This window comes from Ruegeria sp. CDSC002, assembly GCF_059610905.1.
On record NZ_JBXWOM010000006.1, the window covers coordinates 223,846 to 279,112 of the forward strand.

The following is a 55,267-nucleotide window of genomic DNA, read 5'->3' on the forward strand; positions in this document are numbered from 1 at the left end:
AACACGGTTCTCAAAGCGCGGTTGGCAAAGGTACGCTCTCGGTTCATGCGTGCCTCGAACCACGTCAGGACCATCGAAGTCGGCATAGCGACCGCAAGGCCGGCAGCGGTCGTCAACAGGGCCACCCAAATACCACCGGCAAGCAGCGATGGATCAACAGAATTGCCCGCGCCCTGAAGGGTTTGGAACGCCTCGATCATGCCCAATACGGTCCCGAAAAGCCCCAGAAGCGGTGCAAGTTGGGCGACCATATCCAAGACGTTGAACCCTTGCTCAAGTTGGGCAAACCGCGCTTCGACCTCGGCGTCGGTACGCTCGGACAGGGTGCGATCCTCACCAGACAAGGCCATCGCGATTACCGGGGCAAGGTAGCTGCGACTTTTACCCAGATGCGCCCTGGTTTCATCAAGGTCCTGACGATCCCAGGCCTGAATAGCGCGCGAAAGCTCAATATGACGACCGACACCTGCGACGCGAAACTGCCACAGCTTGTACAGAACCAACGAAAGTGTTGCGATTGAGGTCACGATCAGGATGGCAACAACCGGCCCGCCCAATTCCAGAATTTCCATTATTTTTCTTATTACTGCGTCCATAACCTCACCCGATCACTTCCGTTTCAAGGCGACTTGTGAGCGTAAGCCCGGACATGCAGGCATCGGCCATGTCAGATTGTGTCACACATTCCTGTACACCGTTGATCAGTATTCGGCTGATCTGATCGCAAGCCATGTCGTTGAACTGGAACTGCCGCACACGGGGCTTGCCCGCAGGCAATTCGGCAAAATCAAGTAGTGTCAGAAGGGCCACCTGACCTTCTGCGCCGAAGAGAACGGTCTCATAAACCGCGCCATCGATATCGATGCCATAGGTATTTTCAGCGACAAAGCTCAGCAAACAGCTTTCGCCCTTTGCATCGGCACTGCTGAGTTCGATTGATACGCCGCTGGGTTTTTGCGTTTCCTCTGCGCTGGCAATCCCTGCCCCCAAAATTGGGAGCAGGGTCAGCAGGACCACCCGAGCATTTCTTTTGATTGTTGTCTGCATGACTGGTCCTTTCGTGTGGATCAGAAGGTTTTGGCCAGGGTCAGCTTGAAGTTCCGGCCCGGTGAGTTGCGGGTCGAAAGGTTCGGCAGATAGTTCTTGTCAAAGATGTTCTCGACGCCTGCGCGAACTTCGAAACCCTGAAACGCGCCTTCCTGCGGCAGATAGGTCGCGCGCAGGGTGTTCACGCCGTAGCCAGCAACCGGATCTCCGCTTGAGTCGGTGCCGGATTTGGCGCCGAACAGCTCCCAGCTGACGTCCAAAGTTTCGCCAAAGCGTTTGCCGACTGTTACCCGCGCCGAGTCTGTCGGCTCGTTCCGCCATGGTGAGTCCACGCCAAGCGAGCTGGTTTCAGTCCCTTTGACGATGTTTGCGTTGAAGTCGACATAGTACCCAGCCGCGCTGGCATAAGATGCCTCGATTTCAACGCCTTTGGTTTCAACTTCCTGCAGCGGGCGGGAAGGACTGCCCGATACATAAGACGTGATGTCCCAAAGATCTGTCTTATAGAAATTGACCTTGGCACGAACCACATCACCCGCAGCAAAAACATCGCCACGATTATACGAGAAGCCCGCTTCCCATGTGCGCGACTTTTCAGGTTGGGTCATGTATGCTGGTGTGCCCAGATCGTCGATGATTGGCAGGTTTTCCGTGTATGCCCCACTGCCGAACACGGCAAAGCCGCTGGCGAATTCGTACCTTGCAGACAAACCGCCCATCAGCGCGTTGTTGTCATAGCTTTCATTGCGCGGAGCCGGTGCATCACCGTCGCCTTTGATGTCCTGCGTCTCGTACCGGATCGCCGGAGTGATGGTCAGCTGATCGCCGATCTGAATATCGTCCACGGCAAACAGTGCGACACGACGATCGGTACCACCGGGGGCCGAGGGCGCGTCCAGACGCTCGCGATTGATGAATTCGATCCCGGCGCGCAGGTCGTGCGAGGCGACGCCGGTTTGGAAGTACGACGTATTCTTGATCGTCAGCTTCGTGGTTTCATAGTTGTGCGTCGCATCAGCCAGCCCACGAATGCTTGGGAAGAATGGGGTTCCTTCCAAGCTTGAGGACCCGGGCACGTAAGAGCTGTCAATCTCCTGCTCCGAGTAACTAAGGTTTACGTCCAGATCGATCAGGTCGTTGCCAGCCGGGCGGTACTGATACCGCAGAATGCCGATTTTCGTTTCGATATCGCGGTCTACGTTGCCAAATGAATCCGACGTCGTGCCGAACGAGTCATACGGAACATCGCGTTCTTCCGACGTCGACTGATTATAGGACGCGGTGATCGAGTGTTCGAGGTCGTCACCAAAGCTGTATTTACCCTTTGCCAGAAGCGACGGCAGCGTGAAGGCACTGTTACCGATCGTATCGCCATTGCCGTCCTTCTGATCGTCCTGATCACGATAGGTGTAGTTGAACAGAAATTCGGTCTGGCGGTTTGGCTGCCAGGCCAGGATGGACGACGAGGCAAAGCCGTTCCCGTTGGAATACCCTTCCAGCGTTTGACGGAACCGGAAGCCCGGCTCACCACCGGTGAAATCTGACGCGTCTTTGGTTTCCAACTGAACCACGCCGCCTACGACACCCGAACCGTATTCGAACGACCCCACAGTGCCGCGAATGACTGAGACGCTTTTGTATAGCTGCGGATCAGTGAACAACTGATTGCCGATCCGATACAGCTCTTCCGCGCCGGTTGTTGCCCCATCGACAAGGATCAGCACTTTCTGGTCGGTCCCAAAGGTGCCGTTGGCACCGAACCCACGGATATTGATCCCCGACCCTTGCGGTGTTGAGCCGTTGACCAGCGTCACACCGGGCACCGTGTCAATCAGTTCAGCAACGGTGTTGGCCTGACGGTCGTTGATCTCTTCCTGATCAATATTGGTGACCGGCACGGCAGTATCCGTTTGGATTTCCCGTTTGCTTTCACCCAGTTCCAGCGTGCCCAGGAAGCCTTCATCCTGTTCCTGCGCCGAAGCACCAGCCGCTACCATGCTCAGGCACGACACCGTACCAAGCAACCCCATCTTTTGAATACGCGAACGCATTTCTGTCCCTTCGAAATTTTAAGAGGACCGGAAATGCTTGCTCCGCGCTGGCTTGGTCAGTCTTTTATGATTTTTGGAATCGCCTTTTTTGGCGACTTGTGCTCGTTAATAAAGTTGACTAAAACAGTCAACATAAATTCCTGGTCGTCCTTACGACCGCCGCCAGCAGTACACCGCGTTCAACGGTGGCCGTGCCAGCCCGACACCCATGACAATCGAAGATGGAAAAACCCATGACGAAACAGGTGCTTCTGGCCCCGGATCAAATTCGTGCAGCCTATGCTAAAAACACCGGAAAACGTGACCGCGATTTGGCGGAATCACTTGGAATAACCGAAGGTCAACTCGTTGCGGCGTTTGCGGGTATCGACGTAACGCGGCTTTCGGCAAGCCTTGATGATATCTTCCCGATGCTCAACGGGCTGGGTGAGGTCATGGCGCTGACGCGCAACCTCTCTTGCGTCATTGAAAAGGTCGGGCAATACGACAACTACCACTCCGGTGCGCATGCTTCGATGGTTCTGACCGAAGAGATTGACCTGCGCATGTTCCCCGGCCAATGGGTCCACGCCTTTGCCATCGAACGTGAAACGGACAAAGGGACAAAGCGATCCCTTCAGGTTTTTGATGCTGCCGGGGATGCGGTGCACAAGATCTTTCTGCGCGATGGATCTGACCTGAACCACTGGGACGAACTTGTCAGCAAATTGCAGGCAGATGACCAATCCCAAACGCTGAGTGTCGAGCCGCGAAAGCCAACCGAGGCCGCCAAGGTGAACACCGACAAGGTCGAACTTCTGCGATCGGAATGGGCCAAGATGACGGATACACACCAGTTCCTGCGCCTGACCTCAAAGCTGAAGATGAACCGATTGGGCGCCTACCGCGTCGCTGGTGAACCGCTGGTTCGCGCGCTGAAACCGGCAACGGTTTCCCAGATGTTCGAACAGGTCCGGGATCAAGGGCTTGAAATCATGGTCTTCGTCGGCAACCGGGGGTGCATCGAAATTCACGGTGGGTCGGTTGAGACGCTTAAACAGATGGGTCCGTGGTTCAACGTGCTTGATCCGCGCTTCAATTTGCACCTGCGCTCGGATCATATTGCCGAGGTTTGGGCCGTGACCAAACCCACCCAACGCGGTCCCGCCGTGTCGGTTGAGGCGTTCGATGCCCAAGGTGGTCTTATTCTGCAGATATTTGGCCGCCGTTCAGGCGAAAACGATCACCGCCCGGCCTGGGACCAACTGGTAGCAGGCCTGCAATCCAAAAAAGAAACCGAGGTGGCGTGATGAGCCCCCTTTGCAAGTTTTCATCGGTCGTCGCGGTAGCCGGCGCGCTGATCGGAACAACGGCCATCGCAGCAGATGAGCCAGAACCCAACCGCATCATCGCCATCGGCAGTTCCGTGACAGAGATCGTCTATGCCCTGGGTCAGCAGGACCGCCTTGTTGGGCGGGACCGGACCTCAACCTACCCGGTTGATGTGCTGGACCTGCCCGATGTCGGCTATATACGTGCGCTGTCCCCCGAAGGGGTCTTGTCGGTGAAACCTGACCTGATTGTGGCGCTGGAAGGATCAGGCCCACCCGAAGCGGTAGAGGTCCTCAAAGAGGCCGGTGTGCCCTTCGTCTCGATCAGTGAAGACTATTCACGCGACGGCGTAGTGGAAAAAATCCGGGCTGTCGGGGCCGCCCTGGGTGTCGAAGAGGCCGCCGAAGAACTTGCTACTCAGACCGGTGCCAAGATTGACGGGGCCCATTCGAATGCAGTTGATGCTTCGGTGGGCGGCACACCCCGGGTTCTGTTTATCCTGTCGGCTCAGGATAATCGCATCATGGCTGGCGGCGCGGACACACAGGCAGACAGTATCATTCGTCTGGCTGGCGGCGTGAACGCAGCTGGCAACGTATCGGGTTTCAAACCCATGACACCCGAAGCGATTGCCACAACCGCGCCGGACGTGATTCTGATGATGGATCGACAAGGCAACCACATCACCGCCAATGAAGACCTGTTTGCCATGCCAGCCATCAAGCTGACGCCCGCTGGACAGAAAAAACGTCTGATCCGCATGCAGGGGGCCTATCTGTTGGGCTTTGGCCCCCGAACGGCCGAGGCGATTGCTGATCTGTCGGCGGAATTGCAGAGAATAAACGGCTCATGACCCTTGCAATGGATCACGATGGGCTCAGCGTGGCTGCTCACGACCGCCGAGTGACGGCGCGCCGGGTCACTCTGGCCCTTATGGCGCTGTTGGTTTTCACCAGCATCTGCAGCATCTCGGTCGGCGCGTCGGACGCATCCGTTCGTGCAGCATTCGCAGACCTGATTGCAGGGCGGGACATTTCGGACCTCGACCGGATCGTCCTGTGGGATATCCGCCTGCCCCGGCTGGCGATGGGAGTTCTTGTCGGCGCCGCTTTGGCGGTTTCCGGCGTGGTGATGCAGGGCCTTTTTCGCAACCCTTTGGCTGACCCCGGAATTGTGGGCGTCAGCGCAGGTGCCGGTCTGGGCGCGATTTCCGCGATCATCCTCGGTGCGTACCTGCCCGCCTCCATTCTGGCCTGGGTCGGTAATAGCTTGGTCGCCGTGGCGGCATTTCTGGGAGGGTGGACGTCCGTCTTGCTGCTCTATCGCGTTTCAACACGAGGCGGGCAGACATCGGTTGCAACCATGCTGTTGGCAGGGATCGCGTTGGGTGCGCTGTCGGGCGCTGTGTCCGGGGTTCTGGTCTACATGGCCGATGACCAACAGCTGCGCGATCTGACATTCTGGGGCATGGGCTCGCTGGCCGGCGCAACATGGACCAAAGCAGCCACGGCCGCTCCGATCATCTTGATTTCCGTGTTCACGGCCCAGTTCCTTGCCCGTGCGCTGAACGGCATGGCGATGGGCGAAGCCGTGGCGCACCACATGGGAATCCCCGTTCAGCGCAGCAAGAACATCGCCATTCTGGCCGTGGCCGGCGCGACCGGAGCCGCCGTTGCCGTATCCGGCGGCATTGGTTTCATCGGTATCGTTGTGCCGCATCTGCTGCGGTTGGCGACCGGACCGGACCACCACCGCCTGTTGATGAACTCGGCCCTGTTAGGGGCTAGCTTACTGCTGTGTGCCGACATGATCAGTCGCCTGATCGTGGCACCGGCCGAACTGCCGATTGGCATCGTAACTGCAATCTTAGGCGCACCGGTCTTCCTGTGGATTCTGCTGCGGCGTCACGGAACAATGGGAATGTAAGTGATGAAGGGCGAAAACATACACGTCAAACTCGGCCGTAAGGAGATTCTCCACGGCGTGGACTTTGACGCAGAACCCGGAAAAGTCACAGCCATCATCGGCCCGAATGGCTCGGGGAAATCTACGTTACTCAAAGCCTTATCAGGCGAACTTGAATCTTGTGGAGAGATTTCTCTGAACGGGCACAGCATTTCCGAGCTGAAGCCTTGGCAACTGGCTGCAATGCGCGGGGTTCTACCGCAATCGTCAACCGTTGCCTTTCCCTTCACTGTGCTCGAGATCGTCCGACTGGGCCTTGCAAACGGGCTAGCTGCAGCGGATGACAGCCTGCCTTCCCGCGCGCTGGCTCATGTCGACCTCGCTGGGTTTGAGCACCGGTCTTACCAGAACCTTTCGGGTGGTGAGCAGCAACGAGTTCAGCTTGCCCGCGTTCTGACCCAAGTCTGGGACGCGACATACCACGATCAGCCCAGATGGCTGTTGCTGGACGAACCCGTTGCAAGCCTGGACATCGCACATCAGTTCACTGTGCTGGGCGTCGCAAGAAACTTCGCCACACAAGGCGGCGGCGTTGTTGTGGTTATGCACGACCTGAACCTAACGGCGCTGTTTGCCGATTATGTGTATGTCATGTCCGAAGGATCTGTTTGGGGCTCAGGCACGCCAACTGCGATCCTGAACGACCAGACGATGCTGCAGGTCTATGGTATCGACCTGCCTATCAGCACCCTGCCTAAAGCTCAGGTTCCGTTCATCCTGCCGCAGGCCATGCGACAGGCCTTAACCGCGTAAAGGGCACACTCAGGGCGAGCAGTATTTCCGCCTGCCCTAATCACGCACCGAAACTAGACGCCGTAACGGCTCAGTATCATCTCGACACTGCTGTCTATAGTCGCGGTCATTTCGACTTCGGTCAGAACATTGCCAGAGAAAACCATCGGCCAGAAGGCTCTCGACTTGATCAGGCCGATGAATTCCTGTCCCGCCTGTTCGGGGTTTTCGATCCGTAACTGCCCGTCTTCGGCTGCATCCCTCAGCATCTCTATAAAGATCGCTGTTTTGTCCAGTTTGCCTTGCGCAGCGGCAGCCAGATCAGGGTTGCGCAGAGTTTCGCTGATCACCATCCGTGCCATCGCCATCACTTCGGGCAGCATCAGAATGCGCCCCTCGGCCCAGGCCAGATCGGTTAGCTGCTTACGAATGTCGCGCCCTTTTTCATAGCGGATATCCCGAACGGCCGCGAACCGGTTAGACAGCTCCAACACGATGGATCTAAACAAGTTTTCCTTGCTTTCAAAGTACTTGTAAAGCGTGCGCTTGGACACCTCGGCCTGCGCTGAAATACGGTCCATGCTGGCGGCGGCGAACCCCTTTTCTTGGAATTCCGCTACCGCCGCTTCGATGATCTGGGCATGTTTGGACGCATTCGGCGCTGTGCATTCGTTCATATTTTAAAGCTATAGACCCATTGACAGATCAAGGTCAAACACTACGTAAACTCACCAGTTTACACGCGTGGGTTTCTGGCCTAGTGTAAACCCGCCAGTTTACCGACTAAGGTAACCAGCCCAACACGGAGAGCCCCCTCATGGCATTGACTTTGAAACTGAACGGCGAGACCCACACGGTCGACGCCGAACCCGGCACGCCCCTGCTCTGGGTGATACGGGATGAACTTAAGCTGACCGGAACAAAATTCGGCTGCGGCGTCGCATCCTGTGGCGCGTGCACCGTGCATCTGAACGGCGAGCCTGTGCGCTCGTGCCAGACTTATATCGAAGATGTCGAAGATGCCGAGATCACTACAATCGAGGCGGTTGGAAACGACAAAATCGGCGCGGCTGTTCAGCAAGCCTGGGTCGAGCTGGACGTGGTCCAGTGCGGCTATTGCCAGTCGGGTCAGGTGATGTCGGCGGTTGGACTATTGTCCGAAAACCCCAAACCCAGCATCGAAGAGATTGACGATTACATGCATGGCAACGCCTGCCGTTGCGCCACCTATCAACGCATTCGCGCCGGCATCCAGCGCGCATCTGAAATTTTGGAGGCCTGATCCATGACCATCAACACCTCCCGCCGTGGATTTCTGAAAGGTGCCGCTGCTGCCGGTGCCGTCCTGCTGGTTGGCGCACGCCCTGATGGGGCGCTGGCGGCTGCTTCGTCAGAGAACGCTCAATTCAACCCATTCGTCAAAATCGACGCCGATGGAACCGTAACGGCCATCGTCAAGCATTTTGAAAAGGGCCAAGGTCCTGCAACCGGCCTGCCGACGCTGATCGCCGAGGAGATCGGCCTGACCATGGACCAGATCGAATACGAATTCGCGCCATCCAACCCGCAGGTCTATAACAACCTGTTGTTCGGCCCCTTCCAAGGCACCGGCGGCTCGACTGCAATGGCGAACTCGTGGATGCAATACCGTCAGGCAGGTGCGGCAGCGCGTGAGATGCTGATCAATGCCGCCGCGCAAAGCTGGGGCGTGGACGCATCCGGCATCACCATTGAGGAAGGTATCGTCAAGGCAGGCGACAAATCGGCCCCAATCGCTGATTTCGTGGCCGCGGCCTCTCAACTGGAGGCCCCGGCTGAGCCGCGCCTAAAAGACCCGTCAGAGTTCCGTCTGATCGGCAACGAGACGGTGCGCCGCAAGGATTCGGCAATCAAAGGCAACGGTCAGGCAATGTACGCGATGGACGTCCATCTGCCGAACCAGATGGTCGCCATGATCAAACGGCCCGAATCGAAGGGTGGCATCGCAAGCGGCTTTGACGACAGCGCGTCAAAAGAGGTCAAAGGCTATATCAGTGCCGCCATCCTGCCCAATCAGGCTGGTGTCGCTGTCTATGCCGAAAACACCTGGGCCGCCATTCAGGCGCGTGACGCGCTTGAGGTAGACTGGGACATGTCCGGATCTGAGACCCGCGACTCGGACCAGATCAAGGCCGAAATCATGGCCGCTCTGGACGCCGAAGCCACGTATAACGTGAACAAGGCGGATGTCGCAGCGGTGTCGGCGGCCATTGATGGCGCGGACACGGTCGTTGAAAAGACCTTCTACTTCCCGCTTTTGGCACATGCCCCGATGGAACCGTTGAACTGCACCATCGAGCAAACTGCCGAAGGTGACATTGTCCTGCACGATGGTGCCCAGATGCCGACCGGCCCGCATATGGCCTATCAGCAGATCTTCCAACTGCCGCCAGAAAAGATTCACATCAAAACAATGCTGGCCGGCGGATCCTTTGGACGGCGGGCGACGCCAGATGCGGATTATCAGGTTGAGGCTGCGCTGGCCTTTGTGGTCACCGACCGCTCGCGCCCGGTCAAACTGGTGTGGACACGCGAAGATGATATCCGCAGCGGTTACTACCGCCCCGCCTTCGGCCACAGGGTTCGCGTTGGCCTGGACGCCGATGGCAAAATCGTCGGCTGGCAGCATCAGGTCGCCGGTCAGTCGGTCATCAAGGGCACACCGTTTGAGGCCGTCGCGGTACATGACGGGGTCGACCACAGCTCTGTCGAAGGCATTGCCGACAGCCCGTATGACATCCCCGGAATGGCCTTGGGTTTAACCGATACCCCCAAGGCAACAACGGTTCTTTGGTGGCGCTCGGTGGGGCACACGCACACCGGGTATGTCATGGAGACAATGATGGATACCGTGGCCGAGGCTGCGGGTCGTGACCCGGTAGAATTCCGCCTGTCCCATCTGGCGGACACCAATAATGCGGATCAGCAACGCAAGGCAGAAGTTCTGAAACTGGCTGTTGAGAAGGCCGGTTGGGGCAATGCTCCTGCGGGTCGCGCACAAGGTATCGCGGTGCATAAATCCTTTGGGTCTTATGCCGCACAGGTTGTTGAGGTGTCCGGTGATCCGGAAAACGGCATCAAGATCGAGAAGGTCACATGCGCCGTGGATTGCGGGATTGCCGTGAACCCCGACGTGGTGCGCGCGCAGATGGAAGGCGGTATCGGATATGGTATCGGCCACGTCATGCGTGATCAGATCACGCTGACCCAAGGCGCCGTGGATCAGTACAACTTCCCTGATTATGAACCGCTGCGCATCGGCGATATTGCCGAGATTGACGTTCATATCGTGCCTTCCGCCGAAGCCCCCACTGGTGTTGGAGAACCCGGCACACCGCCTTCGGCCCCCGCGCTGGCCAATGCGATCCGCGCGCTTTCCGGCGTGAAAGTCACCACTCTGCCGATGGTGGAAAACGGCGTCAGCTTCGTCTGACGGCCAACCCCGCGCCTGTCCCACTGGACGAGCGCGGGGTTTTTCTCAGTTAAAGAAAATTTGATCAAATTTCGTGACAACGGTTCGCGCCTCTATTACACCTCGGGTAGCCAGAGTAATGGAGTCAGTGATGGATCTGAGCGCCCTGCACAGTTTTCGCGTTGCCGCATGTGACCTAAATGGTCAGATGCGAGGCAAGCGTGTGCCGCCCTCTTACGCCGACAAGCTGGACAAAGGCACGCTGCGCATGCCGTTTTCAGCGTTGAATGTCGACCTGTGGGGCGCGGATATCGACGGCAGCCCGCTGGTATTCGAATCCGGCGACGCAGATGGCGTCCTGCTTCCGACGGATCGCGGCCCGGTGCCTGTGCCTTGGCTGGCAACAGAAACCGCCCTGGTCCCCATGTGCCTGCATGACGACGAAGGAAACCCGTTTGCTGGCGACCCAAGGCATGCACTTGCGTCTGTTCTTGATCGCTATGCACAACGCGGTTGGTCGGTCATTGCGGCGACAGAGCTGGAGTTCACCTTGCTCGACGCCTCGGGAGCGCATCCGCAACCGCCGGTCAATCCTGTGACCCGGCGACGGCTGGAGGATGAAGCAGTCCTGTCGATGGCAGAAATGGATGCCTTCGATGCGTTCTTCACCGACCTTTATGACGGGTGCGCTGCGATGGGAGTTCCCGCGCAAACCGCCATCTCGGAAAGCGGTATTGGCCAGTTCGAAATCAACCTGAATCACCAAAACGCCATGCGCTGTGCCGATGATACATGGCTTTTCAAGGCCTTGGCGCGTGGCCTTGCCCGTAAACACGGGTTCACCGCAACCTTCATGGCGAAACCCTACGCCGATGACGCTGGCAACGGGATGCATGTCCATTTCTCGGTCGTGGATCAACAGGGCCGCAACGTGTTTGACAACGGTGGACCCGAAGGCACCGATTTTCTTCGCTGGGCGGTGGCGGGATGCCTAACGGCGATGCCCGGATGTACGCTTGTCTTTGCACCGCACGGGAATTCATACACGCGTCTGGTCCCGGGCGCGCACGCCCCAACCGGTGCGTGTTGGGCCTATGAGAACCGCACTGCGGCTGTGCGTATTCCCGGTGGCGCGCCGGTCGCGCGACGGATCGAACACCGCGTCGCCGGTGGGGACATCAACCCCTATCTGATGTTGGCCGCTGTTCTGGGGGGCGCCATGAACGGCATCGAAGATCAGTCGGAACCGCCTGCCCCTATTACGGGCAATGCCTATGAAGTCGACGGGCTGCCGCAATTGGCTGCCGACTGGACCCAAGCCATTGCAGCATTCGAAACAGACCCCAATGTCGCGCGCATCTTTCCGGCCGACCTGATCCGCTATTTCGCCATGACCAAGCGACAGGAAATCAGGCGGTTCGCCGAACGCCCATCCGAAAACCATTGGCTGAGTTATGTCGAAGCCGTATGAGCCCTCTTGCCCGCCCGCATCCGCTGGGCTAGAATAAATTTGATCAAATTTGGTGACCCATGAAAATCGGCATCCTACTGACCGGCCATCCACCTGATGAACTGCAGGACAAATTCAGCGAATATGACGCGATGTTTGCCGCGCTGCTGGAAGGCAACGGCTTTACCTACGAAACCTTCGCCGTTGTAGACGGCCAATTCCCCAAGGACGCGTTTCAGGCTGATGGTTGGATCATCACCGGCTCGCGCCATGGTGCGTATGAGGATCATGCGTGGATACCACCGCTCGAAGATCTAATCCGCGCCATTCAACACAGCGGTCGCCCGCTGATCGGTGTGTGCTTTGGCCACCAGATCATCGCGCAGGCGCTTGGCGGCAAAGTAGAAAAGTTTACCGGTGGCTGGGCCGTGGGGCGCACCGAATATGACTTGGATGGCCAATCCGTCACCCTGAATGCCTGGCATCAGGATCAGGTTGTTGAATTGCCCGAAGGCGCGCGTGTGATCGGCGCCAACGACTTTTGCCGTAATGCGATGGTAAGTTATGGCGACAACATCTGGACCGTGCAGGCCCACCCGGAATACGGCGATGCCTTTATCCAGGGCTTGATGGAAACGCGCGGCAAGGGTGTGGTTCCCGACCCGTTGATGGAAGCTGCCGCTAACCGGCTGCCCGGCCCCGACGACAACGCGACCATCGGACGGCACATGGCAGAATTTCTGAAGAAAGAGAGGGCCTGATGGCCAACTGGACAGACCAGCTGCCAGAAGCAGCAAAAACCTATATCTCCGGCCACCGGCTGGATGAGGTCGAATGCATCATCTCGGACCTGCCGGGCATCGCACGCGGCAAGGCCGTACCTGCCAGCAAATTCGCGCGGCAGACTTATTTCCACCTGCCCGACAGCATCTTTTACCAAACCATCACCGGCGATTGGGGCGAAGCAGCGGGTGAGGACGGGTTTATCGAACGGGATATGATCCTGAAACCTGATTTCTCTACCGTATCTGCCGCGCCGTGGACGGGTGACTGGACATTGCAGGTTATTCACGACGCCTACGACCGGGATGGTGAGCCGATCCCCTTCAGCCCGCGTAACGTATTGAAGCGTGTTGTGCAGCTGTATCACGACAAAGGCTGGGACCCGATCGTCGCGCCCGAAATGGAGTTCTTTCTGGTCGCCCCCAATGTCGACCCGGCGCATGGTATCAAACCCATGATGGGCCGTTCGGGCCGTCCGGCAGCCGCGCGGCAGGCCTATTCGATGACCGCGGTGGACGAGTTCGGACCTGTAATCGACGACATCTATGATTTCGCCGAGCATCAAGGGTTCGAGATCGACGGCATCACGCAGGAAGGGGGCGCGGGTCAGCTAGAGATTAACCTGCGCCATGGCGACCCCGTCAAACTGGCCGACGAAGTGTTCTACTTCAAACGTCTGATCCGCGAGGCCGCGCTGCGCCACAACTGCTTTGCCACGTTCATGGCAAAACCGATCGAGGATGAGCCGGGCTCAGCGATGCACATCCACCACTCGATTATCGACATGGAAACAGGCCAGAACATCTTTTCCGGTCCACAGGGCGGTGAAACGGATGCGTTCTACAATTTCATCGCCGGGCTGCAAAACCACCTGCCAGCTGGTCTGGCCGTGATGGCCCCATACGTGAACTCCTACCGCCGTTATGTGAAAGACCACGCCGCACCGATCAACCTGGAATGGGCGCGTGATAATCGCACCACCGGCATTCGCGTGCCCCTGTCCGGCCCCGAGGCACGCCGCGTGGAAAACCGGATCGCAGGGATGGACTGCAACCCCTATCTGGGCATCGCACTTTCCTTGGCCTGTGGTTATCTGGGCCTGACCCGGCAAGAACGCCCGCGCCGCCAATTCTATGGTGATGCCTATGAGGGCGAAGGTGACATCCCGCAAGTGATGGGCAACGCATTGGACCTGTTTGATGAGGCCACTGCCTTGCACGAAGTTCTGGGCCCTGAGTTCGCTCGCGTCTATGGCATCGTCAAACGGGCAGAATACGAGGAATTCCTGCAGGTCATCTCTCCGTGGGAGCGCGAGCATCTGCTGATGAATGTCTGAGGCACCCGATGAACCTGCTTTATTCCAATGACCGCAAGGCCGAGTACCCGGCCAGCTGGTACGCTGCGACGGCCAATCCGGTGGATCGCTTCCCCGCGCTGTCCGGCGATGTGAAGGCTGATGTTTGCATCGTGGGCGGCGGGTATACCGGCCTGTCCGCCGCGTTACATCTGGCCGAAGCAGGGTTCGACGTTGTCCTGCTCGAGGCGCACCGCGTTGGCTTTGGGGCATCAGGCCGCAATGGCGGTCAGCTGGGCAGTGCGCAGCGTATGGATCAGGAAGACCTCGAGCGACTGGTCGGTGATGATGACGCCGCCAAGCTGTGGGATCTGGCCGAAGACGCAAAAGATCTGGTCAAATCCCTGATCGCGAAACACCAGATCGACTGTGATCTGAAACCCGGCGTGGCCGTTCTGGGCCTCAGCCAAGGTGAGCAGCAAGAGCTTCATGATCACGCGGCACATCTGTCCGACCGGTATGGTTATGACCAGATGGAGGTTCTGGACGAAGGCGCAGGTCAGGCATTGTGTCCTTCGCCCTCTTATCGGGGCGGCTATCTGGATATGGGCGCGGCGCATCTGCATCCGCTGAATTTTGCGTTGGGGCTGGCTCAGGCAGCGGCAAAAGCAGGCGTACGCATCTATGAAAGCACCGAGGTTCTGGGCGTCGAAGAAACCACCCCAGCCGTTGTGAAATCCGCGCAGGGTAATGTGACGGCAGACCACGTCATTCTGGCCTGCAACGGATATCTCGGCGATCTGAACCGCAAGGTGGCCACCAAGGTCATGCCCATCAACAATTTCATCGCCGCGACCGAGCCTTTGGGCGCGGATACCGCCCGCGTCCTGACAAAAGACGTCGCCGTGGCCGACACCAAATTCGTGGTGAATTACTTCCGCCTCAGCGCCGATAGTCGCCTTCTGTTTGGCGGCGGCGAAAGCTATGGTTACCGTTTTCCAAGCGATATTGCGGCGACAGTGCGCAAACCGATGACCGAGATTTTCCCGCACTTAAGCGATGTAAAGATCGACTACGCTTGGGGCGGCACTCTGGCTATCACCATGCGCCGGATGCCGTATCTGGCACGGGTTGCGCCCAATATCCTGTCTGCCTCGGGCTATTCCGGGCATGGGGTCGGCACGGCTACGCATGCGGGTCAACTGATGGCGCTGGCCATCCAGGGGCAAGCCGAAGGGTTTAACACAATGGCCCGCGTCCCCGCCCTGCCCTTTCCCGGAGGCCCTGCCCTGCGCAGCCCGCTGCTGGTGTTGGCGATGACATGGTTCGCGCTGCGGGATAGGTTGGGAGTGTGAAGCTATGGCGCTTGTTTGAGATCTCTCAAAACGCGGAACCCCACCAAAGCTGATCGGGCATCCCTCAATCCTCGGCCGCGATTGGCAAGACGAGAAGCGTCCATAGCAAAGGGATACGCTCCACCCCGACTCACTATTTTCGCGCAGGGTGTTTCGAGAGCCATTTCCAGATAGCGGCTGGATGTTTCCCACCCCGCATACTTGTCGGTCCAGCAGGACATCGTAAGTTCGATTACATTGCCCGACATGTGGCGCAGTCCCCACGCATTTGCGGCATCCAGTTGATCTACAGGCACAGGCGTGCCACGCGAAACAAGGTCAGGCCGCTCTTCGCCCAGCATGATCTCGGTCGCGCGGCCCAGAAAGTTCACCTGATCCGTGGTGACTTCTTCGCCCTGCGCAAAGGGTGTCTGCGTTCCGGCGCGGGCGGCGTATTCCCACTCTGCCTCGGTTGGCAGGCGGTAGACGTCCATCCCAACCTTGCTGTTCAGCCAATCGGTGTAAGAAACCGCATCCAGATAAGAGACCGTGATGACAGGGTGATTGCCTCTGACCTTTGCGCGCTTCGAGTTAGGTAGCCGAATAAAGTCCTGCGGCTCGTACCCGCCGCAGCCGTCATCCTGCACGCAGGCCATCCACTGATCATAGGTGATCTCGTTGCGGCCCATTGCGACTGGCATGTCAATCGTGACATTATGGACCGGCCCCTCATGAAACGCGATATAGGGGTTGTCGGGCGTGACGGGTATCCAGTTGCCAGCTTCATCAAACTTGACGTTCTACTTTGACTCTCCCGGAGGCCCACCCATCAGAAACTCGCCCAAAGGCAGCACGATCATCTCAGGGCAAACATCGCATTCCTGAAACATCTCGAGCGGCGCGACTTCGGTTCCATCCGAGAGAACATATTGGGCGTGTGCGACTGTTGCGAACGAGGATATCGCCAACAGCCATGTCAAAGGTCTGAATTTCAATTCTGTGGTCCAACCCGTGAATAACAAAAGCAGAGTTGAACCAATCGCACCTTACTTTCGCGTCGGCTGCAAGACCAAAAGCTGGCCGGTCGAAGCCCCGTAATCCCTCAGAGCATCCGAATTTGACAGATCGGTGAAATTTCGCCCCATGGGCGATTGAAGGGTTGGATTGCTGAAAAAATAGCTTTATCTTTCCCAAAGATAGAATTTGGGAAAATCAAATATGACGCTTCCGCCAAACGTTCATGCCGCCGAACCCATCCCCCCAGCAGCAAAAGAAGCCATCGACGCCCTGATGCAGTCAGGCGATCTGTTTCGCTATACCGCGCCGCAGGACGCGCCGGTTGCATTGCTTGAGGCCGAATTTGCCAAATTGCTGGGCAGTAAATATGCCCTGGCGGTATCCTCCTGCTCGGCCGCTCTGTTCCTGTCCCTCAAAGCGTTCGGCCTGCCGCGGGATGCGCGGGTATTGATCCCCGGCTTCACCTTCGCCGCCGTTCCGTCTTCGGTCGTGCATGCGGACTGCATTCCGGTGCTGTGCGAAGTGGGTGAAAACTATCGCCTCGACATGGCCGATTTCGAGGCCAAGCTGGACGGCGTTCAGGCCGTGATCATCAGCCATATGCGCGGCCACACCTCGGACATGGATGCCATCATGGCGCTGTGTGACGCACGCGACATCCCTGTGATCGAGGACGCGGCGCACTCGCTAGGCACAACTTGGCACGGTCGCAATATTGGCACGATCGGCAAGATCGGCTGTTTCTCGTTCCAGTCCTACAAGATGATTAACGCGGGCGAAGGCGGTATTCTGATCACCGACGACGCCGATCTGGTGGCGCAAGCCGTGATCATGTCGGGCGCGTATGAACATAACTGGAAGAAGCATAAGGGACCGCAAGGCGACAACTCGCCCGAGTTGGAGCAGGCATTTGCCCGCTGGCAGAACCAATTGCCGCTCTATAACTTGCGGATGAGCAATCTCAGCGCTGCAGTAATCCGGCCACAAATCCCGGAACTTGCGCGTCGTGTGCGTGATGGCCTGTCCAACCACGACTATGTTGCAGACCGGCTGAATACATCGCCCCATATCGACGTCCCTGCCCCTCTGGAGCCCGAACGCCGGGCACCGGATTCCATACAGTTCAACCTGGTAGACATGGACGACAACGATATCCGCGCCTTCGCTGCGGCGACTGAGGCGCGTGGCGTCAAAGTTCAGGTCTTTGGTCTGAGTCAGGACAACGCCCGCGCATTCTGGAATTGGCAATTCCTGCCGGAAAAGTTCGAGCTACCGCAAACCCGCGCAATGCTTATGAAGGCCTGCGATGTCAGGTTGCCTGTGCGCCTGACGCGCGAAGAGCTGGATGTGATTTCGGATATCCTGCTGGCGTCTGTGGGCGAGGTTACAGGCCCGGTTCCGGTGTACGGAACCTGACGGCGACTAGGGTCCAAGGTCAAACAGATCGACCGGCAAAAACAGCGCTGTGATCCCCTTGGGGGTTGCGGCCACGCGGGATAGGATTCCGACAACCTGCAATCCAGTGTCCATCTCGACCAACAAAGGCGCACCAGAATCCCCCATCATGACAGGACATGTCGCCAGCAAAACCCCGCTTGAATGGCGGCGCGGCTGGCAGGTCTTTGTTTTGCTCAGCACATGGGGCCGGATACCGGGATACCCCGCAACAAACGTGCTAGTGGCGCCATCATCCCCCAGCGGCAGATAGCCGACTTGCTGCCCAATCGGTGCACTGAGTTCCAGAACCGCCCAATCCAAGTTTGATCTGTCATCAAACCGGCCTTCAACGCCCTGTTCAGGATGAACCCGATACGCTTTCACTCCTGAAACCACAGCGGCTTCTCCGCGCTGATAACCGGCGGCAAAACGGATGCTTGAGGGTGGAATCCACCGCTGACGCGGTGTGTTGTACAGGCAATGCGCCGCAGTCAGGACAAGATTGTCCGAAACAAGAACCCCGGTGCAATGGGACTTCTGATCCCGACTGGCAAAATTAACACGTCCAATCGCGCGCCACGGTGGCTGATCGGCCGCAAGAATTTCGCGTGCACGAATCGCATCACATCCGGCTTCGGCCCGTGTCCCCAATGTACAAATTTGGGACCACTGGCCTGAGAAATTGCCCTGCGCCAGCGCGGGTTGCGTCCAAAGTATCGTGATACTCAGGGTCAACCAGCGCATCTTTGGCCGCGTCAGTTAAGCTTGGACAGCTTTTGCTGCAGTTCCGCCAACTGTTTTTTGATGTCGTCCAAATCTTCCTTGGGCTCGGATTTGGCGTCATCGTCTTTGTCCGGGCCGGACCATCCGCCGGACAGACCACCAGTCATAGCTTTCAGGAATGCTTGCTGCTGGGCCTGCATTGCATCAAACCCCGGCATCTGAGACATCGGATTCATCGCACTCATGTTTTCCATCATCTTGCTCTGGTTTTCCCGCAGCATCTCGAATGAGCTTTGCAGGAATTGCGGCATCACACCGCCACCCGGCAACATGTAGCTGCGCACCAGATCGTTCAGCACATTGACCGGCAGCACATTTTCGCCGCGGCTTTCGTGTTCAGCAATAATTTGCAGCAGATATTGCCGCGTCAGATCATCACCAGATTTAAGGTCAATGATCTGCACTTCGCGCCCGTCCCGAATAAATGACGCGATATCTTCAAGTGTGACGTAGTCGCTGGTCTCGGTGTTATACAGCCGACGGCTGGCATAACGTTTGATCAACAGTGGTTTTTCTTGTTCCGACACCGTTTACCCTCCCCAAGGATGATGCATTGCAGCAGAGATTATGCGAGCGCAGCACAAAAAGAAAGGGCAGGTCTTTCGACCTGCCCTGCGCGATAGCACCGATTGGGAGGAGTGGGTGCGCCTCGCGGCGTTTGCTTACTTGGCGGCAGTTGCTTTCTTAGCAGCTGCTGTCACGTCGTTGGTGGCTTTTTTGACAGCCGCGGTTGTGTCTTCGGCTACGTCTTTGCCAGCCGCCATCAGCAGCTCAACGGTTTCGGACTGAACTTTTTTCGCGATCTCTGCGAAGGCCGCCATGTTTTCAGCTGCAACTTCAGCCGATGCGCTGGCGAAGTCGGTGGCCGCTTTGGCGTAGTCTGCAGGCTCTGCCTTGGCTTTCGACATCTCGGTCAGCTTGGCCAGGGTGTCCTTGGTCCATTTGCTCGAGATCTCAGCCGACTTTTCAGCCGCTTCCAGTGCAACACCCGACAGCTTTTCGTTCAGCGTCGCGGTCGATTTGAAAGCACCTTCCAGAGCGGTGGTGTCAACGGGGAACGCGCCCATAACGTCTTTCAGGGTCGCGGTGAAGTCTTGCGTCTTTGCCATGTCTAAAATCCTTTTGCCGAACCGGGCCCACCCCGGCTTTCATCAGCTTGAGGACAATATGGATGCTGCAATGCGGCATTGCAAGAGTTTTATTGCTGCACTGCGGCATACTTCTGCAAGGCGCATTGAAATCAAATACTTGCCTTGACTCGCACATAGGTCCCAGGCGCCGAGGTCAGGGCAGGATGGGCCGAATCGCCAGTCGCGCGCGCGGGCACCTGTTTACCCGACCGCTTCTTCAGCCAGGCCTCCCACCGGGGCCACCAGGAGCCTTCGTGATACGTGGCCTCTTTCAACCAGGTCTCTGGATCTGCCTTCAGGTCGGTGTTGGTATAGTGACCGTATTTCTTTTTGCTGGGCGGGTTCACGATGCCCGCAATATGCCCCGACTCCGAGACGATGAAGGTCTTCGACCGCGACCCCATCTGCTGCACCCCGCGATAACACGCCTTCCACGCCGCGATGTGATCCGTCTCGCAGGTGATCGCCATCAGGGGCACGTCCACGTCGCGCACATGCAGCTTATGCCCCAGCAGTTCGAACCCGTCGGTGACAAAGTCATTGCGCTGGCACAAGCCGCGCAGGTACTGGACCGCCATGCGGCCGGGCAGATTGGCCCCATCCCCGTTCCAGAACAGCAAATCGAACGCGGGCGGTGTCTCGCCCATCATATAGCTGCGGATCGCAGGCCCATAGATCAGATCCTTTGATCGCAGAAACGACATCGTGCGACCGATGATCCACGCTTTTAGAACACCGTCCTCCGAGATCTGATCCTCAATCCCGTCCACAAAGTCGTTCTGCAGGAAAGGCGTGAACTCACCCTGATCGCCAAAATCGGTTAGGGCCGTGAAGAACGTGGCCGATTTGATCGACTTGTCGCCGCGCTGCTTGAGCAGCGACAATGTCAGGCTCAGCGTGGTGCCCGCGATGCAGTAACCGACAGCGTTGACCTGTTTGACCTTGCAGATCGATTTGACCTCTTCGATCGCGGTCAGGAATCCGTCCTGGATATAATCCTCCATGCCGATATCGGCATGGGATTCATCGGCGTTCACCCAGCTAACCACAAACAGGGTATAACCCTGCTCGGTCACCCATTTGATCAGGCTGTTCTGCGCCTTAAGATCCAGAATGTAGAACTTGTTGATCCACGGCGGGAACAACACCAGCGGCGTTTCGTGCACCGTCTCGGTCGCAGGCTTGTACTGGATCAGCTCCATCAACCGGTTGCGATAGACCACATCGCCGGGCGTTGTCGCGATATTGCCGCCCACCTCAAAGGCGCTGTCATCGGCCAGCTTCACAACCATCTCGCCATCATTGGCCTCGAGATCGGCCACCAGGTTTTCCAGACCCTGGATCAGTGACTGGCCTTCCGTCTCGACCGCCTTTTCCAACGCATCTGGATTGGTCGCCAGAAAGTTTGTCGGCGACATCATGTCGATGATCTGCTGCGAGAAGAACGCCAGCCGCTGCTTATCCTGCACATCCAGATCCTCGACCGAAGCCACCGCTTGCGCGATGGCATCGGCATTTGTCTGATACTGCTGACGGATGAATTTGAAATACGGATTGGTATCCCACAAGGGGTTGGAAAACCGCTTGTCCCGGGGTCCGGATGCGGCCTCGTCTGCCTCGCTGCCCACCAGCGCCTGCTGCGCCTCGGCAAAGTTCATAACAGACTGACCCCAGAACTCGATCTGCTGCTCCATAAGCCGCGCGGGATTTTGCATCGCTTCAGCCCAATACGCCGATGCTGCCTTTGCATAAAGCTCTTGATTCGGACCGTCCAAAGCAGGGTTGTGTCCCTTCTTTCCCGACATCGCATCAACAAGTCGCTTCGAAAGCTCCTCCACCTTGTCCATATTTTCTTTAAGCCTCTCAAGGTGTTCCGGGGATAGCTCCGGCGTCCGGTGTTCACTTGTTGTCATTTTAACAATTCCCCCTTAACCTCGCTGCTACGCAGAATAATCGTCGTGGGCTTGGGGAGCAAAGCGACGAATGGTCCGACACTCACACCGGCAGCCAGGAGGCCCCCTAAATGCGCTACATGATGACCTACGACCTTATGGAAACCATGCGCAACACGAACCAATGGATGGGGGCAACGGCCAGTGCTATGGCGTCCTACCCACTGTTCTCCATGATCCCCAACCCGGCTTTCAGCATGATGGCCGCATGGGGCGAAGTGACCGAGCGCACGTTTCAGCGCATGATCGCAAAGCCGGACTGGGGTATTCGAACGTTCACGTGTGAGGATGGCAAAGACCACCTTGTTGATATTGTTCCCGTAATGGAGCGCCCATTTGGCGACCTGATCCATATTCGCGTCAATGGACGCGAAGAACAACCCCGCAAGGTGCTGCTGGTAGCGCCAATGTCCGGCCACTACGCGACTTTGTTGCGTTCCACGGTCAAAAGCCTGCTGGTCAATTGTGAGGTTTACGTAACCGACTGGCATAATGCGCGTGATATCCCTGTTTCCGAAGGCAAGTTCGATGTCGAGGACTACACGCTGTATCTTGTCGATTTTATGAAAGAGCTGGGCCCGGACACTCATGTTGTTGCCGTTTGCCAGCCCGCTCCTCTGACGCTTGCCGCAACCGCTTATCTGGCCGAGGTCGAGCCCAAGGCCCAGCCCAACACATTGACCCTGATCGGTGGTCCGGTTGACCCTGATGCAACCCCGACCGACGTGACCGATTTCGGCCGTCGTGTGACCATGGGACAGCTGGAAGAAACAATGATCCAGCGCGTCGGCTTCAAATACAAAGGCGTCGGCCGCATGGTATACCCAGGCTTGCTGCAATTGGCGTCCTTCATGTCGATGAACGGAGATCGCCACTCCAAAGCGTTCACCGATCAGATCCAGCGCGTGATGCGAGGCGAAGCGTCCGATCACGATGCACATAACCGCTTTTACGATGAATATCTGGCGGTCATGGACATGCCCGCCGAGTTTTACCTTTCCACGGTCGAGCGCGTGTTCAAAGACCGCGAGATCGCCCGCAATGAGTTCGTTGTCGCAGGTCACAAGGTCGATATCGGCAAAATCACCGATGTTGCGGTCAAAACGGTTGAAGGCGCAAATGATGATATCTCAGCGCCCGGCCAGTGTATTGCCGCGCTTGAACTCTGCACCGGTTTGCCGGATGCAAAAAAGGCAAGCCACGTCGAACCCGGAGCGGGTCACTATGGCATTTTTGCAGGCCGCAGCTGGCGGGATAACATCCGGCCGCTTGTGATTGACTTCATGAATGCAAATACGCGCAAACCAAAGCGTCGCGCCGCAAACAAAAACAAAGTGGCTTAAAAATCATGAGCAGGAAAGTGGCGAAAGACACCCCATTTTCCTGCTCTTGCGGTTCCCTATATGGACGGATCGGCGCCGCAGGCGTGAAACACGGCACACATGTCGTGTGCTACTGTCACGATTGCCGCGCGGCTCAGTTGTACTTTGGGCAACCCGATCCTGCCCCCGGTCCTGTTGAAATCCTGCAGATGCTTCCGGAAGAGATCCTTTTCGACGGCGGTGCCGAGCATCTCGCGCTGATGCAACTGAGCCCCAAAGGGATGATGCGCTGGTATGCCAGTTGCTGCAATGCGCCACTGGCGACCACACCAACAACGCCGAAGTTCCCATTCGCAGGTTTTATCGTTAAACGTATCCCCGACCCAAGTGGGTTGGGGCCGATCACCACGCGCGGGTTTATTCCCAAAGGCCACGGCAAACAGACCCATGAAAAGATTGGGTCGGCCGTATACGGGCTGGTGACCCGCGTCGCGAAATCGCGGATGTCAGGCAGTTGGAAGAACACACCCTTCTTCGACCCAGGCACTTTCGACCCGGTTGCCGAGTCTGTGATCCTCAGCAAATCCGAACGCGGAGCCCTTTACCCATAGGTGGTTCGCGCAGGCATGTTTAACCAGTTCTCAAGCGCTTCATTGACGACCTGAGGCGCTTCGAGCGTTGGCAAATGCCCCGCATCCTCAACCACATTGAGTTCCGAATTTGGGATCAGATCTGCCATAAAGGCGTGCTTTCTTACTGGTGTCAGCAGGTCATGCGCCCCACACAAGACCAGCGTGGGAACCTTGATCATTCGCAGCGCACCTTGCTGATCCGGACGCCGCTGCAAAGCGCGCATCTGGCGTTCGAACACATCTGCCCCCTGATCCAATGCCATGGCAGTCACGTCACTCAGAATGGGAACGCGCCTTGGCCCAGGGGCCAACGTATCTGACCCAAGGATCTTTCGCATAACCTCTTCAAGCCGCCCGGCCTTGGCACCAACCATATACTCTTCTCGTGTCGCCGCGATCTGCGGCGTGTCGGACTGCGCATCGGTGGCCATAAGGCACAGGCGCGAAATCCGGTCGGGTGCGCGACGAATAAGTTCAAGAGCCACCACACCACCCATACTAAACCCCGCAAGCGCAAAACGGTGTGGCAGTTGATCCAGAAGGCCCGAGGCGATTTCTTCGATCCGCTCGCCCAACGAAACCGGTGCAACCGTGACCGCACGCTGACGGGAAAAGTGGGCGATCTGTGGGGCAAACACCCTAGAATCGCACATCAATCCAGGCAAAAAAACCAGCGGCTCGATCAATCGCGGCCTCCTTCATCTCAGCTTCTTGAGTGGCTTTGTTTTTATCAGGATGAGAGGTTTTTTCGGCCTGGGCAAGTTAAACTTCACGGATAGGCAATGCCGCGAAACGTGGGAAAATCCGCATAGCGCCTCTGGCGGGTTTTCAGGTCTTCGCCCGGATTTTCGCCCGCACGCAACAGGCTCCCGCGCGGGGCGATGTAGCTGTCGATACGCCTTAGGGGAATTGGCCGCCACACCAGATTGAAAGCACAGAGTTTTGGGAAAAACCAAATCTCGGAATACTCCAGATGATCGTGCATCCACCACGCCAGATCGCACCAATCCCGGCCTTCCGCGTATTGATCCGCGAACCACGGAATGACAATCGACGCCCCGGCAATCCGATCATCGCCGGTGCCCCAATCCCAGATATGGCACTCCAGTGGATTATCGTTTCGGGCGCAGTTCAGCCGGTTTTCATTGCCATATTGATTCAACGACGGCGATCGGTAACCGGACCGGACTGCTACGCGTCCGAACGTCTCTTCTAAAGGGTCCAGCAACGTCTGGCAAAAGGCTCGGCCGGTTTCGATGGCAAGATCAGGATTGTCGGGAAGATTTTGTTTTTCATGGAAATTTCCAATCTCGGAATACAAGAAATCACGCATGAAAAAATGCCGGGACAGGCGCACGCGGCCAAGGTTTTCAAGGCTCCACATGCTACCCGGCTTACGCATCACCCGTACCCGTTCCAACGAAACGCCCCATCAGGCGCCAGAGGTGAGAACGGGTTGAAAGCGACCTCCCAGATCGTGCCTTCGGGTGCGCGGAAATAACCGTGATGCCCGCCCCAGAACACATCCGAGGCCGGTTTAAGAACCTCGGCACCAGCGGCTTGAACCTTGCTTAAAACCAGCGCGACATCTTCCTTTGACCGGCAGTTATAGCTAAGCGTCAGCGCCCCACGGCCCAAGGTGCCCACGTCAACACCAATCTCATCGGCCAATGCCGGCAGAGGATACAGCCCCAGCGTCTGCCCGATCAGATCAAAGGCAATCACACCGTCTGGGCTGTCGACACGTTTCCAGCCGATCTTTTCATAGAATGCAGCGGCGGTTGCAGGGTCTTCCACCCCGACAGTGATTAGGCTGACGCGCTGTTCCATCATTCGATCCCCTGCTCTTTCAACCATGCCAAAATACCAGCGACCGCAGCATCAGTCTGTCCCGGAGACATCAAACGTCCCGCAATGACATGGGATGATGGGTCATCCCCCGGCCCCATCGTAACCGTCTGAACACTTGCAGGCCCGCCCCAAGCTTCGGCCACCTTGTGGGTCAGGTCCGGGCGCACAACCTGATCATCGTCCGAGAACCAAAACAACGCCGGGACACGCGCCTGCGAGAAGTCCATGGCATAAACAGTCTCAACCAAGGCGGTCATAGGCACAACTGCCTCCCACGGATAAACCGACGACCAGTACTTGTTCTTCTCGGGATCCGGCCCCGAGACGTCCCGTTCTTCCCCCATGATCAATGGCAACCAGCTTCGCGCCCATGGAAGGCCCGGTATCCAGGCGCCGGGCGTGTTCACACCAAAGTTCGGAGAGACAAAGACCACACCGGCTACATTTTCTATCAGCGCGTCGTCCATTGCTGCCGCCGCAGCCAGAGTTCCGCCGGTGGAGGTTGAAATCACGACGACCTGATCTCCCACTGCACGGGCGGCGGCCAACCCTTCCGCCATATCCTGCATCCAGCCCGAGGCGGTGCCTTCGGCCATCGCCTCCCCGCCGCGCCCATGACCCTGCAAGCGGGTGTAGACCAGATTGGCCCCCAACGCATCGGCGACCATGTCCGGGACAGGGCGAACTTCCTCGGACGAGGCGGAAAACCCATGCAAATACAATATGGAAACCGGGGTGCGCTGTTCCTTGAACCCGTCTTGCCAAACAACCCGTTTCTCGACACCAGCAGTGATGTCATCGAAAGCGGACTCGACGCTTTCGAAATAGACCTGCACCCCTTCGCCAAACTTGCGCGGTTCAAATGTCGGGTTCAGGTTCACTTCTTCGCGCGGACCGAACCAATAGATCAGGGCACCAGCCGCGACCAGCACCAGAAGAACACGCCCGATGGCTTTGCCCACCCCCCGGATCATTGCGCGCTCATCACTTCAAGCACGGCGTTTTCGATGATTTCCAGGCATGGCCCGTCCGAGAACCTGTGGTCTGCATCCTTGACCAAGAGCAGGCGCATATCTGAACCGGTGGCATGTTCCACCAGACGCACAGCGGTTGCAGAGGAAACAGCAGTATCTGCAGTCCCTTGCAGAAAACGCACCGGAAACTGAAGATTAATTGCATCCCGCAGAACCAACTGCTGTCTGCCGTCCTCAATCATGCGTTTCGTGATGATATAAGGCTCCATATAGTCAGAGGGTAATTCAACATACCCTTCGGTTTCCAACACCTGTTTTTGCGTGTCAGAAAACGACGCCCAATAACCGTCTTCAGTGAAATCAGGCGCGGCGGCGATGGTAACCATACCTGCAATCCGATCCGGCATTGCCTTCGCCAGCAAAAGCGCTTGCCAGCCGCCCATAGACGACCCGACCACGATCAGCGGCCCATCGGTCAGGGCAGTTACCGCGGCCAAAGCATCCTCGTGCCAGTCGCCGATGCATCCGTCCTCAAATTTGCCCGAGCTCTCGCCATGGCCCGAGTAATCGAACCGCAGGAATGCCTGACCGCGCGCCTTGGCCCAAGCCTCAAGATGCACCGCCTTGGTGCCCTCCATGTCAGACTTCAGCCCGCCCAAAAATACAACCGTCGGCCCTGCCCCATCGCTTTTGTGATAAGCCAGCCGCCGCCCTTGTGCCGTTTCCAGAAAATCCGTCGCTGCCATGTCGCCCTCTTTCCTTTTGGGGTTCATCATGCACGGCTGCCCGGTGGCTGCAATTCCCGAATTCGAACCTCCCGCCGCGTCAGCCCCAACGCGGCTGGGTGCTTGACAGGTCATGCTGCAACTGCCAAATGGATCGAACACACATAACCCGCAACCGGGCGTTCAGTGGGCGCCAAACCGACGAGGAGAGCCGATATGGCCCTGGACTCACAGTCAGTCTCCCTTACTTTTCCCGATGGCAATGCACGATCCTATGACGCAGGCGTCACGCCAGCTCAGGTCGCTGCTGATATCTCGAACTCATTGGCCAAAAAGGCCATCTCGGCCACCGTGAACGGCCAGCACTGGGACCTGCAGTGGCCCATCGAATCTGACGCGCAGATCGCCATCCACACCATGAAAGATGAGGAACAGGCCAACGAGCTGATCCGTCACGATCTGGCGCACGTGATGGCGCGCGCGGTACAGGAAATCTGGCCTGCAACCAAGGTCACCATCGGCCCCGTGATTGACAACGGTTGGTACTATGATTTCGACCGGGAAGAACCGTTTACCCCCGAAGATCTCGGCCTTATCGAGAAAAAGATGAAAGAGATCATCAACAAGCGCGATCCCGTGACCACCGAAATTTGGGACCGTCAGCGCGCAATCGAATTCTACAAGGCCAATAACGAGCCTTACAAAGTCGAGCTGATCGAAGCCATTCCGGGTGACGAACCGCTTCGCATGTACTGGCATGGTCACTGGCAGGACCTATGCCGCGGCCCGCATTTGCAGCACACCGGCCAACTGCCGGGCGACGCCTTTAAGCTGATGAGCATTGCTGGTGCCTACTGGCGTGGAGATAGCGACCGCGCGATGCTGCAGCGCATTTACGGCGTGGCCTTCACCGGCAAGGAAAAGCTTAAAGCGCATCTGCATATGCTGGAAGAGGCTGCCAAGCGTGATCACCGCAAGCTGGGCCGCGAGATGAACCTGTTCCACATGCAGGAAGAAGCGCCGGGCCAGATCTTCTGGCATCCGAACGGCTGGAAGATCTACACCACCCTGCAGGACTATATGCGCCGGATGCAGGAACGAGACGGCTATGTCGAAGTGAACACGCCGCAGGTCGTGGACCGCAAGCTGTGGGAAGCGTCTGGCCACTGGGACAAATATCAAGAGAACATGTTCATCGTCGAAGTCGACGAAGAACACGCCCGCGAAAAGGCGATCAATGCGCTGAAACCGATGAACTGCCCGTGCCACGTGCAAGTGTTCAATCAGGGCCTGAAGTCCTATCGCGACCTGCCCCTCCGTATGGCGGAGTTTGGATCGTGCGCCCGGTACGAACCCTCGGGCGCTTTGCATGGGATCATGCGGGTCCGTGGTTTCACGCAGGACGATGGCCATATCTTCTGCGCCGAGGAACAGATCGAATCTGAGACCGCCAAGTTCATTGCGTTCCTGTCCAAGGTCTATGCTGACCTCGGGTTCCATGATTGGACAATCAAGCTGTCGACCCGACCGGAAAAACGGATCGGATCGGACGAAAGCTGGGATCTGGTCGAAAAGGCGCTGGGGGATGCCTGTAAGGCAGCGGGCTATGACTATGAGGTTCTGGAAGGCGAAGGCGCGTTCTATGGCCCCAAGCTGGAATTCACTCTGACCGACGCGATCGGCCGGACATGGCAGTGCGGCACCTTGCAGGTTGATCCAAACTTGCCCGAGCGTCTGGATGCGAACTTTATCGGTGCCGACGGTGCCAAGCACCGTCCGTTCATGCTGCACCGTGCGACCCTGGGCTCGTTCGAACGCTTCATCGGTATCCTGATCGAGGAACATGCTGGCAAACTGCCGTTCTGGTTGGCCCCGCGTCAGGTCGTGGTCGCCTCGATCACGTCAGAGGCGGATGACTATGTTTTGGAAGTTGTCGAAACGCTCAAGGCTGCTGGCGTGCGGGCCGAGGCGGATATTCGCAACGAAAAGATCAACTACAAGGTTCGTGAGCACTCGGTCGGCAAGGTGCCGATCATTCTCGCCGTCGGTCACCGCGAAGTTGAAGAGCGTACCGTAAGTGTGCGCCGCCTTGGCGAAAAACAGACACAGGTTCAATCGCTTGAGGCTGTAACAAAAGAGTTGTCTTTGGCGGCTACCCCGCCCGACCTTCTGTAACATTCGGCGATAATTTGCACGAAATCCGGCCTCGAATTAGAGGCCGGATTGAAACATTTTCCATTTTTCATTTCAAAAACAGTTTGTTAACCTTCAAGAGGGCATTACGCTCTTTGACGGGGTTGTGAGACACGGGCTCGTGAATTCACCTGCCCCGATTTAGCTACTACCTTTGTCATTGTCACAAGAAGACATACGCAGTCATCAAAAGGGATTACCGAGATGTCGAACACCGCAAAAACCCTGGTTATCGCAAGCGCAGTTGCAGCAGCCGTATCCGGCGTCGCCACAACCGCCTCCGCACAAGCCAAAGAGAAATGCTATGGCGTTTCGCTGGCCGGTCAAAACGACTGTGCCGCAGGCCCCGGCACCACCTGCGCGGGCACCTCGACCGTTGACTATCAGGGCAATGCCTGGACTCTGGTCGACGCTGGAACCTGCGCCGATATCGAACTGCCCAAGTCGGCAGATGGTGCAGCGCGTGAAGGTTCGCTGGAACCGCTGGAGCGCGACCTGCCGGCATAAGCCCAAGCATCTGAGAATCGGAGGGGCGGGCCCTATCGCCCGCCTCTTTTCGTGACCGGAGGATTTGCACATGCTGGATAGTTCACTTCGATCGAACAGGCTGCCCGCGGCACCGGGCGTCGGGTATAAACCCCAGCATTACGACCAGATTCTGGACCATGCGCATCCGGTCGGCTGGCTTGAAATCCACGCCGAAAACTACATGGGTGATGGCGGCAGGCCGCTGGCTCAATTGCGCCACCTCTCTGAAAAATTCCCCATTTCCGTCCACGGCGTTGGCCTCTCGATCGGTGGAGAAGGCCCCCTGGACACCGATCATCTGGCGCGCCTGAAACACTTGGTGGGGTGGCTGAATCCGGCCAGCTTTTCCGAGCATCTGGCCTGGTCGACCCATGACAGTCATTTCCTGAACGATCTTCTGCCCCTGCCCTACACGGACGAAACGCTGGAGCGTATCTGTGCCCATATAGACCAGGTTCAGGAAACCGTGGGGCGGCAAATGCTGTTGGAAAACCCATCCAGCTATTTGGCTTTTGAAGAAAGTACATGGTCCGAGCCTGACTTCCTGCGGGAAATCGCACGTCGGACAGGATGTGGTCTTTTACTGGACGTGAACAACGTCTTTGTGTCGGCCACCAATCTGGACTTCTCGCCGCAGAGCTACATCGACGCCTACCCGCTGGACAATGTCCACGAGATCCACCTTGGCGGTCATGACGAAGACGAAGACGACCATGGTCGTCCCTTGCTGATCGACAGCCACGGTCGCGAAGTCGTTGATCCGGTGTGGACGTTGCTGGATTACGTGTTGGACCGTTCCGGTCCCAAACCCGTTCTGATCGAATGGGATACGGACGTACCCGATTGGTCCGTTCTTCGGGCTGAAGCAGATCGGGTGCAGGCGGCACTGGACCGCATCCCCGCATGAGCGTTTCGCAAACCACATTCTGCGCAGCCCTGCTTGACCCATCGGCGGCCGTTCCGGACGGTTTGTGGGATGCCGCAGAACGCCCTGCCGGGCGGCGGTTCAGCGTTTACCGCAACAACGTGGCTGTTTCGCTGACCGAAGCGATGCATCAGGCCTTTCCCGTGATCGCACGACTGTTGGGCACACAGAACATGGATGGGCTTGCCGGGCTTTTCCTGCGCAAACACCCCCCTTCTTCACCGCTGATGATGTTCTACGGTGAGGAATTCCCCGAATTCCTTGCCGGGATGGAGCAGTTGTCGCACCTTGGCTACCTTGCCGACGTCGCGCGTCTGGAACTGGCGCTGCGCCGGTCCTACCACTCTGCCGACAGCCAGACAGCACCGCTTGATGCTCTGGCCATCCCACCGGAAGAAATCGTTCTGGCGAAGCTGGATTTTGCGCCATCCATGAAAGTTCTTCGTTCGGACTGGCCGTTGTATTCGATCTGGCGCTTCAATTCGGAAGACAGTGCACCAAAACCTGCCCCCGGGTCCGAAGATATCCTGATCACCCGTCCCGAATTCGACCCGGCCCCGCATTTGCTGCCCAAAGGCGGAGCGGACTGGATCGCGCACGTTCAGGCCGGGCTTACCATTGGCAAGGCATTCGAACAAACCTCTACCGTATTCCCCGAATTTGACCTTGGGGCCACTCTGGCGCTGCTTTTGCAGGGCGGCGCAATAACCTCTGTGACTATCGAAAGGCTGGCAACATGACTGCCCTGATCTCATTGCACAACAATACCCTGGGAAGGTTGGAATTGACCTCTGGCTGGTTGACACCGACTCTGGCACGGGTCGTGTTCATCGCGGTTCTGCTGTTCTATTTTTGGAATTCAGCAATGACGAAAATCGACGGTTCGATATTTTCGCCTTCTGCAGGCGCATTTGGTCAGATCTTCCCAAAAGCGGCCGAAGCCGCCTTGTACGATATTTCTCAGCTGACCATTATTCAGCGTATCGTGATTTTCCTGGGTACCGTTGCAGAGTTCGTTCTGCCCGCGCTGCTGCTGATTGGCCTGCTTACACGCCTGGCAGCATTGGGCATGATCGGTTTTATCTGGGTTCAGACCGCTACTGACGTTACCGGGCATGGCGTGAAACTTGGCAGCCTGTTCGACAATGCGATCTCACTGATAGACCAACGCATGATGTGGACTTTCCTGTTCCTCGTCATCGTCATTAACGGTGCAGGTCCGCTCTCGGCCGACCGAATCCTGCGTATCAAGTGACCTAGAAATGTGCCTTGGGCTCGTCCGGTTTTCCCGCAGCCAGCCCAAGGATGCCCGCCACCGCGGCAAAGGCCACCGGGAACATCGTGAAGACGTTGAAGCCAAACGCAAAATACATCCCGACGGCTGAGATCAGCAGCAATATTCCACCGATCAGAGCCCGCGCATGGGCCATTGCGCCCCCCGCGATGGCCAGCAAAGGCGCAATTATGGAAGCAGTCTGGATGAACTGTACGTTGTCCACTTGTTCAGCAAGGCCTTCGATCTCGCCGTAATGGTTTATGAATTCGATATAGCCATAGCCAAAAAAGCCAACAATCATTCCGATCAAACCGGCAATGACGCCCAAAATCATTGATGCGTTGCGCATTTAAACCCTCATATTTACGTCAGTCACATAAGCGCCCGATCAGGCAACGCCAAGGCTTGCCTTGGTTTTCGCAGTCCAGCCCAACAACAACGTACCGTCATCCTCGATCAAGGGGCGCTTCATCAAAGTCGGGTGTTCCTTCAGCAACTCCAGCGGTGGTCGCGTGCGTTGTTCCGCGTCCAATCCACGCCAAGTTGTCGACCGGGTATTGAGCAAAGCTTCGCCGAACGTATCAAACGCCTCTGTCAGGACAGAATCGGGAACTCCTTGCGCGCGAACGTCTACAAATTCAATATTTTCAATTTCTTTCAGTGCCTTACGGCAAGTATCGCAGTTTCTCAGGCCATATAGACGCATTTTGGGACCGTTCCTGTACTTGTATGAATTTTTGGCATTTTTGCCTGCTACATCCAGTTATTCTTGATTTTTTACTTCACCGTGCAATGTTGAAAAAGACGAAACACACAATTCGGGCTGCGTCGTGTGGGCGAAGCGGTGATGCGTTGTGGTTGCGTCAACCACTGCCCCCACCAATTTGTGGGACAACGTGTAAGTAGAAGGAGACACGGGAAATGCCAACTGGCACCGTGAAATGGTTTAATACCACGAAAGGCTATGGGTTTATTGCCCCTGACGAAGGTGGCAAGGACGTTTTTGTTCATATCTCGGCCGTAGAACGGTCCGGTCTGACCGGACTCGCTGACAATCAGAAAGTCTCGTATGAGTTGGAAGACGGACGCGACGGCCGACAAATGGCCTCTGATTTGAAGCCGTTATAAAACACCCCGTCATCTGCGGGTACTAAAAGCAGGCCAACGGCCAATTTCCGGCCGTTGTCCATTCTCAAGGGTTTGAAACCTTACCCTCGCGTCGGTTTGGTATCGGCATGAGTGCTTTCGTTTTAGCCGAACACCACGATTTCCGAGCGTTCTCACATCACACTGATGACTGATGTCATGAACCACTCGAAAAGGCGTCATGACATCAGAAGAAAGAGTTCTGTCGGCTTTAACCCTCGCGAATGACAGCCTCGAACTCGCGCCATTCCCGTGCCGTCATGCCCGAGTTTTCCTGCGTCACAGTTTCACCGGCCAACATGCGTCGCAGGCTATCAACCATCTGCGCCGAAAGGTTGACCGCACCCAAACGGTAATCTTCGAACGCTCTATACGCGAAGGGCACCCAGTCGGCGACGATCTTGCACATCATGTCGGCGTAAACTCGGATTTCGTACTGAGCATGTGGATCGGCCCGCAGGCGCAGGAAATGGAACAGGTTGTGCAGATCCACCTTCCAGTACCACTGCGTGTAGATATTCGCAGGCAGGTTCATGCGCGCCAATTCTCGCGCCAGCCCCTGCTGACCATCCTGGTTGATCATGGCTTCGTAATTGTCATAGCACCGCGCGCTGTCGGCCTTGAGCATTTCCAGAACGCGGGCTGCCTCTTCGCCTTGCAGGGCGTCGCCGCGGCCCTGATTGTTCACTTCGGACTGCGCGGCCACGTGGTCCGGTGCGGGGATATAGAACTCGCGGTCCAAAATCGAATAGCGGGCTGAGTATTCGTTCACGTTGGCGGTGCGGTGACGAATCCACTGACGGGCCACAAAGACCGGCAGTTTGACGTGCAGCTTGATTTCGCACATCTCGAACGGGGTCGAGTGCCAGTGCCGCATCAGATAGCGGATCAGACCCTCATCGTTCTGCACCGATTTGGTGCCCTTGCCGTAAGATACACGTGCCGCCTGACAAATTGCTGCGTCATCCCCCATGTAGTCAATGACGCGCACAAATCCGTGGTCCAGTACTTGATGCGCGGTATAGAGGTGGTCTTCCATCCCCTCAGCCACAACGCGGCGTGTTGGATGCGATTGCGCCCGTTGCGCTTCGATCTCGGCCAGTTGGTCAGAGGACAGCGGCATGAATGTTCCTTTCCAGCAATGAGTCGCTCACCACTATATATCGGCAATTCACAGACAGGAACCGCGACATGTGCACCAAGCGTCGTAATTTCCAAATTGTGTCCACCCTGCCCCTCGACACGCTTGGCCCGCGCGCTAAGCTGCAGCCCATCACCTGAATAGAAAGGAAGCCACAATGGGGCTGACATATCTTCACACCATGGTCCGCGTGAAGGATCTGGAGAAGTCGATGGCGTTCTATGAACTGCTGGGCCTGAAGGAAACCCGCCGTTATGACAGCGAAGCGGGCCGATTTTCGCTGATCTTCATGGCCCCCCCGGGACAAGAGGATCGGCCGATCGAGCTGACCCACAATTGGGATGGGGATGACACTTTGCCCAGCGACAGCCGACATTTCGGGCATCTCGCTTTTGGGGTCGACAACATTTATGAGGTTTGCCAGCACTTGCAGGACAACGGCATTGTGATCAATCGCCCGCCGCGCGATGGTCGTATGGCGTTTGTGCGGTCTCCGGACAATATCTCGGTCGAACTGCTGCAAAACGGCGAAGCGCTGGAACCAGCTGAACCCTGGGCCAGCATGGAAAGCAGCGGCACCTGGTGATCCGCTGGCTGATAGCACTGGGTCTGGCCGTTCTGGCCAGCCCCCTTCGGGCCGAGACCTGCCGGCTTGCACTGGCACTCGCTATGGATATCTCGACTTCCGTGGACGAGAACGAAGACGTTTTGCAACGGCAGGGTCTTGCGGCTGCATTGATCGCACCAGAAGTGGTCGAGGCGTTTTTTGCCTCGCCCGCACCGGTGGCGCTGGCCGTGTATGAGTGGAGTGGTCGCACCACACAACGCGTTGTTCTGAACTGGACCATGATCAACACCGAAGCCGACCTGCTGGTTGCAGCTTCAACAGTGCAACAATCTGTTCGTTCGGATAGTGGCTCAGCCACAGCAATGGGCTATGCCTTGGCATTTGGCGCGACTTTGATGCAGCAAGCACCGCCCTGCCTGTTCCAAACTATCGATCTGTCCGGGGATGGCTCAAACAATGACGGCTATGGGCCGGACTCTGCATACCGGCACTTTCCCTTTCAAAACGTCGTGGTCAACGGGTTGGTAATCAACGCTGCAGACTTTGAAGGAGAGCTGTTCCTCATCCCGTTCTTCGAGAACAACGTTCTGCACGGCCCCGGTGCGTTTCTGGAAATCGCGCAAGGGTTCGAGGATTTTGAGCGCGCGATGCGTCGCAAGCTGGAACGAGAATTGAAAGGGTTGCAGATCGGTGCGTTGAAGGAGGGTGCACATCAATGATCCGCCTCCTGGCCGCGATAATTTCCATGTTCGCCAGCGCCGCTGCGTCGGAATGCAGGCAAGCACTGGCGTTGGGGCTGGACGTGTCCGGTTCGGTCGACAGCGCCGAGTATAAGATGCAAACCGGCGGTCTGGCTGCGGCCTTGCAACGCCCTGAAGTTGTTCAACTGATCCTGTCCGACATCGGCGCGCCTGTGCGATTGGCGATCTACGAATGGAGCGAGCCCCGCCATCAACGCATGTTGGTAAACTGGACTAAGATCCGCACGGCACAAGATCTTGCACGGATCAGCGACCAATTGAAGACCGTCGCGCGGGGTAACGCACCACAGGGCACGGCTGTTGGGTCGGCAATGCGGTTCGGAGCCAATCTACTGTCGCAGCAACCGAATTGCTGGAAACGCACATTGGATCTGTCAGGGGACGGCAAGCACAATCTGGGCCCTCATCCACGCAGCGTGAAAGCCGAACTGGAAAACACCGGCATCACGATCAACGGGCTCGTGATCGGAGCAGACGATCCCAGTCATGGCGACAAACGCTATGTCCAGGTCGGTGAGCTTTCCGCCTATTACAACACATGGGTTATTCTGGGGCCCGGAGCCTTCGTCGAAGTCGCTTTGGGCTTTGAGGCCTATGAGGTCGCGATGACCCGAAAACTGATACGCGAGCTGGAGGGGCTAACCCTGTCCGACGCCACAGATTCCCTGCGCCCCTGATCAATAGATGTACCGGATTTGGTCCGTCCAATACCGCTCGACCCGACGCAGGGATGTGGTGATGTCGTCGATGCCTTCCAGCCCCAACACGCCGCGATTTTGCAGCCCCTCAGCGTGGCGCAAAAACAACTCGGATACGACATCGCGTATTTCACGACCGCGTGGGGTCAATCGAACCCTTACGGAACGGCGGTCGATCTCGCATCTTTGATGGTGCATGTACCCCATTTCGACCAGTTTCTTCAGGTTGTAGCTGACGTTGCTGCCCTGATAATACCCACGACTTTTCAGTTCACCCGCGGTAACTTCATGGTCGCCGATATTGAACAAAAGCAAGGCCTGCACGGCGTTGATCTCCAATACGCCAACACGCTCAAACTCATCCTTGATGACGTCCAATAGCAACCGGTGCAGCCGTTCCACCAAGGCAAGTGCCTCAAGATAGCTGGTCATGAACCCCTTGGTTCCCGGCGCGGAGACCTGCATTTCCATACTCATCCGATCCTCCGATTCAGTCGCGCTGTTTAAGGCAGGATGAATGGAAATCCCGAAAAATCGGTTAAGCCGGATTTTCTTTTATTTTTGAAAGGTCTGCGCGATGTCCGAGATCAATTCGGAATAGGTTTCGGGCGGCTGCACCTGCCCTGTGACCCACTGATAAAGATCCTGGTCGTTTTCGTGCAGCAACGCATCATAATTATCCAGATCCGACGGCTCCATAGCCGTCAGATTTCGGTCAGCATAGGCTGACAGGATCAGATCCATTTCTTTGATCCCACGCCGCATGGATCGCATCTTCAGCCGCTTTATACGAACGTCCCGTGGTTCGTTCACCGACCCTGCTCCAGCATCAGACGCACCCTTTTCTCCAGCTTCGCGGCCCGCTCGGCGCTGGCGCGCATTTCACCGCGAATGGAACGCAGCTCAGCCACGACATCCGCAAGCTCGGGTGCGCCTTCTTCCGCTTCGACGGGGGCATCCATGCCTTCGCCTTCGCCGGTCAGCAGCCACATGATCGACACGTTGACCATGCCTGCCATCATGGAAAGACGGTTCGCGCGTGGCTCGGACAGATCATTTTCCCAGGCTGCAATTGTCGTCTTTTTCACGCCAAGCCTGCGGGCCATCTGGGCCTGGGTCATACCAGCCGCTTCGCGTGCCCCTGCCAGCCTGTCCCCGAATGTCGCAGAGTCCGGTCCGTACCAGTCATTCTCGTCGTTCATCGGGCTCTCCAATTCCATAATTCATATCGCTTGATCGTCATTCGAGCGCACCCTATGACAGTCAAGCTGAACATACAAATCGAGGCCGACCATGAGTTTCCTTTCTGCGACACTGTCACGCGTGAAGCCATCGCCCACCATTGCGATAACCGCTAAAGCGGCCGAGTTGAAAGCTGCCGGGCGCGATGTCATCGGCCTAAGCGCGGGCGAGCCCGATTTCGACACTCCGCAGAACATCAAGGACGCAGCAGTAGCGGCCATCGCAGCCGGGAAGACCAAATATACTGCGCCTGACGGCATCCCAGAATTGAAACAAGCGGTCTGCGCCAAGATGAAGCGTGACCACGGCTTGGATTACACGCCCGCGCAGATTTCGGTCGGCACCGGCGGCAAGCAAACCTTGTACAATGCCCTGATGGCCACGATGAACGAGGGCGATGAGGTTGTGATCCCTGCACCCTATTGGGTTAGCTATCCCGACATGGTGCTTTTGGCCGGAGGCACTCCGGTAATCGCGGAAACTTCGATCCAGACCAACTTCAAACTGACTGCAGATCAGCTTGAGGCTGCGATCACGCCGAAGACCAAGTGGCTTATCTTCAACTCACCGTCGAACCCCACAGGTGCAGGCTACAGCCGTGAAGAGCTGAAAGAACTAACCGACGTCCTGATGCGCCATCCGCATGTTTGGGTCATGTCCGACGACATGTATGAACATCTGGCGTATGACGGGTTCGAATTCTGCACACCGGCAGAAGTTGAACCCCGCTTGTATGACCGGACGCTGACCTGCAACGGTGTCTCCAAGGCCTACGCCATGACTGGGTGGCGCATAGGTTACGCGGCAGGACCGGTCGAGGTCATCGCCGCCATGCGCAAGATCCAATCGCAATCAACTTCGAACCCCTGCTCGGTCAGCCAATGGGCGGCGGTTGAAGCACTGAACGGCACTCAGTCCTTCCTGGCCCCCAACAACGAAACGTTCAAACGCCGCCGTGATCTGGTTGTTCGCATGCTGAACGAAATCGACGGCATCAGCTGCCCAACCCCTGAGGGCGCGTTTTACGTCTATCCATCCATTGCCGGGCTAATTGGCAAAACCACCCCCGCAGGCACTGTGATTGACTCGGATGAGGCTTTTGCGACCGCATTGCTGGAAGAGGTGGACGTGGCCGTCGTGTTCGGTGCGGCCTTTGGCCTGTCGCCAAACTTTCGGGTCAGCTATGCGACCTCGGACGAGGCGCTGACCGAAGCCTGCACCCGCATCCAGCGCTTTTGCGCATCATTGATTTGAGTAAGGGCAAATGACGTCGGAACTGCCCGAATATTATTTCCGCGTTCGCGAGAATGGTGCGGCGGTTTTCAGGGTCGACACTGAAAACCGCCAGCGCCGGATCGAGATGGATCAGATCGCGGTCATCAACATCCGCAATGGCGAGGTGAAACCGCAAGGCCAACGCACGTTGTCCGACGCCGACAAGGCCGAGATTGCCCGTTGGATGGAGGCGCGAAAAGCGTTGCTGGCCCAGCGCGACATCGACGACATTCACCGCGCGGTTGATTATCTGAACCTCACCACGCAATGGGCGCAATCCAAGGCGACACCAGAACAGCTTGAGGACGTAACCGACCGGTTGCTGCTGGCCATGCATGATCTACGCTCTGTCCTGGTGCGAAAAAAGGCAGACCGCTTCGGCAAAGACTGACCCGCCGAATCTTACTCGGCGGGCACACCGACCTCGCGGACCGAGCGCATCCAGAACCGCGCCATCAGCATAACCGCTGCGCAGGCCAGGCCCAGAACAAGGCCCAGCCAGACTCCGATTCCATCCATGCCCAACACGAAGCCAAAGTAGTACGAGGACGTAATCCCCACGCCCCAATAGCTGAGCGCGGCCATGACCATCGGGACCTTTGCATCCTGCAACCCACGCAGAAGGCCAAGAGCAATGACCTGTGCCCCGTCCACCAATTGGAACAACGCCGCCATGGCCAGCAGGCCTGTACCGATCATCAGGATTTCCGGACGCTGCGGGTCATCCGGTTCCATGAACAGGGAAATCAAAGGCTCGGCATAGGCAAGGAACAGGATGACAGTCAGGACCGAGATCACCAAAGACATCCCCGTCACCGCAATCGCGCCGCGTTCCAGATGTGGCCTATCTTTCCGGCCCAACGCGTTCCCTGCCCGGATCGTCGCAGCGTTTGACAACCCCAGATGCACCATGAACGTCGCGGATGCCAAATTCAGTGCAATGCCATGTGCCGCCAGCGGAACCTGACCCAGCCAGCCCATCATGATCGCTGACATTGCGAACAGGCTGACCTCGGACAGGGTCGTCAGGCCAATCGGCACGCCAAGGCGGAGGACACTAAGGAACATCTCCCAATCTGGGCGCCAGAACCGTTGGAACAGGCTATGTTCGGGCAGAACGCGCATGGCGTAGATCACCACGCAAACCAACGATACGACCTGAGTGACAACCGACGCGATGGCGGCGCCCATTACACCCAGTTCAGGGGCTCCCCAATTGCCGAAGATCAGGGCATAGTTGGTGATCGCGTTGACCACTGCAGCGGCCACGGTGATCCAGAGCACGATCTGGGTCCGCTCTAACGCGGCCAGATAGGATTTCAGCACCATCACCAAAAGCGCTGGAATTAGGCCCCACCCAGCAACCCTTAGGTACTGGGACGCAGTTTCAGCGACTTGCGGGTCCTGCTTCAACGCAAGGAAAATAGGGTAAGACCACCACAGCATTGGCATCATGACGGCCGCATAGATCAATGACAACCACAACCCCATGCGCGTTGTACGGCGAATACTTGTTTCGTCTTCTTCGGCCGCAGCCGTCGCCACCATTGGCATAACAGCCAAACCGAATCCGGCCCCAAACAGGAACAGCACAAAGAAATAGCTGCTGGCCAAGGTCACGGCGGCCAGCGCCTCGACACCGTACCAACCCAGCATGACCGTATCCGTCAGCCCAATAGCAAATTGGGCCAGGTGCCCGCCGATCAGCGGCAGGCCCAGTACAGAAATGGCCCGGAAGTGGCCACCATATGTCATCACCTTACTCATCCGAACAGCCTTATGCCCGGCCCGAGGCCGGGACAAGAGGCGAACGACGAAATTTCACCTTGAGACTACACCCGCAGGTTCAAATGTTACCTGAGAGGACTCCTGTCACACGGTTTCAGGATGCAGTGAATTGCCCAGAATATGTTCCGAGTGCTGGATCACGTGATGCGCCTGGCCGACGATCAAAGGATCGGGGCTGTCGACGATTTCATGGTTCTTGTCCGGATAGTCCAGCGTAGACAGGAAGTGGCGCATGCAATTCAGGCGCGCGCGCTTTTTGTCGTTCGATTTCACGATGGTCCACGGGGCGTCGGCGGTATCGGTATAAAAGAACATCGCCTCCTTGGCCTCGGTATAATCGTCCCATTTATCAAGGCTGGCCTTGTCGATTGGTGACAGTTTCCACTGTTTCAGAGGATCGGTTTCGCGGCTTTTAAACCGGCGTTGCTGTTCAGGCTGCGTAACCGAGAACCAGTATTTGTAGAGCTGGATACCCGAGCGCACCAGCATCCGCTCCAGCTCGGGTGTTTGACGCATGAACTCGAGATACTCGTTGGGCGAACAAAAACCCATGACCCGTTCAACCCCAGCGCGGTTGTACCAGGACCGGTCGTAGAAAACCATTTCGCCGACCGTGGGCAATTCCTGAACATAGCGCTGATAGTACCACTGTCCCTTCTCTTCCCAGGTGGGTTTATTCAGCGCAACTACACGCGCTTGGCGTGGGTTCAGGTGCTCCATGAATCGTTTGATCGTTCCACCTTTGCCTGCGGCATCCCTGCCCTCGAACAGCAAGACAAACCGCTGGCCGGTTTCCTGTGCCCAATGTTGTACTTTTAGCAATTCTGCCTGCAGTTGCGCCTTCTCCGCCTCATAAGCTTTGCGCGCCATCTTGCGATCATAAGGATATTTGCCGCTTTCAAAGGCCTGACGAATTCTCTCGGGGCTAGGCTCAGCCGGTGAGGTTTTGGCTATCGCCGACAGGTTAGCAGGGTCTTGCACATTCTCGATCTGCGTCACTACTTCCATTCAGGTTCTCCTTGTCTCACTGTCCGGGAAAACGCCTAGCAGTCGGGTGAAAAACACGCTTTGATTGGTGTCAAACTTTTACATCTTTCTGGGCGTGTGCTTCAGGTACAACACAGGGCTTCGGCTATGAAAAACAAGTTCATTGATCTTAACGGCCAGAGGTTCCGTCTGCGCAGCTGGGGGGACCCCGACCTTCCGCCCTTGTTGATGCTTCACGGGTTTCCCGAATATAGCGGCGCGTGGCAGGACCTGGCCCCGCATCTGTCTTCCCACTTCTATTGCATCGCCCCCGATCAACGCGGTTACGGGCAAAGCTGGGCGCCAGAGGGCGTCGGCCATTATGCCCTGTCGCGACTGGTCTCGGACATGGTGACGCTGATCGAGGGGCTCGCCCGTCCGGTTTGTGTTCTTGGCCACGATTGGGGAGCGTCTGTGGCCTATGGTTTGGCCATGTTCCGCCCGGATCTGGTGGACCGGTTGATCATCGCCAACGGCGTGCACCCAGTGCCCTTCCAACGGGCCATGGCCGCAGGGGGCGCGCAATCCGAGGCTTCGCAATACATCAATGCCTTGCGCGCACCAGACGCGGAGGAGCGTTTGTCGGCGGACAATTTTGCCAAGCTTGAACAGTTTTTTCGTTTCGGGATGGGAACAGACTGGCTGACGGACCAGCAAATGCAGGCCTATCGTACAGAATGGGCGCGGCCCGGGCGGCTGGAGGCCATGTTGAACTGGTACCGCGCGTCACCGCTGGTGGTTGCGAAACCCGGCGCACCGCGCACGGATCTGCCAGAGCTGCCGAAGGACCGGTTGATGGTTCGCTGCCCCCACCTGTTGCTGTGGGGGCGTGAAGACAAGGCGTTGCTGCCAGAGTCGACTGAGGGGCTGGAAGACTACGCGCCGGACCTGACGCGCATCGACATTCCGAACGCTGATCACTGGCTGCACCATCAACAGCCCGAAGCGGTGGCGCAGACAATCATGGGCTGGATTGCGCGCTAAATCCGGTTACCGGTGCCCCCAATCCGCCGGGTCATCCGAGTTGTTGGGCGACAGGCCCAATATGTCACCATCTGTGGAACACCCCAGCCCCAAAACTGTCCGGTTCGCATAAGAGAAATACGCGCAGACCTGATTGATTTCGAGGATCTCACCGTCGTCCCAGCCGGCCTTGCGCAGGGCTTCCACGTCTTGCTGTTTCAACTCCGCAGGGGCCTCAGTCAGTTTGCGCGCGTAACGCATGGCCTCAATCTGAGCCGCATCCAACGGGGCCTCCTCTGGCGTGCCAGCCTCAATCGCCGCGCGAATTGCCTGGCTACGCTCCGGATCGCCCAACAAACGCTGCAAACCGCTGTAATGGTGCTCGACACAATAGCTGCATTTGTTCAGCGCGCTGACCCACACGCCCAGCACCTCAAGAAACCACTTCGGGATCGTGTTGGCGGAATGGTGAAGCACGTTCTTGTACATAGCCATGTGACCTTCCATCGAATGTGGTCGCAAGGAATGCACCATCATGATGTTGTCGACATTGTTGCCGGGGCCAGTAACACGGTCGTAAAGATTCCTGAGTTTTCCAGTTGCTTCATCAAATGGGATGGTTCTGATCCAACTCATCTCTTTGCCTCCCGTATCCATTTGCTTTTGCAGCCAAACCTAAACAGAATGCAGAAACAATGCGAGGCCTTGGCGGCCACGCTTACCCGGAACATTTCACGTGACTGCAATGAGAACGCTCTGGGCATCCTCCACTGCCACCTGATAAAGAACTGCCGACACCCCGTTTCACTATATTGATTTTCCAGCGATGCGCCTTCCTCTGTTCTTGTTTGTCCTGTCAATCTGCGGCCTGTTCGCGGCACTGTCCCGCCCTGCTTTTTCTGATTGGGCAATGGTCGCAGGGCTTTGCACCGTTGCAAGCGCGATATTGCTGCTTGGAAAATGGTTGCGCAGATCGAAAGCGCCGGAGAACTGGGCCGTGGTTGATGGATCAAATATTTTGCACTGGCGAGAGGGCATTCCGGACATTGCCACCGTGCGAGAAGTTGTCGACGCTTTGACCACCTCCGGCCTGACTCCCGGTGTCGTGTTCGATGCAAATGTCGGCTACAAAATCTCGGATCGCTACATGAATGACAAAGCCCTTGCCTCTCTGCTTGGGTTGCCCGTTGACCGTGTTATGGTCGCACCCAAGGGAACGCCAGCCGACCCGCTTGTTCTACAGGTCGCTCGCGACCTAAGTGCTACCATTGTCACAAATGACCGTTTTCGCGACTGGGTTGACGATTATCCGGATGTGCTGCAGGCCAAAGAGCTTGTGCAGGGTGGCTATCGGAATGGGGCTCTCTGGCTGGCGTTGTGACCGTGGTTCCAGCCTAGTCAAACATGTAGCGTTTCAACCTCAGCTCCCAATCGGGGCGCATCATAGCCGACAAACCGCACACAACACTTCGCGCGCCCCTTCCCCCGGACCACATCCCCTGCCATAATGGGACCAAACCCAAAAACAAGAGCAGCACCCATGCCCGACGATCTGTTGACGCCAGAAGCGACCAATACCTATGACGCCTCCTCGATCGAGGTGCTTGAAGGGCTGGAACCGGTCCGCAAACGCCCCGGTATGTATATCGGCGGCACGGATGAGCGTGCGCTGCACCATATGGTGGCCGAAATCCTCGACAACTCGATGGACGAAGCGGTCGCAGGTCACGCCAACCGGATTGAGGTCGAGCTGCACGCAGATTACGCACTGACGGTGCGAGACAACGGGCGCGGTATCCCGATTGATCCGCATCCCAAATTCCCGGACAAATCGGCGCTTGAAGTCATTCTTTGCACCCTACATGCGGGCGGCAAATTCTCGGGGAAAGCATATCAGACCTCGGGCGGTCTGCACGGTGTGGGTGCATCCGTGGTCAACGCCTTGTCGGATTCGATGGTCGTGCAGGTGGCGCGGGACAAGACTCTGTTCGAACAGCGGTTCTCGCGCGGGGTCCCGTTGGGTCCGGTCGAAAAGGTTGGCGCGGCCCCCAATCGACGTGGCACCACTGTGACGTTCCACGCAGATGCCGAAATCTTTGGCCATCACAAGTTCAAACCGGCGCGGCTGTTTAAATCCATCCGCTCCAAAGCCTACCTGTTCTCGGGCGTCGAAATCCGCTGGAAATCCCATATCGACGATGGCGAAACGCCAACCGAGGCCAGCTTCCACTTTCCCGGCGGGCTGTCGGACTACCTGAAGGAAACGATGAACGGCTCGTCCACCTATGCCGAGCAACCTTTTGCTGGCACCGTGGACTTTCGGGAAAAATTCGGTGCAGCAGGCAAGGTCGAATGGGCGATCAACTGGACGCCCTCGCGTGACGGGTTCATCCAGTCCTACTGTAACACTGTCCCCACCCCCGAAGGCGGCACTCATGTCGCCGGGTTCTGGGCTGCAGTCCTGAAAGGGATCAAGGCTTATGGCGAACTGATCAACAACAAGAAGGCCGCGCAGATTACCCGCGACGACCTGATCACTGGTGGCTGCGCGCTGGTGTCCTGCTTTATCAGCGAGCCGGAATTCGTGGGCCAGACCAAAGACCGCCTCGCCACGGTCGAAGCACAACGGTTGGTAGAGAATTCGGTCCGCGACCATTTCGATAACTGGCTGGCCGCGGACACGAAATCCGCCGGTGCTATTCTCGATTTCCTCATTCTGAGGTCCGAAGAACGTCTGCGCCGACGCGCCGAGAAAGAAACACAACGTAAGTCCGCCACTAAAAAACTTCGTCTCCCCGGCAAGTTGGTGGACTGTTCTAGTTCAACACGCGACGGAACGGAATTATTCATCGTCGAAGGAGATTCTGCGGGCGGCTCGGCCAAGATGGGTCGCAACCGCAAAACGCAGGCCCTTTTGCCCCTGCGCGGCAAGATCCTGAACGTGCTGGGCGCAGCCAGTTCCAAGCTGGGCACCAATGCCGAGATCAACGATCTGACGCAGGCGCTGGGTGTCGGTCTTGGCACCAAGTTCAATGTCGACGACTTGCGCTATGACAAGATCATAATCATGACTGACGCGGATGTGGACGGCGCGCATATCGCGGCGCTGTTGATGACGTTCTTCTTTACACAGATGCGCCCGATGATCGACACGGGCCACCTGTATCTGGCCTGCCCGCCCCTGTATCGCCTGACGCAAGGCGCTAAACGCGTCTACTGTCTGGACGAGGCCGAGCGCGACGAGTGGCTTGAGAAAGGTCTGGGCGGCAAGGGCAAGATCGACGTCTCGCGCTTCAAGGGTCTGGGTGAGATGGACGCTAAGGACTTGAAAGAGACCACAATGGACCCCGCGTCCCGGAAATTGATCCGCGTCACCATCGACGAGGACGAACCCGGTGAGACCGGCGATCTGGTCGAGCGCCTGATGGGCAAAAAACCCGAACTGCGGTTCCAATACATTCAGGAAAACGCGCGGTTTGTGGAGGAGTTGGATGTTTGATGGTTGAAGTGCCTCCACCAAAATAATGTTGAACCTAGGCTCCTTTCAAGTTCATCGCAGTTTTAGTGATGCTTGGTCGTCGGAAACAACATACTTTTCCACTCGGTCTTTGAATTCCGTAGGGGTCATCCCTTTTTCAACTTCCAAAAATGGAATTCCTGCCCTTCTCAATGCTTCTCGTTTTACCGCATCTCGCATGAATGCCTTTTCTTGATGATGCCCACTTCCTTGATACTCGACTGCCAACACAACAAAGCCGTTTTTGTCAACGACACAGAAATCCAGTCTTTTGGAGTTGATAGAAGCAAATGCATCTTTCTTTTTCTTCCAATCACTCTCTTCTTTGCTCGGCTTTATTATTTCGCCCAAACTGGTTTGTGCCATCACACGGTGACCATTTCCATTGTCACGAACGATGGCTTCTAAGGACTTAAAAACCCGATACTCGGATGAATTCATCAACTTAACTTTTTCGAATCCAACTAACGAAACTGCTTCAAGTTGGTTCTTCGGATCCGCTAAACCCCAATTGTTTTCAGGGCCAAATTGGATTGCTTTGCGCCGATAAGGCTTTCTTCGAAGTTTGCTACGCAGTTTGGTTACCAAAACCGCAATTAGTAGAAGTATAGCCAATAAAACAATGTTGTTATCCATTAGAACTTCCTTCCAAACAAAACGTAGCAAGCATGGGCTCAGCACCTTAACTTATCATTTGACGAAAGCTGGAAGTGTGTAAACACATGTCATGCCCGTCACCCATGGGCATATGTCGCGCGTTTGTGTAACATGCTTCCGATCATGCATTCGGTGGATGGGTCGGAGCTTCCCCACAACAGCCCCCCAAACACCCCCCTTGCCTAACCCGTTGATCCCGTTCACACTTGCGCGCAATTGTCATCAAAGAACAAATTTTGAGGATCCGAGCGTCCAAGACCCAATTTGAACGAACATAAATTTCGAACGGGAGGACAATATGAAAGCACTAACCCTCGGGCTGGCCTTTGCCTTGCTGGCCAGTCAGGCAAGCGCGCAGCAGTCGCTGATCGGCGCATCGCCTATTCCGGTCGGAGCAGAGTTACGGTTCTGCTATTACAATGGCCTCGCTTATTCGGTGGACGCCTTTGTTGTGATCTCTGGCAACAACACCGTGACCGAAACGTCCAGTACGCGCGAAGAACACCTTCTGCGTTGTATCAAAGGCGGCGACGGTGCCATGAAGTGGAAACCGGAGAGCGGTATTCAGGTCAATCGCTGAACTGAAAGGTCGGGCCTTCTAGCCCACCTTCCCCTCCAGCCAGTCTGCAATCCGGCCGGCGGGATACTCCCAGCCAGGCTCCATAAACAGGAAATGCGCGTGGTTTTTCACGGGCATAAACGTCGCGCGATCCCCGTACAGGTTGGCCAGAGCACGGCAGGTGTCGGGGTTGACGGCGCGGTCCTCGGTCCCTGACATGATCAGCACCGGGCAGTCGACCTTGTCGATGTCGACCTTCATCGCGTGGTGATCGTCGAACATCCAAAAGAACATCTCGAACATCACCCGCCCGCTTTCGGCCCCCAGCTGGTCTAACACCTCATGCTGCTGCGCCTCGGGCATCTTGTTCAACGCAAAAGGGGCCATCAGGTCGAACTCGACATGCATGGGTTGCTTCCAGAACGCCCCACCCTCCATCAGCGCGCGCGGGATGGCGCGTTCATCGTCGGTTTCGGGCAAGGTGCCCCACGGCGCGTTCGGATTGATCAGGACAATAGCACTGGCCAATCCGCACGCGGCCACTTGCTGCGCCACAACACCCGCGATGGCATGGCCGAGGATGACCGGCTTGCTGTCCAAGCCCTGCACGAACTCGGCAATATCATTGGCATAATCCGCGACACTGGTATCCGTAAGGCCGGGGTCAGGCTCGGCCTTGGGGTCCCCACCATGAAAGCGCAGCGCAGGAGTATGCACGGTCCAGCCGCGCGCGCGGAAGAAACCCGCGTAGTCCGCCATACACCAAGGTCCGGCAAAAGCCCCGTGGATCAGAACAATCTCTTTGGTCATCAAAACGCCCTCTCGTCACTCGCCCCCACTATGCGAGACGACGGGCGCGCGCGGCAAGACTGCTGGGCTCAGACGGACATACCGATCAGGGCTACGCCAACGGCCATCAGTAGGGCCGCACCAAGGCGACGCATCCAGTTGCCTTCATGCAGGAAGATGAACCCGATCAGCGCAGCGAAGATCACTGAAGTCTCACGCAGTGCTGAAACCGCACCCAGTGGTGCGAAATTCTTGGCGTAAAGCACCAGACCATAGGCCGTCATCGACACCAGCCCGCCCAGGATGCCGATCATCCAGACCTTTGCAGGAAGCTGTGCTAACGTGTCCCGTTTTTTGATGCCGACAAAGCCCGCAATGAACAGATGCAGGAACGCACCCCATGCCCAATAGCTGAGCGTATTGCCCGACAATCGCACCCCGATGCCATCCACGACCGAATAAATCGAGATGCAAAACCCTGTACCGAGCGCAAACCACAGCGCCCAGCGCCCGACGCCGGACCGCAAGGCACTCCAACTGCTGAGCTGAATACCAAGCGCGATCAGCGCAATCCCGCCCCATGCCTGCAGCGGCAGAACCTCGCCCACCAGTATCATCGCCCAGAGTGAGACCAACGCAGGCACGATACCACGGGCGATCGGATAGACGACGCTCAGATCCCCATGCTCATAGGCTTTGCCCAGCATGTAGTAGTACCCAAAATGCACGACGGTCGAGATCAGGATATAGGGAAAGCTCTCAGCACTGGGCAGCGGCAGCAGCAGGACCATGGCCGTTGCAGGGATTACATGCCCAAATGCGACAAGGCCCAAAGTGGTCGTTCGGTCGGCGGCTGTTTTGACGATGGCGTTCCACACCGCATGCAGCAACGCAGCCGTCAAAATGATGGCAATGACAAACAGAGTCACGTCCGAACCTTTCGCGCAGAGGGAACCGGCCCAAGATACGGGCCGGTTTCGTTACTTGCACAGAGCAAGACCGATCACAATGCAGCCTTGAACAGAGCGGTCAGATTGTCCTCTGTCAATTCGATTGGGTTACCACCACAAGACGGATCGATGATCGCGCCTCGCACGAGTTCCGGGATCGCTGCTTCGGTCACACCCAGTTCGGACAGCCTAGTTGGGATACCCAGCGAGTCGTTGAACGACTGGACAAAACCGCGGACGCCATCAAAGCCGCCATCAATTCCCAGATAGGCTGCCGCCGACTGAAACCGATCAGCGATAGCTGGCGCATTGAACTCCAGCACTGCAGGCATGCAAACCGCATTAGTTGTGCCGTGGTGAGTGTTGAAAACCGCGCCAATCGGATGGCTCATGGCGTGGATCGCGCCTAGGCCTTTCTGAAAGGCGGTCGCCCCCATGGCTGCCGCGCTCATCATCTGCGCGCGGGCCTCGATATCCGTGCCATCTTCATAAGCGCGTGGCAGGTACTCCTTGACCAGCCGCATACCTTCCAGCGCAATACCGTGGCTCATCGGATGATAATGCGGGCTGGAATACGCCTCGACGCAATGCGCAAATGCATCCAGACCTGTGCCCGCCGTGATGAACTTGGGCATGCCAACTGTCAGCTCGGGGTCGCAGATCACCACTGTCGGCAGAACCTTGGGATGGAATATGATCTTTTTTGCGTGGGTTTCGGAATTCGTGATGACACTGGCGCGCCCGACCTCGGACCCGGTCCCGGCTGTGGTCGGCACAGCGATAATCGGCGCGATGACATCGGCATCGGCGCGAGTCCACCAATCGCCGATATCCTCGAAATCCCAAACTGGGCGCGTCTGCCCTGCCATAAAGGCAACCATCTTGCCCAGATCCAACCCGGAACCGCCGCCAAAAGCGATCACACCATCATGGCCGCCCGCGCTATAGGCCTCGACACCAGCCTCAAGATTTTTTTCGTTCGGGTTCGGATCCACATCGCTGAACAACCCGCGCCCTAGCCCTGCGGCCTCCATGATATCCAGCGTCGCCGCGGTGATCGGTAGATCGGCCAACCCTTTGTCGGTGACCAACAACGGCCTTTTCATACCAGCGGCAGCACATGCCTCGGGCAGTTCCTTGATGCGGCCTGCGCCGAATTTGATAGCGGTCGGATAGGACCAGTTTCCAACAAGTGACATGTCAGGATTCCTTTGTGATTTGAGACCTGCCCGGCCGAGGGGGTCTGAACCGGGCAGGCCGTTGCCCTTAGCCCGTGACCTTTTTCAGGTGGTAGGATTTAGGACGTGTCAGGTTGTGATAGCCAATGACGGACAAACCGCCGCCGCGGCCGGTATTCTTGCAGCCGGTCCAGCAAAGGCCCGGATCCAGATAATCGGCACGGTTCATGAACACGGTTCCAGTTTCGATCGCATCGCCCACGCGTGCGGCCCGTTCTACATCGCGGGTCCACAGGCTGGCGGTCAGACCAAATTCACTGTCATTCATCAAGGCGATGGCTTCGTCGTCCGAAGACACTTTCATAATGCCGACCACAGGGCCGAAACTCTCGTCCCGCATCACCCGCATGTCATGGGTGACGTTGGTCAGGATCTGCGGTGTCAGATAGGCCCCGCCATCGTCTTCGGGGAACGTGCCGATATGAGCCACCGCCCCGGCCCCAACGGCCTCAGCAATCTGCGCGCGCACCTCTTTGGCAAAGCGCACATTGGCCATCGGACCGATCGTCGTATCGCTGTCCAGAGGATTGCCCAGCTTATAGCCTTTCACCACATCGACTGCCTTGGCGACGAAGTCGTCATAAAGGCTTTCGTGCACATAAATCCGCTCAATCCCACAACAGCACTGGCCCGAGTTGAACATGGCACCGTCGATCAGCGTATCGACCGCTGCATCCAGATCAGCGTCATCCATGACATAGCCCGGATCCTTGCCACCCAGCTCGGTGCCAACACCGGTGAATGTCCCAGCAGCCGCGCGCTCCATAGCTTGGCCACCACCTACTGACCCGGTGAAGTTCACAAAGTCGAACACATTGCCTGCGATCAGGTCATTAGTCACGTCATGGCTCAGGAAGACATTCTGAAACACATCTTCGGGTATACCTACGGAATGAAACGCTTGCGCCATGCGCTCGCCCACCAGCAGCGTCTGCGTGGCGTGTTTCAGGATCACAGTGTTCCCCGCGATCAGCGCCGGGGCCACAGTGTTGATTGCGGTCATGTAGGGATAGTTCCAGGGCGCCACTACAAAGACCACGCCGTGTGGAATGCGCTTGATATAGCGTTTGAAGGTTTCATCCTCGCCCACTGCGATATCAGCCAGAGACGCCTCGGCAATCTGAGCCATATGGCTCGCACGCTCGTTAAAGCCGCCAAACTCACCGCCATAACGTACCGGACGACCCATCATATGCGCCAACTCGGGCACAATCTCATCGTTCATCGCCCCAACCGCAGCCACGCCTGCCATGACAAGATCGATACGTTCCTGCAACGGCCGCGCCGCCCATTCTGCCTGTGCCGCCCGCGATCGCGCTGCAGCTTCAAACGCTGTATCCCGTGACAACACCTCACGTTCAGCAAAAACCGATCCATCAATCGGCGAGACACATTTCAACATCTGCCCCATATCCACTCCAATTCCGAAAGAAACAGGAACCCTGCTTCATCTAGCCACAAATATCCCGGGGGCTGCCATTGGTGCGCCATTGGTTCGAGCGCCAATGGCGGCGGGCGAAGCCCCCAGCCGGACCCAATCTCAAGCCCGCTCAAACCCTCGGGCAATTTCCCAATCCGTCACAACCCGCTCGAATTCCTCGATCTCGACTTCCGCCGCGCGGGTATAGTGATCGACCACCTCTTCGCCCATGGCTGCCCGCAGCATCGATGACCCGTGCAACGCATCCCGTGCTGCGCGCAGATTGCCGGGGATCATGCCGGTGTCTCCCTGATAGACATCACCGGTGGTGGGCGATTGCAGTTCCAGGCCTTCTTCAATACCGGCAATCCCGGCGGCCAACATGCCAGCCATCGCCAGATACGGGTTCATATCTGATCCCGGAATACGACACTCAACCCTTACGGCCTTCGTCCCATCGCCGCACAGACGGAAGCCAGCCGTACGGTTGTCCACCGACCAGATAATCCGTGTCGGCGCAAAGGTGCCCTTCATGAAGCGCTTGTAACTGTTGATGTAGGGGGCCATGAAATAGGTATAGTCACCGGCGTATTTCAACAAACCAGCCATATAGCATTTCATCAGCGCCGACATACCCAACGCGTCATCCGCATCATAAAACGCCGGCTTGCCATCCGCCCAAAGCGACTGATGCACGTGGGACGAGCTGCCCACCTTGTCATGGTGCCACTTCGGCAGGAATGTCGCCGCGTGACCGTGTTGCCAGGCGATCTCTTTCACCGCGTTCTTGGCGATCGAATGGTATTCGGCCGTGTCCATCGCCGGTGCATATTTGATGTTCAGCTCTTCCTGCCCGGTCTCGGCCTCGCCTTTCGAGTTCTCAACCGGAATCCCCGCATTCCACAGATGGTTGCGGATCGGGCGCATCACATGCTCTTCCTTGGTGGTCTGAAGGATGTGATAATCTTCGTTATAGCCCGAGATCGGCTCCAGATCGCGGAACCCTTCCTTGCGGATCTGGTCAAAGCTCTTCTCAAAGAGGAAAAACTCCAGCTCGGTGGCGCACATCGCGTCATAGCCCATGGCCTTCAGCCGGTTGACCTGCTTCTTCAAAATAGACCGAGGCGCGTGTGGAACCTCTTCATGGGTGTGGTGATCCAGCACATCGCACATCACCATCGCCGTGCCTTCCAGCCACGGCACTGGGCGCAGCGTGCTCAGGTCCGGCTTCATGACATAATCGCCATAACCCCGCTCCCAACTGGTCGAGGCATAGCCGTCGGGTGTCGCCATCTCCAGATCTGTGGCCAGCAGGTAGTTGCAGCAATGTGTCTCTTCCCATGCGCCCGCCACGAAATGGCCTGCGTGAAACCGCTTACCCATCAGGCGGCCCTGCATGTCCACCATGCAGACCAGCACCGTGTCGACCTCGCCCGCCTCGAATTTGGCTTTCAGATCAGCCAAAATCGCATCATTGCCCATCATTGGTATCCTTTGTCACTTACAGAGACCTCGGTTTCGATTACCTGCCGTCAGTCATCGTTGGCTTCTTTTTCCATTTCCATCACCAGGCGCGTTTCCAGAACCTGACCGCTTTTGTAGAGGATCGGATAGGCGATGGCGGCGATGTGCCCATGCAGATCACGCATGGACCGCAGCGTTTCCAGGTGCAGATCGGAGGACTGGAAACTCTCAGTCTGACCGCGCTCCAACCGTTTGAGGTGCGCCTTGCGGCTATTGCGGGACATCCGCTTGACCTCGGCCTTGTCCAACACCAGCCGTCGGGCACAATCCATGTCGTCCACCAACAGCACGTGACGCGCCAGCGAGAAGCTTTCCAGAATGGCCGCGTGCAAATCTTTCAGCTCTTTCCAGCCCTGCGCTGAGAACTCCGAACGTTCGGTGTGTTTGATCTGCGCCGTCCGGGTCATCCGGTTGGAGACGACATCGCCCGCAGCTTCAAGACGGATGGCATATTCGACCAACCCTCGTGCGGCTTTGATCTGCCCTTTGCTCATATTCTGCCGCGGCATGCGCGCGACGAAACGGCGGATCTCGGTCAGTTGCGTATTCACCCGCTCGTCCTGCTGCCAAAGCGCTGAAATCGCGTCACTGTCATCCTGTTCGTAGATATCCAAAACGGGCCGGAACATACGCTCGACTTGCGTGATCATCTGCAACAGCTCGTGACGCACCGAGGACATCGCAACGCTGGCCCTTTCGCCGCTGGGGTCCCCCAGCGGTGTCAGCGCATCCGAAAACTGATCCAGCGCATTGGCCTCGGCTTTGGGCTCCGCCATCAGAAGGGCCATCGGCTGTTCCAACTGGTTCACGAAGCCTGTGGCCAGCAGGAATACAGCCAAATTGAAACCGATATGTGCAAAAATTAGAGACTGCGCCGGGCTCGTCACCAATAGCGCCTCTTGCAACCCGCCAACATTCACGACGATCAGCATTACCAGCGCCGCGCTTCCCCGCAATAAGAGGTTGGCCAGAGGAATACGCCGGGCTGAGACGGTCATATCGCGCGTCAGCCACATTGGAATAAAGGCCGAACCCAGATTTGCTCCCAGCACCAGCGACAACCCGGCGGCAAAGGGAATTGCACCGATCTGAACCAAGGCCACGCACATCAGGATCGTTGCGACCGAGCTGTGCATGACAAAGGCCAGCACTGCGCCGACAATGAAGGCGCTGAAATAATCGGTCTCAAGATACCCCGCGATTGCGGGCAAAAACGCGCTTTCGCGGATCGGCTCAACTGCTTCGCGCAGGAATTGAAGCGAGATCAGGATAAAGGCGACGCCCAGAACGATCCGCCCCATAAGCCGGACATTCGACCGTTCGGATTTCAGATACAGCCAGCCGCCCAAAGCCAGCAATGCGGGTTGAAGCCAGCCTAGGTCATAGGACAGAACCTGAATGACCAGCGCGGCGCCCAGATCAGCACCCAGCACACCCGCCAGCGCCATCCCAAACGTCACCATCCCTGCCGCAGCGAAACCTGTCAGCAAAACCGTAACGGCGGCCGAGCTTTGCAGGATCGTGGCCAGAACCATGCCTGCCCCACCCGCAACAAAGCTGTTGGAGTGGCGCGTCAGGATCGACTGGAACAGCGCACCAAAACGCCGTTCGATACCGGTACGAACCAAGCGTACGGCAAATAGCAGCAACATGGTTGCGGCAAAAATCTCAATCAAAAAGCTCGCGATAGCCATATGTTCAAACCTCGTCTGACCGGTGCGCACAAATGTGCTTCCGGTTTTGTTTTTCTATTCTTGGAACAGACGAGAGCATAAATGGTGTCGCTTATTGATGTCCAATCCCGACGCACGGGGTGCCCCACGCGTCGGGAAGAAGGGTTTC

Annotated in this window: 59 protein-coding genes (1 of these 59 cut by a window edge); 28 read left to right on the top strand and 31 right to left on the bottom strand. The window is 57.2% G+C overall.

Features of this window, described 5'->3' with window-relative positions:
* The 3 genes in view from AC2FJE_RS13205 to AC2FJE_RS13215 are tightly spaced (at most 28 nt apart) and all read right to left on the bottom strand, a layout consistent with a single transcriptional unit that may run on beyond the window.
* Positions 1-572, bottom strand: the 5' portion of a protein-coding gene (locus AC2FJE_RS13205; protein ID WP_496754549.1) for a MotA/TolQ/ExbB proton channel family protein. It extends 73 nt beyond the left edge of the window; 572 of the gene's 645 nt are visible here — the first part of the coding sequence; it begins with the start codon at positions 570-572; its stop codon lies beyond the left edge, outside the window.
* Between the two features lie 28 nt (positions 573-600).
* A complete protein-coding gene (locus AC2FJE_RS13210) occupies positions 601-1,047 on the bottom strand; it encodes a hypothetical protein (protein WP_496761039.1) in 447 nt (148 codons plus the stop codon).
* Positions 1,048-1,067: 20 nt separating this feature from the next.
* Positions 1,068-3,098: a TonB-dependent receptor domain-containing protein gene (locus AC2FJE_RS13215; RefSeq protein ID WP_472724068.1), complete on the bottom strand. Its 2,031-nt coding sequence runs from the start codon at positions 3,096-3,098 to the stop codon at positions 1,068-1,070.
* A gap of 233 nt (positions 3,099-3,331) precedes the next feature.
* Here AC2FJE_RS13215 and AC2FJE_RS13220 point away from each other — a divergent pair, with 233 nt between their 5' ends.
* Genes AC2FJE_RS13220 through AC2FJE_RS13235 form a run of 4 tightly spaced genes read left to right on the top strand, consistent with a single transcriptional unit; the run spans position 3,332 to position 7,127 of the window.
* Positions 3,332-4,387: a hemin-degrading factor gene (locus AC2FJE_RS13220; protein ID WP_496754551.1), complete on the top strand. Its 1,056-nt coding sequence runs from the start codon at positions 3,332-3,334 to the stop codon at positions 4,385-4,387.
* A complete protein-coding gene (locus AC2FJE_RS13225; RefSeq protein ID WP_496754553.1) occupies positions 4,387-5,262 on the top strand; it encodes a heme/hemin ABC transporter substrate-binding protein in 876 nt (291 codons plus the stop codon). Before AC2FJE_RS13220 ends, AC2FJE_RS13225 begins: the two co-directional genes overlap by 1 nt.
* Positions 5,259-6,335, top strand: a complete 1,077-nt coding sequence (locus tag AC2FJE_RS13230) for a FecCD family ABC transporter permease (RefSeq protein ID WP_496754556.1) — start codon at positions 5,259-5,261, stop codon at positions 6,333-6,335. The genes AC2FJE_RS13225 and AC2FJE_RS13230 overlap by 4 nt, the downstream gene beginning before the upstream one ends.
* 3 nt (positions 6,336-6,338) lie before the next feature.
* On the top strand, positions 6,339-7,127 hold the full coding sequence (locus AC2FJE_RS13235) for a heme ABC transporter ATP-binding protein (protein ID WP_282169278.1): 789 nt from the start codon (positions 6,339-6,341) through the stop codon (positions 7,125-7,127).
* A 53-nt stretch (positions 7,128-7,180) separates the two neighbouring features.
* Here AC2FJE_RS13235 and AC2FJE_RS13240 read toward each other — a convergent pair whose 3' ends face one another.
* Positions 7,181-7,783 (bottom strand): TetR/AcrR family transcriptional regulator, encoded by a 603-nt coding sequence (locus AC2FJE_RS13240; protein ID WP_058274090.1) that lies wholly within the window; start codon positions 7,781-7,783, stop codon positions 7,181-7,183.
* A gap of 140 nt (positions 7,784-7,923) precedes the next feature.
* On the opposite strand from AC2FJE_RS13240, the gene AC2FJE_RS13245 reads away from it, so the two are divergent.
* From AC2FJE_RS13245 to AC2FJE_RS13270, 6 genes are all read left to right on the top strand, one after another.
* Positions 7,924-8,388, top strand: coding sequence for a (2Fe-2S)-binding protein (locus tag AC2FJE_RS13245; RefSeq protein WP_496754558.1), 465 nt, complete (start codon positions 7,924-7,926; stop codon positions 8,386-8,388).
* Positions 8,389-8,391: 3 nt separating this feature from the next.
* Positions 8,392-10,578 carry a xanthine dehydrogenase family protein molybdopterin-binding subunit gene (locus AC2FJE_RS13250; protein WP_496754560.1) on the top strand — a complete coding sequence of 729 codons (2,187 nt, stop codon included), beginning with the start codon at positions 8,392-8,394 and terminating at the stop codon, positions 10,576-10,578.
* A gap of 130 nt (positions 10,579-10,708) precedes the next feature.
* Entirely contained in the window at positions 10,709-12,028 is a 1,320-nt protein-coding gene (locus tag AC2FJE_RS13255) for a glutamine synthetase family protein (protein ID WP_496754562.1), read from the top strand.
* 59 nt (positions 12,029-12,087) lie between these two features.
* Positions 12,088-12,768 (top strand): type 1 glutamine amidotransferase, encoded by a 681-nt coding sequence (locus tag AC2FJE_RS13260; protein WP_282121503.1) that lies wholly within the window; start codon positions 12,088-12,090, stop codon positions 12,766-12,768.
* On the top strand, positions 12,768-14,126 hold the full coding sequence (locus AC2FJE_RS13265; protein WP_108862197.1) for a glutamine synthetase family protein: 1,359 nt from the start codon (positions 12,768-12,770) through the stop codon (positions 14,124-14,126). Before AC2FJE_RS13260 ends, AC2FJE_RS13265 begins: the two co-directional genes overlap by 1 nt.
* An 8-nt stretch (positions 14,127-14,134) precedes the next feature.
* Positions 14,135-15,439 (top strand): NAD(P)/FAD-dependent oxidoreductase, encoded by a 1,305-nt coding sequence (locus tag AC2FJE_RS13270; RefSeq protein ID WP_496761040.1) that lies wholly within the window; start codon positions 14,135-14,137, stop codon positions 15,437-15,439.
* Between the two features lie 2 nt (positions 15,440-15,441).
* Here the strand turns inward: AC2FJE_RS13270 and AC2FJE_RS13275 are convergent, their stop codons facing one another.
* Both AC2FJE_RS13275 and AC2FJE_RS13280 read right to left on the bottom strand, forming a co-directional pair.
* The gene (locus AC2FJE_RS13275; protein ID WP_496754780.1) at positions 15,442-16,188 is read right to left on the bottom strand and encodes a formylglycine-generating enzyme family protein; all 747 of its coding nucleotides are present in this window, start codon (positions 16,186-16,188) and stop codon (positions 15,442-15,444) included.
* Between the two features lie 30 nt (positions 16,189-16,218).
* Positions 16,219-16,413 carry a hypothetical protein gene (locus AC2FJE_RS13280; protein ID WP_496754567.1) on the bottom strand — a complete coding sequence of 65 codons (195 nt, stop codon included), beginning with the start codon at positions 16,411-16,413 and terminating at the stop codon, positions 16,219-16,221.
* A gap of 223 nt (positions 16,414-16,636) precedes the next feature.
* Between AC2FJE_RS13280 and AC2FJE_RS13285 the strand changes: the two genes are divergently transcribed.
* Positions 16,637-17,851, top strand: coding sequence for a DegT/DnrJ/EryC1/StrS family aminotransferase (locus tag AC2FJE_RS13285; protein WP_496754569.1), 1,215 nt, complete (start codon positions 16,637-16,639; stop codon positions 17,849-17,851).
* Between the two features lie 6 nt (positions 17,852-17,857).
* On the opposite strand, the gene AC2FJE_RS13290 is transcribed toward AC2FJE_RS13285, so the two are convergent.
* The 4 genes from AC2FJE_RS13290 to AC2FJE_RS13305 form a co-directional block, all read right to left on the bottom strand.
* Complete coding sequence (locus AC2FJE_RS13290) at positions 17,858-18,616, bottom strand: trypsin-like serine peptidase (RefSeq protein WP_496754571.1); 759 nt, start codon at positions 18,614-18,616, stop codon at positions 17,858-17,860.
* Positions 18,617-18,627: 11 nt separating this feature from the next.
* Positions 18,628-19,182 carry a polyhydroxyalkanoate synthesis repressor PhaR gene (gene phaR, locus AC2FJE_RS13295; protein ID WP_058274099.1) on the bottom strand — a complete coding sequence of 185 codons (555 nt, stop codon included), beginning with the start codon at positions 19,180-19,182 and terminating at the stop codon, positions 18,628-18,630.
* A gap of 135 nt (positions 19,183-19,317) precedes the next feature.
* Positions 19,318-19,764 carry a phasin family protein gene (locus tag AC2FJE_RS13300; protein WP_058275892.1) on the bottom strand — a complete coding sequence of 149 codons (447 nt, stop codon included), beginning with the start codon at positions 19,762-19,764 and terminating at the stop codon, positions 19,318-19,320.
* A gap of 131 nt (positions 19,765-19,895) precedes the next feature.
* Entirely contained in the window at positions 19,896-21,698 is a 1,803-nt protein-coding gene (locus tag AC2FJE_RS13305; RefSeq protein WP_496754573.1) for a PHA/PHB synthase family protein, read from the bottom strand.
* 110 nt (positions 21,699-21,808) lie between these two features.
* Here AC2FJE_RS13305 and phaZ point away from each other — a divergent pair, with 110 nt between their 5' ends.
* Together phaZ and AC2FJE_RS13315 are read left to right on the top strand one after the other, a co-directional pair.
* Positions 21,809-23,080: a polyhydroxyalkanoate depolymerase gene (phaZ, locus tag AC2FJE_RS13310; RefSeq protein ID WP_058274101.1), complete on the top strand. Its 1,272-nt coding sequence runs from the start codon at positions 21,809-21,811 to the stop codon at positions 23,078-23,080.
* Between the two features lie 17 nt (positions 23,081-23,097).
* Positions 23,098-23,670: a DUF6151 family protein gene (locus tag AC2FJE_RS13315; protein ID WP_496761041.1), complete on the top strand. Its 573-nt coding sequence runs from the start codon at positions 23,098-23,100 to the stop codon at positions 23,668-23,670.
* Here the strand turns inward: AC2FJE_RS13315 and AC2FJE_RS13320 are convergent.
* From AC2FJE_RS13320 to AC2FJE_RS13340, 5 genes are all read right to left on the bottom strand, one after another.
* Positions 23,661-24,377, bottom strand: a complete 717-nt coding sequence (locus AC2FJE_RS13320; RefSeq protein ID WP_496754580.1) for an alpha/beta fold hydrolase — start codon at positions 24,375-24,377, stop codon at positions 23,661-23,663. The genes AC2FJE_RS13315 and AC2FJE_RS13320 overlap by 10 nt on opposite strands.
* 83 nt (positions 24,378-24,460) lie before the next feature.
* On the bottom strand, positions 24,461-25,075 hold the full coding sequence (locus tag AC2FJE_RS13325) for a hypothetical protein (RefSeq protein ID WP_496754782.1): 615 nt from the start codon (positions 25,073-25,075) through the stop codon (positions 24,461-24,463).
* Positions 25,076-25,092: 17 nt separating this feature from the next.
* Positions 25,093-25,521: a VOC family protein gene (locus AC2FJE_RS13330; RefSeq protein ID WP_496754582.1), complete on the bottom strand. Its 429-nt coding sequence runs from the start codon at positions 25,519-25,521 to the stop codon at positions 25,093-25,095.
* Entirely contained in the window at positions 25,521-26,516 is a 996-nt protein-coding gene (locus tag AC2FJE_RS13335) for an alpha/beta hydrolase (RefSeq protein WP_496754583.1), read from the bottom strand. Before AC2FJE_RS13335 ends, AC2FJE_RS13330 begins: the two co-directional genes overlap by 1 nt.
* On the bottom strand, positions 26,513-27,262 hold the full coding sequence (locus tag AC2FJE_RS13340) for an alpha/beta fold hydrolase (RefSeq protein ID WP_496754784.1): 750 nt from the start codon (positions 27,260-27,262) through the stop codon (positions 26,513-26,515). Before AC2FJE_RS13340 ends, AC2FJE_RS13335 begins: the two co-directional genes overlap by 4 nt.
* A gap of 195 nt (positions 27,263-27,457) precedes the next feature.
* On the opposite strand from AC2FJE_RS13340, the gene thrS reads away from it, so the two are divergent.
* From thrS to AC2FJE_RS13365, 5 genes are all read left to right on the top strand, one after another.
* Positions 27,458-29,416: a threonine--tRNA ligase gene (thrS, locus tag AC2FJE_RS13345; RefSeq protein ID WP_496761042.1), complete on the top strand. Its 1,959-nt coding sequence runs from the start codon at positions 27,458-27,460 to the stop codon at positions 29,414-29,416.
* A 222-nt stretch (positions 29,417-29,638) separates the two neighbouring features.
* Positions 29,639-29,941 (top strand): BufA1 family periplasmic bufferin-type metallophore, encoded by a 303-nt coding sequence (locus AC2FJE_RS13350; protein WP_058275886.1) that lies wholly within the window; start codon positions 29,639-29,641, stop codon positions 29,939-29,941.
* A 70-nt stretch (positions 29,942-30,011) separates the two neighbouring features.
* The gene (gene bufB / locus AC2FJE_RS13355) at positions 30,012-30,869 is read left to right on the top strand and encodes an MNIO family bufferin maturase (protein WP_496754587.1); all 858 of its coding nucleotides are present in this window, start codon (positions 30,012-30,014) and stop codon (positions 30,867-30,869) included.
* Positions 30,866-31,627, top strand: a complete 762-nt coding sequence (locus AC2FJE_RS13360; RefSeq protein WP_496754597.1) for an HvfC/BufC family peptide modification chaperone — start codon at positions 30,866-30,868, stop codon at positions 31,625-31,627. The genes bufB and AC2FJE_RS13360 overlap by 4 nt, the downstream gene beginning before the upstream one ends.
* Complete coding sequence (locus AC2FJE_RS13365; protein ID WP_108860275.1) at positions 31,624-32,142, top strand: DoxX family membrane protein; 519 nt, start codon at positions 31,624-31,626, stop codon at positions 32,140-32,142. Before AC2FJE_RS13360 ends, AC2FJE_RS13365 begins: the two co-directional genes overlap by 4 nt.
* Position 32,143: 1 nt before the next feature.
* Here AC2FJE_RS13365 and AC2FJE_RS13370 read toward each other — a convergent pair whose 3' ends face one another.
* Positions 32,144-32,512 carry a hypothetical protein gene (locus tag AC2FJE_RS13370; RefSeq protein ID WP_058275883.1) on the bottom strand — a complete coding sequence of 123 codons (369 nt, stop codon included), beginning with the start codon at positions 32,510-32,512 and terminating at the stop codon, positions 32,144-32,146.
* Between the two features lie 39 nt (positions 32,513-32,551).
* Positions 32,552-32,869 (bottom strand): ArsC/Spx/MgsR family protein, encoded by a 318-nt coding sequence (locus AC2FJE_RS13375; RefSeq protein WP_496696958.1) that lies wholly within the window; start codon positions 32,867-32,869, stop codon positions 32,552-32,554.
* Positions 32,870-33,084: 215 nt separating this feature from the next.
* Between AC2FJE_RS13375 and AC2FJE_RS13380 the strand changes: the two genes are divergently transcribed.
* Positions 33,085-33,291: a cold-shock protein gene (locus AC2FJE_RS13380; protein WP_010439113.1), complete on the top strand. Its 207-nt coding sequence runs from the start codon at positions 33,085-33,087 to the stop codon at positions 33,289-33,291.
* A 229-nt stretch (positions 33,292-33,520) separates the two neighbouring features.
* Here AC2FJE_RS13380 and thyX read toward each other — a convergent pair whose 3' ends face one another.
* Positions 33,521-34,432, bottom strand: coding sequence for an FAD-dependent thymidylate synthase (gene thyX, locus AC2FJE_RS13385; protein ID WP_058274136.1), 912 nt, complete (start codon positions 34,430-34,432; stop codon positions 33,521-33,523).
* A gap of 175 nt (positions 34,433-34,607) precedes the next feature.
* Here thyX and AC2FJE_RS13390 point away from each other — a divergent pair, with 175 nt between their 5' ends.
* From AC2FJE_RS13390 to AC2FJE_RS13400, 3 genes are read left to right on the top strand one after another with little or no spacing between them, the layout of a single operon-like run.
* Positions 34,608-35,036 carry a VOC family protein gene (locus AC2FJE_RS13390; RefSeq protein WP_496754606.1) on the top strand — a complete coding sequence of 143 codons (429 nt, stop codon included), beginning with the start codon at positions 34,608-34,610 and terminating at the stop codon, positions 35,034-35,036.
* Positions 35,033-35,737, top strand: coding sequence for a DUF1194 domain-containing protein (locus AC2FJE_RS13395; RefSeq protein WP_109313911.1), 705 nt, complete (start codon positions 35,033-35,035; stop codon positions 35,735-35,737). Before AC2FJE_RS13390 ends, AC2FJE_RS13395 begins: the two co-directional genes overlap by 4 nt.
* Positions 35,734-36,456 carry a DUF1194 domain-containing protein gene (locus AC2FJE_RS13400; protein WP_496761043.1) on the top strand — a complete coding sequence of 241 codons (723 nt, stop codon included), beginning with the start codon at positions 35,734-35,736 and terminating at the stop codon, positions 36,454-36,456. The genes AC2FJE_RS13395 and AC2FJE_RS13400 overlap by 4 nt, the downstream gene beginning before the upstream one ends.
* Here AC2FJE_RS13400 and AC2FJE_RS13405 read toward each other — a convergent pair whose 3' ends face one another.
* The 3 genes from AC2FJE_RS13405 to AC2FJE_RS13415 all read right to left on the bottom strand — a co-directional run bounded on the left by AC2FJE_RS13405 (position 36,457) and on the right by AC2FJE_RS13415 (position 37,679).
* Positions 36,457-36,954 (bottom strand): MarR family winged helix-turn-helix transcriptional regulator, encoded by a 498-nt coding sequence (locus AC2FJE_RS13405; protein WP_186437453.1) that lies wholly within the window; start codon positions 36,952-36,954, stop codon positions 36,457-36,459.
* A gap of 78 nt (positions 36,955-37,032) precedes the next feature.
* Positions 37,033-37,251 (bottom strand): succinate dehydrogenase assembly factor 2, encoded by a 219-nt coding sequence (locus AC2FJE_RS13410; RefSeq protein WP_108860430.1) that lies wholly within the window; start codon positions 37,249-37,251, stop codon positions 37,033-37,035.
* A gap of 35 nt (positions 37,252-37,286) precedes the next feature.
* A complete protein-coding gene (locus AC2FJE_RS13415) occupies positions 37,287-37,679 on the bottom strand; it encodes a helix-turn-helix domain-containing protein (RefSeq protein WP_058274142.1) in 393 nt (130 codons plus the stop codon).
* A gap of 91 nt (positions 37,680-37,770) precedes the next feature.
* Between AC2FJE_RS13415 and AC2FJE_RS13420 the strand changes: the two genes are divergently transcribed.
* Both AC2FJE_RS13420 and AC2FJE_RS13425 read left to right on the top strand, forming a co-directional pair.
* Positions 37,771-38,973 carry a pyridoxal phosphate-dependent aminotransferase gene (locus AC2FJE_RS13420; protein ID WP_496761044.1) on the top strand — a complete coding sequence of 401 codons (1,203 nt, stop codon included), beginning with the start codon at positions 37,771-37,773 and terminating at the stop codon, positions 38,971-38,973.
* 10 nt (positions 38,974-38,983) lie between these two features.
* Positions 38,984-39,385: a hypothetical protein gene (locus tag AC2FJE_RS13425; protein WP_282169241.1), complete on the top strand. Its 402-nt coding sequence runs from the start codon at positions 38,984-38,986 to the stop codon at positions 39,383-39,385.
* An 11-nt stretch (positions 39,386-39,396) separates the two neighbouring features.
* Here AC2FJE_RS13425 and AC2FJE_RS13430 read toward each other — a convergent pair whose 3' ends face one another.
* Both AC2FJE_RS13430 and ppk2 read right to left on the bottom strand, forming a co-directional pair.
* Positions 39,397-40,761, bottom strand: a complete 1,365-nt coding sequence (locus tag AC2FJE_RS13430) for an MATE family efflux transporter (RefSeq protein ID WP_282169240.1) — start codon at positions 40,759-40,761, stop codon at positions 39,397-39,399.
* 105 nt (positions 40,762-40,866) lie between these two features.
* A complete protein-coding gene (gene ppk2, locus AC2FJE_RS13435; RefSeq protein ID WP_472724094.1) occupies positions 40,867-41,790 on the bottom strand; it encodes a polyphosphate kinase 2 in 924 nt (307 codons plus the stop codon).
* A gap of 126 nt (positions 41,791-41,916) precedes the next feature.
* On the opposite strand from ppk2, the gene AC2FJE_RS13440 reads away from it, so the two are divergent.
* The gene (locus tag AC2FJE_RS13440; RefSeq protein ID WP_496754615.1) at positions 41,917-42,792 is read left to right on the top strand and encodes an alpha/beta fold hydrolase; all 876 of its coding nucleotides are present in this window, start codon (positions 41,917-41,919) and stop codon (positions 42,790-42,792) included.
* A 6-nt stretch (positions 42,793-42,798) separates the two neighbouring features.
* On the opposite strand, the gene AC2FJE_RS13445 is transcribed toward AC2FJE_RS13440, so the two are convergent.
* Positions 42,799-43,407, bottom strand: coding sequence for a carboxymuconolactone decarboxylase family protein (locus AC2FJE_RS13445; protein WP_282119885.1), 609 nt, complete (start codon positions 43,405-43,407; stop codon positions 42,799-42,801).
* Positions 43,408-43,597: 190 nt separating this feature from the next.
* Between AC2FJE_RS13445 and AC2FJE_RS13450 the strand changes: the two genes are divergently transcribed.
* Both AC2FJE_RS13450 and parE read left to right on the top strand, forming a co-directional pair.
* Positions 43,598-44,152, top strand: coding sequence for an NYN domain-containing protein (locus tag AC2FJE_RS13450; protein ID WP_282119886.1), 555 nt, complete (start codon positions 43,598-43,600; stop codon positions 44,150-44,152).
* Between the two features lie 159 nt (positions 44,153-44,311).
* Positions 44,312-46,270, top strand: a complete 1,959-nt coding sequence (gene parE / locus AC2FJE_RS13455) for a DNA topoisomerase IV subunit B (RefSeq protein ID WP_282119887.1) — start codon at positions 44,312-44,314, stop codon at positions 46,268-46,270.
* 51 nt (positions 46,271-46,321) lie between these two features.
* Here parE and AC2FJE_RS13460 read toward each other — a convergent pair whose 3' ends face one another.
* A complete protein-coding gene (locus AC2FJE_RS13460; protein WP_496761045.1) occupies positions 46,322-46,924 on the bottom strand; it encodes a DUF2726 domain-containing protein in 603 nt (200 codons plus the stop codon).
* 319 nt (positions 46,925-47,243) lie between these two features.
* Between AC2FJE_RS13460 and AC2FJE_RS13465 the strand changes: the two genes are divergently transcribed.
* Positions 47,244-47,525: a hypothetical protein gene (locus AC2FJE_RS13465; RefSeq protein ID WP_282169233.1), complete on the top strand. Its 282-nt coding sequence runs from the start codon at positions 47,244-47,246 to the stop codon at positions 47,523-47,525.
* An 18-nt stretch (positions 47,526-47,543) separates the two neighbouring features.
* Here the strand turns inward: AC2FJE_RS13465 and AC2FJE_RS13470 are convergent, their stop codons facing one another.
* The 6 genes from AC2FJE_RS13470 to AC2FJE_RS13495 all read right to left on the bottom strand — a co-directional run bounded on the left by AC2FJE_RS13470 (position 47,544) and on the right by AC2FJE_RS13495 (position 55,119).
* Positions 47,544-48,314 carry an alpha/beta hydrolase gene (locus AC2FJE_RS13470; RefSeq protein ID WP_496761046.1) on the bottom strand — a complete coding sequence of 257 codons (771 nt, stop codon included), beginning with the start codon at positions 48,312-48,314 and terminating at the stop codon, positions 47,544-47,546.
* Between the two features lie 68 nt (positions 48,315-48,382).
* Positions 48,383-49,222 (bottom strand): EamA family transporter, encoded by an 840-nt coding sequence (locus AC2FJE_RS13475; RefSeq protein WP_496754620.1) that lies wholly within the window; start codon positions 49,220-49,222, stop codon positions 48,383-48,385.
* Between the two features lie 74 nt (positions 49,223-49,296).
* Positions 49,297-50,442 (bottom strand): iron-containing alcohol dehydrogenase, encoded by a 1,146-nt coding sequence (locus AC2FJE_RS13480; protein ID WP_496754622.1) that lies wholly within the window; start codon positions 50,440-50,442, stop codon positions 49,297-49,299.
* A gap of 67 nt (positions 50,443-50,509) precedes the next feature.
* Positions 50,510-51,892, bottom strand: coding sequence for an aldehyde dehydrogenase family protein (locus AC2FJE_RS13485; RefSeq protein WP_496754624.1), 1,383 nt, complete (start codon positions 51,890-51,892; stop codon positions 50,510-50,512).
* A gap of 129 nt (positions 51,893-52,021) precedes the next feature.
* Positions 52,022-53,383, bottom strand: coding sequence for a glutamine synthetase family protein (locus AC2FJE_RS13490; protein ID WP_496754627.1), 1,362 nt, complete (start codon positions 53,381-53,383; stop codon positions 52,022-52,024).
* Between the two features lie 50 nt (positions 53,384-53,433).
* Positions 53,434-55,119, bottom strand: coding sequence for a Na/Pi cotransporter family protein (locus tag AC2FJE_RS13495; protein ID WP_496754629.1), 1,686 nt, complete (start codon positions 55,117-55,119; stop codon positions 53,434-53,436).
* Between the last annotated feature and the right edge of the window lie 148 nt (positions 55,120-55,267).

What these genes read in the sequence shown, in the direction of transcription:
- AC2FJE_RS13210 (WP_496761039.1), bottom strand. Translation starts at nt 1,047, where the DNA reads ATGCAGACAACAATCAAAAGAAATGCTCGGGTGGTCCTGCTGACCCTG.
- AC2FJE_RS13215 (WP_472724068.1), bottom strand. Translation starts at nt 3,098, where the DNA reads ATGCGTTCGCGTATTCAAAAGATGGGGTTGCTTGGTACGGTGTCGTGC.
- AC2FJE_RS13220 (WP_496754551.1), top strand. Translation starts at nt 3,332, where the DNA reads ATGACGAAACAGGTGCTTCTGGCCCCGGATCAAATTCGTGCAGCCTAT.
- AC2FJE_RS13225 (WP_496754553.1), top strand. Translation starts at nt 4,387, where the DNA reads ATGAGCCCCCTTTGCAAGTTTTCATCGGTCGTCGCGGTAGCCGGCGCG.
- AC2FJE_RS13230 (WP_496754556.1), top strand. Translation starts at nt 5,259, where the DNA reads ATGACCCTTGCAATGGATCACGATGGGCTCAGCGTGGCTGCTCACGAC.
- AC2FJE_RS13235 (WP_282169278.1), top strand. Translation starts at nt 6,339, where the DNA reads ATGAAGGGCGAAAACATACACGTCAAACTCGGCCGTAAGGAGATTCTC.
- AC2FJE_RS13240 (WP_058274090.1), bottom strand. Translation starts at nt 7,783, where the DNA reads ATGAACGAATGCACAGCGCCGAATGCGTCCAAACATGCCCAGATCATC.
- AC2FJE_RS13245 (WP_496754558.1), top strand. Translation starts at nt 7,924, where the DNA reads ATGGCATTGACTTTGAAACTGAACGGCGAGACCCACACGGTCGACGCC.
- AC2FJE_RS13250 (WP_496754560.1), top strand. Translation starts at nt 8,392, where the DNA reads ATGACCATCAACACCTCCCGCCGTGGATTTCTGAAAGGTGCCGCTGCT.
- AC2FJE_RS13255 (WP_496754562.1), top strand. Translation starts at nt 10,709, where the DNA reads ATGGATCTGAGCGCCCTGCACAGTTTTCGCGTTGCCGCATGTGACCTA.
- AC2FJE_RS13260 (WP_282121503.1), top strand. Translation starts at nt 12,088, where the DNA reads ATGAAAATCGGCATCCTACTGACCGGCCATCCACCTGATGAACTGCAG.
- AC2FJE_RS13265 (WP_108862197.1), top strand. Translation starts at nt 12,768, where the DNA reads ATGGCCAACTGGACAGACCAGCTGCCAGAAGCAGCAAAAACCTATATC.
- AC2FJE_RS13270 (WP_496761040.1), top strand. Translation starts at nt 14,135, where the DNA reads ATGAACCTGCTTTATTCCAATGACCGCAAGGCCGAGTACCCGGCCAGC.
- AC2FJE_RS13285 (WP_496754569.1), top strand. Translation starts at nt 16,637, where the DNA reads ATGACGCTTCCGCCAAACGTTCATGCCGCCGAACCCATCCCCCCAGCA.
- AC2FJE_RS13290 (WP_496754571.1), bottom strand. Translation starts at nt 18,616, where the DNA reads ATGCGCTGGTTGACCCTGAGTATCACGATACTTTGGACGCAACCCGCG.
- AC2FJE_RS13300 (WP_058275892.1), bottom strand. Translation starts at nt 19,764, where the DNA reads ATGGCAAAGACGCAAGACTTCACCGCGACCCTGAAAGACGTTATGGGC.
- AC2FJE_RS13305 (WP_496754573.1), bottom strand. Translation starts at nt 21,698, where the DNA reads ATGACAACAAGTGAACACCGGACGCCGGAGCTATCCCCGGAACACCTT.
- phaZ (WP_058274101.1), top strand. Translation starts at nt 21,809, where the DNA reads ATGCGCTACATGATGACCTACGACCTTATGGAAACCATGCGCAACACG.
- AC2FJE_RS13325 (WP_496754782.1), bottom strand. Translation starts at nt 25,075, where the DNA reads ATGTGGAGCCTTGAAAACCTTGGCCGCGTGCGCCTGTCCCGGCATTTT.
- AC2FJE_RS13330 (WP_496754582.1), bottom strand. Translation starts at nt 25,521, where the DNA reads ATGGAACAGCGCGTCAGCCTAATCACTGTCGGGGTGGAAGACCCTGCA.
- AC2FJE_RS13335 (WP_496754583.1), bottom strand. Translation starts at nt 26,516, where the DNA reads ATGATCCGGGGGGTGGGCAAAGCCATCGGGCGTGTTCTTCTGGTGCTG.
- AC2FJE_RS13340 (WP_496754784.1), bottom strand. Translation starts at nt 27,262, where the DNA reads ATGGCAGCGACGGATTTTCTGGAAACGGCACAAGGGCGGCGGCTGGCT.
- thrS (WP_496761042.1), top strand. Translation starts at nt 27,458, where the DNA reads ATGGCCCTGGACTCACAGTCAGTCTCCCTTACTTTTCCCGATGGCAAT.
- AC2FJE_RS13350 (WP_058275886.1), top strand. Translation starts at nt 29,639, where the DNA reads ATGTCGAACACCGCAAAAACCCTGGTTATCGCAAGCGCAGTTGCAGCA.
- bufB (WP_496754587.1), top strand. Translation starts at nt 30,012, where the DNA reads ATGCTGGATAGTTCACTTCGATCGAACAGGCTGCCCGCGGCACCGGGC.
- AC2FJE_RS13360 (WP_496754597.1), top strand. Translation starts at nt 30,866, where the DNA reads ATGAGCGTTTCGCAAACCACATTCTGCGCAGCCCTGCTTGACCCATCG.
- AC2FJE_RS13365 (WP_108860275.1), top strand. Translation starts at nt 31,624, where the DNA reads ATGACTGCCCTGATCTCATTGCACAACAATACCCTGGGAAGGTTGGAA.
- AC2FJE_RS13370 (WP_058275883.1), bottom strand. Translation starts at nt 32,512, where the DNA reads ATGCGCAACGCATCAATGATTTTGGGCGTCATTGCCGGTTTGATCGGA.
- AC2FJE_RS13375 (WP_496696958.1), bottom strand. Translation starts at nt 32,869, where the DNA reads ATGCGTCTATATGGCCTGAGAAACTGCGATACTTGCCGTAAGGCACTG.
- AC2FJE_RS13380 (WP_010439113.1), top strand. Translation starts at nt 33,085, where the DNA reads ATGCCAACTGGCACCGTGAAATGGTTTAATACCACGAAAGGCTATGGG.
- thyX (WP_058274136.1), bottom strand. Translation starts at nt 34,432, where the DNA reads ATGCCGCTGTCCTCTGACCAACTGGCCGAGATCGAAGCGCAACGGGCG.
- AC2FJE_RS13390 (WP_496754606.1), top strand. Translation starts at nt 34,608, where the DNA reads ATGGGGCTGACATATCTTCACACCATGGTCCGCGTGAAGGATCTGGAG.
- AC2FJE_RS13400 (WP_496761043.1), top strand. Translation starts at nt 35,734, where the DNA reads ATGATCCGCCTCCTGGCCGCGATAATTTCCATGTTCGCCAGCGCCGCT.
- AC2FJE_RS13405 (WP_186437453.1), bottom strand. Translation starts at nt 36,954, where the DNA reads ATGAGTATGGAAATGCAGGTCTCCGCGCCGGGAACCAAGGGGTTCATG.
- AC2FJE_RS13410 (WP_108860430.1), bottom strand. Translation starts at nt 37,251, where the DNA reads ATGCGATCCATGCGGCGTGGGATCAAAGAAATGGATCTGATCCTGTCA.
- AC2FJE_RS13415 (WP_058274142.1), bottom strand. Translation starts at nt 37,679, where the DNA reads ATGAACGACGAGAATGACTGGTACGGACCGGACTCTGCGACATTCGGG.
- AC2FJE_RS13420 (WP_496761044.1), top strand. Translation starts at nt 37,771, where the DNA reads ATGAGTTTCCTTTCTGCGACACTGTCACGCGTGAAGCCATCGCCCACC.
- AC2FJE_RS13425 (WP_282169241.1), top strand. Translation starts at nt 38,984, where the DNA reads ATGACGTCGGAACTGCCCGAATATTATTTCCGCGTTCGCGAGAATGGT.
- AC2FJE_RS13430 (WP_282169240.1), bottom strand. Translation starts at nt 40,761, where the DNA reads ATGAGTAAGGTGATGACATATGGTGGCCACTTCCGGGCCATTTCTGTA.
- ppk2 (WP_472724094.1), bottom strand. Translation starts at nt 41,790, where the DNA reads ATGGAAGTAGTGACGCAGATCGAGAATGTGCAAGACCCTGCTAACCTG.
- AC2FJE_RS13440 (WP_496754615.1), top strand. Translation starts at nt 41,917, where the DNA reads ATGAAAAACAAGTTCATTGATCTTAACGGCCAGAGGTTCCGTCTGCGC.
- AC2FJE_RS13445 (WP_282119885.1), bottom strand. Translation starts at nt 43,407, where the DNA reads ATGAGTTGGATCAGAACCATCCCATTTGATGAAGCAACTGGAAAACTC.
- AC2FJE_RS13450 (WP_282119886.1), top strand. Translation starts at nt 43,598, where the DNA reads ATGCGCCTTCCTCTGTTCTTGTTTGTCCTGTCAATCTGCGGCCTGTTC.
- parE (WP_282119887.1), top strand. Translation starts at nt 44,312, where the DNA reads ATGCCCGACGATCTGTTGACGCCAGAAGCGACCAATACCTATGACGCC.
- AC2FJE_RS13460 (WP_496761045.1), bottom strand. Translation starts at nt 46,924, where the DNA reads ATGGATAACAACATTGTTTTATTGGCTATACTTCTACTAATTGCGGTT.
- AC2FJE_RS13465 (WP_282169233.1), top strand. Translation starts at nt 47,244, where the DNA reads ATGAAAGCACTAACCCTCGGGCTGGCCTTTGCCTTGCTGGCCAGTCAG.
- AC2FJE_RS13470 (WP_496761046.1), bottom strand. Translation starts at nt 48,314, where the DNA reads ATGACCAAAGAGATTGTTCTGATCCACGGGGCTTTTGCCGGACCTTGG.
- AC2FJE_RS13480 (WP_496754622.1), bottom strand. Translation starts at nt 50,442, where the DNA reads ATGTCACTTGTTGGAAACTGGTCCTATCCGACCGCTATCAAATTCGGC.
- AC2FJE_RS13485 (WP_496754624.1), bottom strand. Translation starts at nt 51,892, where the DNA reads ATGGGGCAGATGTTGAAATGTGTCTCGCCGATTGATGGATCGGTTTTT.
- AC2FJE_RS13490 (WP_496754627.1), bottom strand. Translation starts at nt 53,383, where the DNA reads ATGGGCAATGATGCGATTTTGGCTGATCTGAAAGCCAAATTCGAGGCG.
- AC2FJE_RS13495 (WP_496754629.1), bottom strand. Translation starts at nt 55,119, where the DNA reads ATGGCTATCGCGAGCTTTTTGATTGAGATTTTTGCCGCAACCATGTTG.